This window comes from Mesorhizobium sp. M0040 (genome assembly GCF_040323505.1).
In the GTDB taxonomy this organism is placed as follows: domain Bacteria; phylum Pseudomonadota; class Alphaproteobacteria; order Rhizobiales; family Rhizobiaceae; genus Mesorhizobium.
Map to the genome: position 1 here is coordinate 115,344 of NZ_JAMYVA010000002.1, position 57,108 is coordinate 172,451.

A 57,108-nucleotide genomic window follows, 5' to 3' on the forward strand; every position below is an offset into this window, starting at 1 on the left:
GTGTTCCAGCAGGAGCACTATGCCGAGAACTTCGTCCAGTCGATCTTCGATGCGCTGGACGGGTTCGAGGGCAAAACCCTGGTGATCGGCGGCGACGGCCGCTTCTATAACCGCGAGGTCATCCAGAAGGCCATCGCCATGGCCGCGGCAAACGGCTTCGGCAAGGTGATGGTCGGGCAGGGCGGCATCCTGTCGACGCCGGCCGCTTCGCATGTCATCCGCAAATACAAGACCTTTGGCGGCATCATCCTGTCGGCCAGCCACAATCCGGGTGGCCCGCATGAGGATTTCGGCATCAAGTACAATGCCGGCAATGGCGGCCCGGCGCCGGAAAAGCTGACCGACGCGATCTTCGAAAAAACCAAGGCGATTTCAAGCTTCAAGATCGCCGATATCGGGCAGGTCGACATCGACACGATCGGCACGGTCAAGACGGGGGACATGACCGTCGAAATCATCGATCCTGTCGCCGACTATGCCGAACTGATGGAAAGCCTGTTCGATTTCGACGCATTGCGGGCGCTGTTCAAGTCGGGCTTCCGCATGCGCTTCGACGCCATGCATGCGGTGACCGGCCCCTACGCCAAGGAGATCCTCGAAAACCGGCTCGGCGCGCCCAACGGCACCGCCCGCAATTTCATTCCGCTGCCGGATTTCGGCGGCCATCATCCCGATCCCAATCTGGTGCATGCGAAACACCTCTACGACGAGATGATGGGGCCGGATGCGCCAGACTTTGGCGCCGCCTCGGATGGCGACGGCGACCGCAACCTGATCATAGGCAAGGGAATTTTCATCACCCCGTCTGATTCGGTGGCGATGCTCGCCGCCAACGCCCATCTGGCGCCGGGCTACAAGGCCGGGCTGAAAGGCATCGCCCGCTCGATGCCGACCAGCGGTGCTGCCGACCGGGTCGCCGAAAAGCTCGGCATCGGCATCTACGAGACGCCGACCGGCTGGAAATTTTTCGGCAATTTGCTCGATGCCGGCATGGCAACGATCTGCGGCGAGGAGAGTGCGGGGACCGGCTCCAACCATGTCCGCGAAAAGGACGGCCTGTGGGCTGTGCTTTTATGGCTCAACATCCTTGCCGTGCGCGGCGAAAGCGCCAAGCAGATCGTCACCCAGCATTGGGCGGCCTATGGCCGTAACTACTATTCGCGCCACGACTACGAGGAGGTCGAGATCGATCGTGCCAACGCGCTTGTCTACGAGCTGCGCGCCAAGCTCGGCTCGCTGCCTGGCACCAGCGTGCGCGGCATGACGATCGCCAGCGCCGATGATTTCGCCTATCACGATCCGGTCGACGGCTCGGTCAGCAAGAACCAGGGCATCAGGGTGTTGTTCGAAGGCGGCTCACGCGTCGTCTTCCGCCTGTCCGGCACCGGCACCTCGGGCGCGACGCTACGGCTTTATGTCGAGCGCTATGAGCCGGACAAGAACCGCCACGATCTCGACACCCAGGAGGCGCTTGCCGATCTGATCGCGGCGGCCGACGACATTGCCGGGATTCGCAGCCACACCGGCCGCGCCAAGCCGAGCGTCATCACCTGATGTCGTCGGGACTATCCGCCGGCTATCGTCCGCGATTTGGCGGGCTTGCCGGGGAGGGCGGCATCCGCTTCGCCGCATGGTCCTCGTTGGCTCGGCGCATCTGGGTCTCGATTTTCGACGAACACGGCAACCGCGAAATCGACCGGCTGGAACTCCAGTCGGAAGGCGAGGGCGTCCACGCACTTTTTGTTGCCGGTCTCGCCGCCGGCACCCGATACGGGTTCCGTGCCGATGGCGACTACGCGCCGGAACACGGTTTCTGGTTCGATCCCGACAAGCTGCTGGCCGATCCCTATGCCGTCGAGATCGACAGGCCCTATGCCTATGACGGCCGGCTCGCCGCGCGCCGGGGCGAGGGGGCCGACACGGCGCCGCTGATGCCGAAAGCCATCGCCGGCGCCTTGCCGGAACCCTTGCCTGCCTTGCCGCCTCTGTTTCGGTCCGGCGGCCTCATCTACGAGGTGCCGGTACGCGCGTTCACAAAGCTGCATTCGGACATTCCCGAGAAGCAACGCGGCACCATTGCAGCGCTCGCTCACCCCCTCGTTGTCGAGCATCTGCAGAAACTCGGCGTGGCAGCCATTGAGTTGATGCCGGTGACTGCATCGATCGACGAACGGCATTTACCGCCGCTCGGTCTGCGCAACGCCTGGGGTTATAATCCCGTGACCTTCATGGCGCTCGATCCGCGACTGGCGCCCGGCGGTCTGGCCGAGTTGCGCGGAACGGTCGCCGCGCTGCGCGAGGCCGGCATCGGCACCATTCTCGACCTGGTGTTCAACCACACCGGCGAAAGCGACCGGCTCGGCCCGACATTGTCGCTGCGCGGCCTCGACAGCCGCGCCTATTATCGGCACGAGCCGGACGGCGCTCTGGTCAATGACACCGGAACCGGCAATACGGTTGCGTGCGATCATCCGGTCGTCCGGGAAATGGTCCTCGACGCGCTTCGTCACTTTGTCCAGCGCGCCGGTGTCGACGGTTTCCGCTTCGACCTGGCGCCGATCCTCGGCCGCGTCGACGGCGTTTTCGACGCCGATGCGCCGCTGCTGAACGCCATTCGCAAAGATCCTGTTCTTGGCGACCGGGTGCTGATCGCCGAGCCTTGGGATATCGGACCGGATGGCTATCAGCTCGGCAATTTTCCGCCGCCCTTCCTCGAATGGAACGACAAATGCCGTGACGATATCCGCCGTTTCTGGCGCGGTGAGGGCGGCATGATCGGTGCCTTGGCGACGCGGCTTGCCGGTTCGTCCGATGTCTTTGCCAAACCAGGCCAGACAACGAGCCGCAGCATCAACTTCATCGCCGCGCATGACGGCATGACGCTGGCCGATATCGTCGCCTATGAGCACAAGCACAACGAGGCCAATGGCGAACAGAACCGCGATGGCCACGACGACAACCTGTCCTGGAACAATGGCCTCGAGGGCGAGACCGGCGACCAGTCAATCGTTACGGCCCGTTTCGATGACCAGTGCGCGCTGCTGGCGACGCTCTTTGCCTCGCGCGGCACGATCATGCTGACGGCCGGCGACGAGTTCGGCCGCACGCAGCGCGGCAACAACAACGCCTACGCGCAGGACAATGACATTACCTGGCTCGACTGGGCCGGGCGCGACCTGGCGCTCGAGCACCATACGGCTCTGCTCGCCAAGATGCGTCGCGCCGTGCCGACGCTCTTGGACACAGCATTCCTGACCGGAGAACAGCCTGCGGGCTCGGAAATACCAGACGTAGCCTGGCTGACGGAAACCGGCATGCCGTTCGACGAGGCAGCCTGGCACGATGCCAGGCGGCGCCGGCTGGTCATGGTTCTCGGTAGCGGTGAGAACAGTCGCCTTGCGGTGGTCATCAATGGCGACCGCCGGGCCTGCATGTTCACGCTGCCGGAACGGGCCGGTTTTCATTGGCGCCCTGCCATCGAAACGGATACTGGCGACATCTCACGGCCGGTGCCTGGGCGAACGGTCATGTTCATGATCGAACGCAGGGCCGCGCGGGCGGGCGCAGGGGAGAGCCAGGATGGCTGACAATGCCGAATGGTGGCGCGGCTGCGTCATCTACCAGATCTACCCGCGCTCCTTCCAGGACACGACAGGCGACGGCAGCGGCGATCTCAGCGGCGTCACCTCGAGGCTGGCCCATGTCGCATCGCTGGGTGTCGACGCCGTCTGGCTGTCGCCTTTCTTCAAGTCGCCAATGGCCGATATGGGTTACGACGTTTCGGGTTACTGCGCCGTCGATCCGATGTTCGGCACATCAGAGGATTTCGACGCACTGATTGCCGAGGCACACCGGCTCGGCCTGAAGGTGATCATCGATCAGGTCTTGTCGCATTCGTCGGATCGGCACGAATGGTTCGTCGAAAGCCGCACGAGCCGCGACAACCCCAAGGCCGACTGGTACGTCTGGGCCGATGCGAAGCCCGACGGCACCGCCCCCAACAACTGGCTGTCGCTTTTCGGCGGCCCGGCCTGGGAATGGGACGCAACGCGCAGGCAATATTACCTGCACAATTTCCTCGCCTCGCAGCCGGACCTGAATTTCCACAACCCGCAGGTGCAGGACGCCTTGCTGGAAACGGTGCGGTTCTGGCTCGAGCGCGGCGTCGACGGTTTCCGGCTGGATACGGTCAACTATTACGTCCACGACCGCTGGCTGCGCAGCAACCCGCCTTTGGCGGAAAGCGTGGCCGGCACCAATGCGGCAACCAGCCCCTATCTCTATCAGGAGCATCTGTTCGACAAGAGCCAGCCGGAAAACCTTGCTTTCCTCAGGCGCTTCCGGGCCTTGCTTGACGAATATGAAGGCCGCGCCGCTGTGGGCGAGATTGGCGACGAAACGCGTTCCTTGCAAACACTCGCCGCCTATACCGGCGGTGGCGACAAGCTCCAAATGTCCTACACGTTCGACCTGCTCGGCCCGCAATTCTCGGCGTCGCATGTGCGTGGCTGTGTCGAGGCCTTCGAGAGTAAGGTGTTCGACGGCTGGGTTTGCTGGGCGTTCTCCAACCACGATGTCGTGCGCCATGTCAGTCGATGGACAAGGCCGGGCGGCGATCCGGACAGGGTGGCGAAATTCTCGATCGTGCTGCTTTCCTGCCTGCGCGGATCGATCTGCCTCTACCAGGGCGAAGAACTCGGGCTGGAGGAGGCCGAACTGGCGTTCGAGGATTTGCGCGATCCTTTCGGCATCCGCTTCTGGCCGGGGATCAAGGGGCGGGATGGGTGCCGAACGCCGATGGTCTGGGAGGCTGGCGCCGACAATGCCGGCTTTTCGACGGGCAAGTCGTGGCTTCCGTTCCCGGCAAGCCATCGCGACCGGGCGGTCGACGTCCAGGACGGCGAGCAAACGTCCGTCCTGGCGAGCTACCGGGCGATGCTGGCCTTGCGCAAGCAGCATCCGGCGCTGGTTCGAGGCTCGATCCGGTTCCTCGATGCCGAAGGCGACGTCCTTGCTTTCATTCGCGAAGGCGGTGACGAAAAGCTGCTGTGTGTCTTCAATTTCGCCGACGAGCCGGCCGGCTGGCAATTGCCACCGGATCTGGAAGCGATAGAGCTGATAGACTTTGGCGGTGCTGCCGGCGTCTTGCAGGAAAGAACTCTGTCGCTGCCGCCGCTGGGCTGCTTCCTCGGCCGGATCGGCTGAGCTCTATTTCATCATCTCATTGAACAAGCACGGAGCGCCCGCAAGTCGCGCCGACAACCCGCACATCGGCCTCGCCGACATGCACGCCGACAGCTGCAAGCACGTTATAGACCAGTTCGTCGACCGGCGCAGTCACGCCGTTCAGAACCGTTACCACTGCCGGCTTAACCGTTCCGAGCAGGGCCGTCACGTCCAGCCCGAGGCCCAGTGCATTGACCGAGAGCGAGAGGCCGCTGACCAGCGATGTCGTGAGTGATTGCGTCAGGTTTTTTGTGGCGACAGTTTTTATCGTCTTGCTGGCGATATCGGTGCTGTCGAACGTCAATGTGGTCGGATCGTTGTTGGTGATGGCAAGTGATGACGAACCCTTCACATCGAGCAGATTGAGGGTGAGCAGCAGAAGCTTTACGCTTACCTGTGCAATCGTGGCATCGGAGAACGATTGCGGATTGCTGAAATCGGCGAAGGCCGATGGGTTGTTGTCGGCGTCGCTGGTGGCAAGGTGCAGCGAGGCCACGCCTGGCTGCGCGGCGATCGAGACCTTGATGCTATCCGGCCGGCCCGTCGGGCAGCTGATGTCGGTCAGCTTGGCTTCCGCATAGGCGACGTCGACATGCAGAGGCAGGTTGACCGACAGCAGACTGATGCCGCCGCCCAGATTGGAATTGCCGATGCCCACTGTGGTGACCAGCTTGATTCGTGTCTGCGCGGTGCGCACCACGGTGCCTTTTTCCCCGACGGCCAGCCAGGGTGAATATTGCATTGGCTCACCGATGGCGATGGCGAGCGTGGTGGAGGTAAGTCCCGGAATAGTGGCGCCGAGATCGACCTGGACTTGGTTTGAGCCATTGGCCAGCGAGGCGGCGGCACCCAGCATGCCCATCGCGCTTGCGTCGACGGAAAAGCCGGGAGACTTTTGTCCGAGGCCGAGCCTACCGATCGAGCCAAGATCGATAAGATGACTGAGGGGTATCTTGACTGTGTTGGTGGCCCTCGACGCGATCGTCTGCAGCACAAGTTTGCTGGCGCTGCCCGACCCGGACGCATTGGCCATGGCGGTCGCGATCTGGCCTACCGTCGCTTTTGACGCCAGCACGTCGGAATAGCTGACACCTGTCAGTTGCAACTGTACGGCAAGGGCATCGACGAACGAAAGCACGTTTACATCGGCCGAGATCAGCGCGTTGTAGTCCATGACGCTGAGCGAAATGTTGGCGCCCAGCAACTTGCTGAGAAGCGCGTTGAGGATGCCGCCATTGACGCTGAGGAGCCTGGACCCGACCGAGAACATCGCTTGCGGGGTCACACTGGCAATGGCTTCGGTGCCGACAACCGGAGTAGGGATGAGCGAACTGGCGAAATACCGGGCGGGGATTTTTTGCAGAGTGACGCGAACGGCGTTGTAAGGCGCTTTACCGGCTTCGAAGCGCTTGTCGACGCCAATGGAGGTCGCCGCTGAGTATCGGCCGCCGGTCACCGACACGACGGTTTTGCCAACCGTGGGAACGATTGTCTGACCTGGCTTTTGAACAATGATGCCGGGCATTCGGTTGTCACTGAGCGTGGTTACCGCCGCGGCTTCCATATCTTTGATGTTCGACGCCGCGGTGATCGCCGCCAGGTCGGTCATCGCCTGGGCCTCCCTGCGCTCCGTGTAGATCGAACCTTCGTCGACAGCGAAGGCCGCCAGCCCCAGCGCGAATGGCGCTGTCAGCGCCGTCATGACGGCAAAGTTCGCCTTCTTGTCGCCAACCATCGAGCGAGCGATCCGCCCGATGCTCCTCAGCAAGAACTGCGACATTTCAAATGCCTCCAATCCTGATGGTAGATCTGCGCGAGATCGTGGTTTGCGGCATCGCAAGGCTTGGTAACAGGTTCCAGATCGGCAGGTTGCTGGCATCGTACTGGATTGACACGACAAACTGATTTCCGTCGGCCGTGCTGTCCGTCGCCTGGTAGGTCAGCTTGCCGGAATCGACGAACGGGTATCCAGTGGCATTGTTTTTGACGAAACTCGCCACCAGCGCCTGGCGCTCGGTTTGATTCAATCCGGCAATTGCGGTGCGGGCGGCATCGGCGGCGATTTGCTGCAAGGAGTTGCTTGCACCAAAATAGATACCATATGCAACCATTCCGAGCACGAGCAGGATAAAGATCGGCGAAAGCAGGGCAAATTCGACCGCGGAAGTTCCGGACTCATCTCCAATTTTGCGTAGATTCGCCCGTATTTGGCGCAATATTTTACGCTTTAATGCGACAGTGTTACTGTCTATCTTGTTCATTGCCCTTGCCCGTTGGAACTCAAGGTCGATGTGCCGATCCCATTGAAATTTGTAACCCTTGGTTGCCTAAGAACCAATTAATACATTCCGGTAAACTGAAATGATCGGCCAGATTATTTCCCAGATCGGCGTTCTGGCCAGGAAACCCAGTCAAACTCATGGCTTTGACCATTGATTGGCCGCTCGCAAGGCGACTGTCCCGGCCCCTTACTTTGCGTGACCCCGAGAGTCTGTTGAAATAAAAAATCTCCACGTTACTGTTTGGCCACCAGCTGCCGGAAAGGGAACCGGCTGCGCGCTCGAAAGGAACCAACCAATCGGTTTCGGGGGCGTCAACACTTAGAGACGTGGCCGAAGGGCGACGTCATTAGGGAGAACTCCATGCTGAAACATGTGCTGAAGGCGACGGTACTCGCCACGACCATGGTCTTGGCCGCCGGTACGTTCTACACGCCGGCTTTCGCCGAGACCGTCTACAACCGCGGAGCCGCCGCCGAAGCGGAGACGCTCGACCCGCACAAGACCTCGACGGTCTACGAAGCCGATATCATACGCGACCTGTTCCAGGGCCTCGTCATGCATGACCAGAAGACGAATCTCATTCCGGGCGCCGCCGAAAGCTGGACGGTGTCCGACGACGGCACTGTCTACACCTTCAAGCTGCGCAAGGACGGCCTCTGGTCGGATGGCAGCCCGGTGACGGCGGACGACTTCGTTTATTCGTTCCGTCGGCTGGAAGATCCGGCCACCGCTGCCGAATACGCTTCCATGCTCTATCCAGTGAAGGGTGCCGAGGAAGTCAACACCAAGAAGGGCAAGCCGGAGGATATGGGGGTCAAGGCGATTGACGCAAATACCCTGGAAGTCACGCTCAAGGCGCCAACGCCTTACTTCCTGGAGATGCTGACCCATCAGGCGACCTATCCGGTTAACAAGGCGTCGATCGAAAAGCTTGGCGCCGACTGGATCAAGGCAGGCAAGCTGGTCTCCAACGGGGCCTTTACAGCGGCAGAGTGGGTTCCCAACGACCATCTGAAGCTGGTCAAGAATCCGAAATTCTGGGATGCCGCGAGCGTCAAGTTCGACGTGGTCAACTACATCCCGACCGAGGATCGTTCGTCGGCGATGAAGCGCTTCGAGGCTGGCGAACTCGACAGCTACGGTGACCTGCCGACGGAACAGCTCGGCGACCTCAAGGCCAAATTCGGCGACCAGGTCCGTGTCGGGCCATATCTCGGCACCTACTATTATGCGATCAAGACCGATAAGGCGCCGTGGGACAATGTCGAACTGCGCAACGCCATCTCGATGGCGATCGATCGCGACTTCCTTGCCGAAAAAGTCTGGCAGAATTCGATGCTGCCCGGCTATTCGATGGTGCCTCCGGGGATCGAGGGCTACACGCCGGCACTGGCCAAATACGCCGACATGCCGCAGATCGACCGGGAGGATGAAGCCAAGAAAATACTGGAGAAGCTCGGCTATACGCCCGAGCATCCGTTGAAGATGGAAATCCGCTACAACACCTCGGAAAACCACAAAAACACCGCTGTCGCCATCCAGGAACAGCTGAAGCCGCTTGGCGTCGAGATCACGTTGCTCAACACCGATACCAAGACCCACTACTCTTTCCTCGAGCAGAAGGGCGACTATGACGTCGCGCGTGCCGCCTGGATTGCGGATTACAAGGATCCGGAAACTTTCCTTGGCATCTCCCGCAAGGCTAGTGGCAATAATTACTCGAACTACAACAGCCCGAAATACGAAGAGGCCATGGACAAGGCCGCCGCCGCCGGCGGCAAGCCCGAAGAGCGCATGAAGGAGCTCGCCAAGGCCGAACGCATCCTCGTCGATGAGGTCGGCAACATTCCGATCCTCTACTATAGCTACCACGACATCGTTTCCTCGAAGCTGCATGGCTTCGACGACAATGTGATGGACATCCATCCGTCCCGCTTCATCAGCAAGGACTGATCCCTTAGCCAGGCCGCCGCGCAACTCAATGCGCGGCGGCGCTGGTTTGCCATCGCATCGGCCCGGGAACCGGATTCGATTTTCGACAATGTCGGTGCGAAGATTTGAAGGCTAGAGCGCAATCGTCCAGCCGGACGCGCTGCTCTGGATCAAGCGGGGCATCGATGCTGCGTTACGTTTTCCGGCGGCTTCTGACCGCCATTCCGACGCTGTTCGTCATCGTGACCATGGCGTTCTTCCTGATACGCGTCGCACCGGGCGGACCGTTCAACCAGGAGCGGGGCCTGAGTCCCGAGATCAGAGCCAATCTCGAAGCCCAGTTCGGCCTCAACGACCCGCTCTGGCTGCAGTACCTCCATTATCTAGGCAATCTTCTGCGCGGCAATTTCGGTCCCAGCTACAACATGCCGGATTTCACCGTCGGCGAGCTGTTCAGGGAAGGCCTGCCGATCTCGATCCAACTCGGCGCTTCGGCGCTCGTTCTGGCGCTGCTCCTGGGCACCGTGCTCGGCACTGTTGCCGCGCTCAACCAGAACAAGCTTGCCGACTATTCGGTGATCGCGCTGGCGACCGCCGGCAGCACCATACCGACCTTTGTCATCGCCCCGGTAATCCAGCTTGTATTCGGATTGACCTGGAAGCTGCTGCCGATCGGTGGCTGGGGCGATGGAGCCCTCATCAACAAGGTCGGCCCGGTGCTGACGCTCGCTCTGCCGCAGATCGCCATCGTTGCCCGCCTGATGCGCGGCTCGATGATCGAATCGCTGCACTCGCATCACATCCGCACCGCGCGCGCCCTCGGCCTGTCCGACTGGTCAGTCGTCGTCAAGCATGCACTGCGCGGCGCCATCCTGCCGATCGTCTCCTTCACCGGTCCGGCAGCTGCAGCCCTTCTCACCGGCTCGATCATCGTCGAGACCATCTTCTCTATCCCGGGCATCGGCCGCCATTTTGTCGTTGCCGCGCTCAACCGCGACTACACACTGGTGATGGGGACGGTGGTGGTCATCGCGCTCTTCACCATTGTCTTCAACCTGATCGTCGACGTCCTCTATGGGGTCGTCGATCCGAGGGTGCGCTATGACTGATATCGCAGTTGCCGCACCGGTCGTCGGCCGGTCCCTGTGGGGTGACGCCTGGGCGCGCCTCAAGGCCAATCGCGCGGCCATGTTCAGCCTCTATTATCTTGCCTTCATCGCCGTCATCAGCGTGTTTGGGCCCTATTTCGTGCCGCACCAATACACCACCATCTATGCCGACTATGTCCGTACGCCGCCGAGCTTCTCCGCCTATCCGAAGGCCGACATGATCGAAGGCGCTCTCGATGAGGCGATCAGGCGTATGCGCGTCGACATCAAGGAGTGGCGGCAGGAGGGCAGCCGTGTGTTCGTTACCGTCAAATCGTCCAAGCCGATCGACGACCGCAACATCCGCTACCTTGATCGTTCCGATACCTTTGATGACACAAAGATCGAGAGCAAATCGCCGGACGGTCTCGAAATGGTGATGAGTGCCTCGATCAAGCAGCAATATTTCCTGTTCGGCACCGACAATACCGGCCGCGATCTCCTGTCCCGAACGCTGATGGCCGGGCGCATATCGCTGGCCATCGGTCTGCTTGCCGGCATTGTGGCCGTGGTCATCGGCGTGCTCTACGGCGCCACCGCCGGCCTTGCCGGCGGCAGGGTCGACGAGGTGATGATGCGTGTCGTCGACGTGCTTTATTCTTTGCCGTTCATCTTCTTCGTCATCATGCTGGTGGTGTTCTTCGGCAGGAACTTCGTGCTGATGTTCCTGGCGGTCGGCGCGGTGCTGTGGCTCGACATGGCGCGCATCGTGCGCGGACAAGCGCTGTCGATCCGCCGGCAGGAATATGTCCAGGCGGCGGAGGCGATGGGCGTCGGCCAGCGCGGCATTCTGCTGCGCCATGTGATCCCCAATTTGCTCGGGCCGGTGGTGATCTACATGACGCTGCTGGTGCCGCAGGTCATTATCCTGGAGAGTTTTTTGTCGTTCCTCGGGCTCGGCGTCCAGGAGCCGATGACCAGCTGGGGCGTGCTGATCTCGGTTGGCGCCCAGAACATCGGCTCGGCCAACTGGCTGCTTCTGTTCCCGGCCTTCTTTCTCGTCTCCACGCTGTTCGCGCTGAATTTCGTCGGCGATGGGCTGCGCGACGCGCTCGACCCGAAGGATCGTTGAGATGGCCGCTTCCGAAACCATCCTCAGCGTCAAGGACCTTCGGGTCCGCTTCCGCACCCTCGACGGTGTGGTGGAGGCGGTGAAGGGCATCAATATCCACGTCAAATCAGGCGAGACCGTCGCCGTCGTCGGCGAATCCGGTTCCGGCAAGAGCCAGACGATGATGGCGGCGATGAGCCTGCTCGCCTCGAACGGCGAAGCCACCGGCACAGTCGATTATCGCGGCCGCAATCTTTTGACCTTGAGCAAACCCGAGCTCAACAAGATCCGCGGCCGCAAGATCAGCATGATCTTCCAGGAGCCGATGACGTCGCTAGACCCGCTCTATTCGATCGGCAACCAGCTGATCGAGCCGATCCGCAAGCATCGCGGACTTGGCGCCGCCGCGGCGCGCGAGGAGGCGCTCAAGCTGCTGCGGCTGGTCCATATTCCCGATCCGGAGCGGCGGATGAAATCCTATCCGCACGAGTTGTCGGGCGGTCAGCGCCAGCGCGTCATGATCGCCATGGCGCTGGCCAACGACCCCGACATACTGATCGCCGACGAGCCGACGACCGCGCTCGACGTCACCATCCAGGCGCAGATCCTCATGCTGCTCGCCGAATTGCAGCGCAAGCTCGGCATGGCGATCGTCTTCATCACCCACGATCTCGGCATCGTCCGGCGCTTTGCCGATCGGGTCTATGTGATGCGCTATGGCGAGGTGGTCGAGGAGGGCGAGGCGGAAGCGATCTTCGCCAACCCGCAGCACGGCTACACCAAGATGCTACTTGCCGCCGAACCGACCGGCACCAAGGCGCCGCCGCCTCCGAATGCCCCTGTCCTGCTTGAAGGCAGGAACGTCGAGGTGACCTTCAAGATCGGGGGCGGATTTCTTGGCGGCGAGCCGCTGCTGCTGCGCGCCGTCGATCGCATTTCGATACGGCTGAAGCGCAACCAGACGATCGGCATCGTCGGCGAATCCGGATCGGGAAAATCGACGCTCGGCCGCGCCTTGCTGCGGCTCCTGCCCAGCGACGGCATCATCCGGCTTGGCGACCGCGACATCTCCCACGCTGACCGCCAGGCGATGCGGCCGCTGCGGCGCGAATTACAGCTGGTCTTCCAGGATCCATTCGGCTCGCTGTCGCCACGCATGACCGTCGGCCAGATAATCACCGAGGGGCTTCTGGTCCACGAGCCCAATCTGTCGGGCAGGCAGCGCGATCTCCGCGCGGTCGATGCCTTGCTCGAAGTCGGGCTCGATCCGAACACGCGCAACCGCTATCCGCACGAATTCTCCGGCGGCCAGCGGCAGCGCATCGCCATTGCGCGCGCCATGATCCTCAAGCCGAAAGTGGTGGTGCTGGACGAGCCGACCTCGGCGCTGGACCGCTCGGTGCAGAAGCAGATCGTCGAATTGCTGCGCAAGCTGCAGGCCGACCACGAACTGTCCTATCTGTTCATCAGCCACGATCTCGCCGTTGTGCGCGCCATGGCCGACTACATCATCGTCATGAAACAGGGCAAGATCGTCGAGGAGGGGCCGGCCGAGGCGATCTTCAGCAATCCGCAGGCAACCTACACACAGACACTGATGGCCGCGGCCATCGATGTCACGCGATTTCGCCTGAGCGCATAGCCTTGCTGGCGATCCGCCACATGTCGACGTCGCACAGCACAGGCCACATGGCGCGGGTGTAGCGAAGCACATTCGGGGTGACATCGTCGCCGAGCCCGGCTTCCACGCGGCAGGTGCGGAACGCCTTCTCGATGCGCTTTGTCGGTTCGCCCAGGCTGTCATGGACGACCGGCCCGCAGTCGCAATCGATACGCTTCCAGCGGCGCATATGGGCGATCAGCCGTGACGGCAGTCGCGCCGGCGGACGCCATTTCTTGCTTTTTTTCGCGTGCTGATCTTTGCAATAGAGCACGCCGCGGCCTAGGTCCGGCCAAGCTTGTGCGGCCTCGCCATCCCAATTGAGTTGCAGGATTGAACGATGTCGGCAGCCAGTGTAGAGCCCCACAATGATAAAGCGGCAGAGATGAGCGTACTGACCGTGCTTCCGGCGCAGCCGCAATGCCGCGCGCAGCAGTCCCGCTGCTTCCTCGCGCGTCAGCCAGCGCTCGCGCGCTGCTGGTTTGTCTGGCAAGGTGACGGACGGCTTCGGATCGAGACCGTATTCCTTGGCCCAAAAGTTGATCGCCGAGCGGAGGTCCTCAAGATCGCGACGCGGGCCTGATGTAAAGTCCTTGTCTCGCCACGCCGGGAGTAACGCACGGCGGGTCTCCATCGCCGCAGCGTTGAGCTTGGCGATTCGCTCACGCTCTACCCGATTGCGCTCGCGCGAACGGTGCTCGACATAGGCGCGGCAGCGATCTCCATTGATGTTGGCGACCGGCTCGGTGCCGAAGAATTCGTTCAGAAAACGCATCCTGGCGAGAAATTCCTTGCGACCGGCAATCTTGGCCTGGCGTCCTTCGGTATAGGCGGCGAGGATGTCACCGACAGTCAGGCGGCGGGCATCTGCCCTGGAGATCGGGGGCTGATATTTGCCGGCGGCGGCAGGCCCGAGTTGAGGGCGCAGCATACCTGAAGCGCTAGACACCGCTCCCGTGCGGGCATGATGATGGGTCGTCACAATGGTCCCCTTTTTTGCTCCGAAGTTGTTCGTCCTGCGGACGGGGATCACTAGAAGAGGCAACAAGACCGGCTTTGCAACAAGCAAAATGGGCGATAGTGCCGTGAGATGCAAAGACTTGCGAAAGGCGGCGCAGAATCGCGCCGGCTTGGCTTTCCCGCCGGACGACGAGTCTTGGTGCATTCCCGGAGGGTAGCTGACAGCCGCATCAAAATGGTGGCTCGGGCTATCCCATGTTCCGGTTGCAACTGAGGTGTAAATCTCACGCCGGCCTTCACGGGACGATTTGGCGTTTCGAAGCGGGGGAGGTTTCCGGTGCCTTGGAAATCTCGCTTTTTCGGTGACGAACATGCGTTGGCAATAGCCGCGATCCGATGCCACTGCGGGCACCGCGTAGCCTCTCCTCGGCCAAACCTCTTTTTGTCGAATGTACAGGCGCAACTTGGAAGAGCCCCTACGAGCCCTGAGCCATTGCCTCCCGGGTTGGACAATGTTTTTTCTGGTCGGAGTGGCAGGATTTGAACCTGCGACCCCATCGTCCCGAACGATGTGCGCTACCAGGCTGCGCTACACTCCGTGACCAGACCGCGGGCTTATAGCCGCCGCGTTTGGTTACTGCAAGCGCCAATGGCAGCGCTTCTGTCGCATTTCTTTCTCTTTAGCCGCCACGTCATACAGGTTTCAGTTTCCTGTCGCACAAACACGGCTTAAAGGGCTTCTGGGTAACCGTCCACTTGCCTCGAAGCACCTGATTCCGCCGCCTGGAGTAAGCAGCCTTGTCGATGAAGATCGTTAGCGATGTCAGACCAAACACTTTTGAGTTTGAAACCTCGGCGCTGATCAAACCCTCCGGGTTTCGCGAATATGATGCGCGCTGGTGGTTCGGCCATCCCGGCTCGAACGAAACGCCGGAACTCAATCTGATCGGCGTCCAGGCGCTCGGCATGGGGCTCGGCACGCTAATCCGTCGCCTGGGTGCCGGACCTGACATCGTCACCGGTCACGATTTCCGCTCCTATTCGCTTGCCATAAAGCTCGCGCTGGTTTCCGGGCTGATGGCGGTCGGCGCACGGGTCAAGGATGTCGGGCTGGCCCTGTCGCCGATGGCTTATTTCGCCCAGTTCGCGCTCGACACGCCCTCCGTCGCCATGGTCACTGCCTCGCACAACGAGAATGGCTGGACCGGCGTCAAGATGGGCGCGGCGCGCCCGCTGACTTTTGGTCCGGAGGAGATGAGTGCGTTGAAGGCGATTGTGCTGTCCGGCGATTTCGATCTTGTCGGTGGCGGCTCCTATGACTTCGTTGCGGACTTCCGCGAAACCTACCTTGACGATCTGACAGCGGGAAAGCGTATCTCGAGGAAGCTCAAGGTGGTGGCCGCCTGCGGCAACGGCACCGCCGGGGCTTTCGCTCCCGAGGCACTGGAAAGGATCGGCTGCGAGGTGATCCCGCTCGACGTCGAGCTCGATCATACGTTCCCCAATTACAACCCCAACCCCGAAGACATGCAGATGCTGCACGCCATTCGCGACAAGGTGCTGGAAACGGGCGCCGATGTCGGGCTAGGCTTCGACGGCGACGGCGATCGCTGCGGCGTTGTCGACAATGAAGGCAACGAGATCTTCGCCGACAAGGTCGGCGTCATGCTGGCGCGCGACATTTCGCACCTCTATCCCGGCTCGACTTTCGTCGTCGACGTCAAGTCGACCGGATTGTTCATGACGGACAAGGTGCTGCGGGAAAATGGCGCGGTCACCGACTATTGGAAAACCGGTCACTCCTATATCAAGCGGCGCGTCGCCGAACTCGGCGCCGCCGCCGGTTTCGAAAAATCGGGCCATTTCTTCTTCAATCCGCCGATCGGCCGCGGCTATGACGATGGCCTGGTCACGGCCATCGCCATATGCCAGATGCTGGATCGCAGCCCGCAAAGCAGCATGGCCGACCTCTATCGCGATCTGCCGCTGACCTTCGGCACGCCGACCATGTCGCCACACTGCGCCGACGAGCTCAAATACGGCGTCGTCGAGCGGGTCGTAGGCGATTTTCGCAAGATGAAGGACGAGGGCACGGTCTTCGCCGGCCAGAAGATCGCCGAACTGATCACCGTCAACGGCGTCAGGATCGTGGCGGAGGATGGTACATGGGGGTTGGTGCGGGCATCATCGAACAAGCCGGAGCTTGTGGTGGTGGTGGAGAGCCCGGTATCGTCCGAGCGGCGCCGGCAGATGTTCGAAGCCGTCGATGCGGTGCTGCGCCGCAGCCCCGAAGTCGGCGCCTACAATCAGACCTTTTGAGCACGAGGCTTGTTTTCATGACCGAACGGATCGTCAGTTTTGTGATGAGCGGCGGCGTCGGCTCGCGGCTGTGGCCGTTGTCGCGCGAGGACAATCCCAAGCAGTTCCATGATTTCTCGGGCGATGGCTCAATGCTGGCCAAGACGCTGCGGCGGCTGACCGCGCGGCCGGAAGGCGAAACGCCGGTTTTCCTGATTGCCTCGGAAAGGCATGCCGACCGCGTTCATGCCGACATTGCCGGTCACGAGCTTTCCGGCGGCGGCCCGCTGTTCGAGCCGACCGGACGCAACACCGCCGCGGCCGTCGCCTTGGCAAGCCTGCGCACGCTGTCGGAATTCGGCGACAGCCTGGTGCTGGTGGTGCCGTCCGATCATGAGATCGCGACGCCACAGCAATTCTGGCGGAGCATCGAGGCCGGCACGGCGGCCGCGCGCCAAGGCAGGCTGGTGGTGTTCGGCATCAAGCCCGCCCAACCCGAGACCGGTTACGGCTACATCGAGGTGGCCGGCGAGCGCGATGGCATCTGCGATGTCTCGCGTTTCGTCGAAAAACCCGATCTCGCCACGGCGCAGAGCTATCTCGAGGCCGACAATTTCTACTGGAACACCGGCATTTTCCTGTTTCGCGCCAGTGCCATGCGCGACGCGTTCATGGCCTTCCAGCCCGACATCTGGAGCGCCACAGAGGCTGCCTACCAGGCTGCGACATCGGATCTTTCCGGCCTCTACATGCCTCTGGAGCTCTATGCCGCCATCCCATCGACATCGATCGACTATGCGATCATGGAGCGCGCCAGCGGCATCGCCATGGTGCCGGCCGGCTTTCGCTGGAACGATCTCGGCTCCTGGCAATCGCTGCTCGACGTCGGCCCCTCCGACACGCAGGGCAATGTCATCGTCGGCGATGTCGTCGCCATCGATTGCGAGAACTCCTATATCCGCAGCGACGGCCGCCTGCTGTCGGCCATAGGCCTGAAGGACGTCGCCATCGTGTCGACCGCCGACGCCACTTTCGTCGCCCCGGTCAGCCACAGCCAGAACGTCAAGAAGATCGTGGAGCAGCTCGAAAAAAGCGGCCGCCTGGAGACCAGGTTCACGCCCGCCGACGACCGCGTCATCGAAAGCGGCGCCTGGCAGCGCCGCGTGCACCATTGGCTGTTCGAGGAGACGGTGCCGTTGTGGTCGACGGTCGGCGTCGATGAGCGCCACGGCGGGTTCCACGAGGCGCTCGGCTTCGATGCCGCCCCGCTGATGAAACCCAAGCGCATGCGCACGCAGGCCAGGCAGATCTACGCCTTCGCCGTCGCCAAGGCGCGCGGCTGGAACGGCCCTGCCGATCGGCTGATCAGCCACGGCCTCGAATTCATGGCCAGGCACGGACGTACCGACAATGGCGGCTGGGTACGCACGCTCAACGTCGACGGCACCGTCGCCGACGCCGCCGAGGATGCCTATGACCATTCCTGCGTGCTCCTGGCGCTGGCGCATGCCCATATGTGCGGCAATCCCGATGCGTTGCGGCTTGGCCAGGAGACCTTTGCGTTCATCGACGCGCATCTCGAGGACGAACGCCTGACCGGCTTCCGCGAGACCTCGAGCGGCGAGGGCGAGCGCCGCTCCAACCCGCACATGCATCTGCTCGAGGCATTCCTGGCCTGGCATCAGGCGACCGGCGAGCGCGCCTATCTTCGTCGCGCCGCGCGCATCGTCGATCTATTTCGCAGCCATTTCTTCGACCCGGAAAGCTGGACGCTGGGTGAGTATTTCGACCATGAATGGCGGCCGGCCCCTGGCGGGAAGGGCACGTGGACCGAACCCGGCCATCATTTCGAATGGGCCTCGCTGCTGGTCGACTTCGCCGGCCGCAGCGGCCAGAGCGGCTTGACCGGCCTTGCCCGGAAGCTTTACGCGTCGGCGATTGCCAATGGCCTGAACCGCGCCACGGGCCTCGCCTACGGCGCCGTCTCGCGGCAAGGACTGCCGCTCGACCGCGTCTCGCGCAGCTGGCCGCAGGCCGAAGCGATCAAGGCGGCGATCGCGCTGGACGGTTCGGGCGGTCCCGACCTGAAGCCGGAAATCGAGGCGCGTGTCGGCCGGCTGTTCCGCTGGCACATCAATCCGGCACCGCTCGGCCTGTGGATCGACCGCATCGACGAGCGTGGCCGCTCCTTGGCGAGCGAGGTGCCGGCCAGCATCTTCTATCATCTCGTATGCGCGCTGACGCAGTATCTGGACGGCACGGCGCCCAAGGATCAGTACGGGCTGGCGACATCACCCGTCTCGACGTAGACCGACTTCAGCTGCGAATAAAGCGCCAGTGCCGCGAGCGAATTCTCGCGGCCGATGCCGGACTGCTTGAAGCCGCCGAACGGGATTTCGACCGGCGTCAGATTGTAGGCGTTGATCCAGCAGATGCCGGCCTGCAGTTCGGCAATGACACGATGGGCGCGCGCCAGGTCGCGCGTGAACACGCCGGCGGCGAGGCCGAATTCGGTATCGTTGGCGCGATCGATCACCTCGTCCTCGCTGTCGAATTTCAGCACGCTCATGACCGGCCCGAAAATCTCCTCGCGGGCGATGCGCATCGTGTCGACGACACCGGTGAACACCGTCGGCTCGACGAAGAAGCCGCCCTGAAAACCCTGCAGCGAAGGCACGTTGCCGCCGCAGGCGAGCATCGCGCCATCCTGCTTGCCGGCCTCGATGTAAGACACCACCTTGTCGTGCTGCGCCTTCGAGACCAGCGGCCCCATCTGCGTGTCCGGATCGAGCGGATCGCCAATGCGGATTTTCTTCGTCCGTTCGGTCAGCCTCTCGACGAAACGGTCATGGATGCCGCTCTGCACGAAGACCCGCGTGCCGTTGGAGCAGATCTGGCCGGTCGAATAGAAATTGCCGAGCATCGCGCCGCCGATGGCATTTTCGAGGTCGGCGTCTTCGAAGACGATCAGCGGCGACTTGCCGCCGAGCTCCATCGTTGCGTGCTTCATCTTTGAGCCGGCGAGCGACAGCACTTTGCGGCCGGTTGGCACCGAGCCGGTCACCGAGACCTTGGCGACGACATCGTGGCCGACAAGGCCGGCGCCGACATCGCCAAAACCCTGCACGACGTTGAACAGCCCGTCGGGCAGCCCGGCCTCGGTGTAGATTTCGGCGAGCGCCAGCGCTGATAGCGGCGTGTTTTCCGATGGTTTGAAAACCATCGCATTGCCCATGGCGAGGGCGGGTGCGGATTTCCAGCCGGCGATCTGGATCGGATAGTTCCAGGCGCCGATGCCGACGCAAACGCCGAGCGCCTCGCGCCTGGTATAGGCAAAGGGTCCGCCGAGATCCACGGCCTCGCCATTAAAGGCGGCGACGGCGCCGCCGAAATATTCCAGGCAGTCGGCCGCCGACGGGGCGTCCGCAACCAGCGTCTCCTGGATCGGCTTACCGGTATCCAGCGTCTCGATGCGCGCCAGATCGGCATTGCGCGCGCGCAAGATGTCGGCGGCGCGGCGCAGGATGCGGCCGCGTTCGACCGGCTTCAGCCGCGCCCAGGCCGGTTGTGCTGCACGCGCCGCCTCGATCGCGAGCTCCAGCACGTTCGGCGTCGCCGAGCGCAGCATGGCGATGGTCTCGCCGGTTGCCGGATAGATAACCGGCAGCGCTGCGCCGCGCTCGTCGTCGATATAGCGGCCGTTGACATAATGCGATGCCGTTGGCTGGGCGCGCATGACTGTTCTCCAAATCGTCTTGTCGCGGCATGCGGAATATGCGTCCGCCGGATCATGGCCTATCTGTCCGACACCTGCCAGCGCGGATTGATCCATGGTTCCTGGTTGGACGGTGGCAGCGGCGTACGCCCGAGAATGTGGTCGGCGGCCTTCTCGCCGGTCATGATCGACGGCGCGTTGAGATTGCCGTTGGTGACGCGTGGAAAGATCGAGGAATCGGCGACCCGAAGCCCTTCGACGCCAATGACGCGGCATTCCGGATCGACGACGCTCATCGCATCATCGGCACGGCCCAACTTGCAGGTGCCGCAAGGGTGGTAGGCGCTTTCGGCGTGGTCGCAAATGAAGGCGTCGAGCTCTTCATCCGATTGTACATGCGAGCCCGGCGACAGTTCCTTGCCTCGGTACGGATCGAAGGCCGCTTGCCCGAAGATCTCGCGGGTCAGCCGGATGCAGTGGCGGAACTCCGTCCAGTCGTCCGGATGCGACATGTAGTTGAAGCGGATCACCGGCTTCGATTTGGGATCGGGCGAGCGCAGCGTGACCGAACCGCGCGACTTCGACCGCATCGGCCCGACATGCGCCTGGAAACCATGCGCCTTGGCCGCCGCCTTGCCGTCATAGCGGACCGCGGCCGGGATGAAGTGATACTGGATATCCGGATAGTCGACGCCGGCGCGCGAGCGTACGAAGGCGGCCGCCTCGAAATGATTGGTGGCGCCGAGGCCGGACTTGAAGAACAGCCATTGTGCCCCGATCAGCGCCTTCGAGAACGGGTTCAAGACGGAGTTCAGCGTGATCGGCTTTGTCGATTCCTGCTGGATGTAAAGTTCCATATGGTCCTGCAGATTGCGGCCGACTCCGGGCCGGTCGGCGATCACCGGGATGCCGTTCTCCCTAAGGTGCTGGCCGGGGCCGATGCCGGACAGCATCAGGATCTTGGGCGAGTTGATCGAGGACGCGGCAACGATCACCTCGCGCCGCGCTCTGACCACCTGAATCCGTTTGCGCACTTCGATCTCGACGCCGGTGGCGCGTTGATTCTCGATGATTACCCGCCGGGCGAAACCCTTGACCAGGCTGACATTTTTCCGCCTCAGCGCCGGCCTCAGATAGGCGCTCGCGGCCGACCAGCGGCGACCGCCGCGAATGGTCTGCTCCATCGGCCCAAAGCCTTCCTGCTTCGCGCCGTTGTAGTCGTCGGTCAGCTCGAAACCGGCCTGGCGGCCCGCCTCGACGAAGGCGCCGTAGAGTGGGTTCGTCCTCGAGCCGCGCTGCACAGTCAGCGGGCCGCCGTGGCCGCGCCAGCCATTCTCGCCGCCATTGCTGTCCTCCATGCGCTTGAAGTAGGGGAGCACATCGGCAAAGCCCCAGCCGGTCGCGCCCTGTTCGGCCCAATGGTCGAAGTCGCGGGCATGGCCGCGCACATAGACCATGCCGTTGATCGACGACGAGCCGCCGATGACCTTGCCGCGCGGCGTCGCCAGTACGCGGCCGCCGAGATGCGGCTCCGGCTCGCTGGCAAAGCCCCAGTCATAGAGGCTCATATTGAGCGGGATCGACAGCGCCGACGGCATCTGGATCAGCGGCCCGATATCGCTGCCGCCATATTCGATGACGATCACCGAATGCTTGCCGTCCTCCGACAGCCGGTAGGCCATGGCCGAACCGGCCGAGCCGGAGCCGATGATGACGAAATCCGCTTCAAGCATGGTTCATGCGCGCCCGTGGTTCATATGCGCAATGAAATCGGCCAGCGAGACGTTGCCGCCGGTTGCCATTACGACAACGGTCTTGCCGGTAACGTCGACCTTGCCGCCGAGCAACGCCGCCAGCGAAGCAGCGCCGGATGGCTCGAGCACCAGCTTCAGCCGCTCGAAGGCGAGGCGCATGGCGCGCCGCACCGAAGCATCGTCGACGGTGACGCCGCGAACGCCGGCGGCCTTCACCGCTGCGAACGGCGCGTCGCCGGGCCGCCGCGACATCAGCCCGTCGCAGATCGATTTCGGCCCGATCGGCATGGTTTCGATGGCGCCATGCGCCAGCGACGAGCCCATGCCGTCAAAACCTTCCGGCTCGACGCCGATGATCTTCGTGGCTGGCGACAGGTAGTGAAAGGCCAGTGAAACACCGCCGATCAGGCCGCCGCCGCCGACCGAGCAGAACAAGAGATCGGCCTCCGCTTGCCTGGCGGCGATCTGGTCGAGTGCTTCCAGCCCGGCACCGGCCTGGCCGGCGACGATCTCCGGATCGTCGAACGGGTGCAGCAGCGCCAGGCCTTCGCTCGCAGCGATCTCGCGCGCCTTGGCGGCGGCGACTTCCTCACGCGCGCGCTCGCCATGGTCAGTCAGCACCACGCGCGCGCCGTTACCCAATGTGGCGTCGCGCTTGGCGGCCGGCGCGTCGATCGGCATGACGATGGTGACGGGAATGCCAAGCGCTTGGCCAGCCGCCGCTAGCCCCTGCGCAAAATTGCCGGAGGAGTAGGCGACGACGCCCTTTTTGGCTTCGTCAGGCGAGAGCTTCTTCAGCCGCCAGTAGGCGCCGCGCACCTTGAACGATCCTGCCCATTGCAGCGATTCGGCCTTGACGAAGACGCGGGCGGCGCCGGTCTCGCGCGCGAGTGCCGCCGATTCCAGCAGCGGCGTGACCTGCGTCGCCTTGGAGGTGACGGCATAGGCCTGCCTGAGATGGTCGAGCGAGGGGACGAGACTATCTGCCATCATTTGCCTCGCGGAAAGCGCTTCTGCTCTTCGAGCAGGTCGAGGTTCATGTGGTTGCGCATGTAGCGCTCCGATGCCTTCTGCAGCGGCTGGAATTCCCAGGGATAATGGGTGCCGTTGCGCAGCGCCGGGTAGACCACCCAGCGGCGTGCCTGGCTGGCACGCACCGCCGCGTCGAAGGCCGCCATGTCCCAGCGCGCCCGCACCTTGTCGGTGAAAGCGGCCACCAATGCCGCATTGGCCGGATCGGCGGCGAGATTGGTCAATTCCTGCGAATCCGATTCAAGATCAAACAGTTGCGGCGGATCGATCTCGCAATGGATGAATTTGTAGCGGCCCTCGCGCATCGCCACCATCGGCGCGTTGGAGCCTTCGGCGGCATATTCCATCAGCACCGGCGCGGAGCGTTTCTTTCCGTTTAGCAGCGGCAGCAGCGACTGGCCGTCAGTCCACGGCGCAATCGCGCTGATGTCGATGCCGGCGAGGTCGCAAAGCGTCGGCGTCACGTCGAGATTGGAGACCGGCGTGTCGATCAGGCCGGCGGCGATGCCCTCGCCGGCGATCATCAGCGGCACCCGCGCCGAACCTTCGAAAAAGCACATCTTGAACCACAGGCCGCGCTCGCCAAGCATGTCGCCATGGTCCGAGCAGAACAGAATGATCGTGTCGTCGAGCATGCGCGTGCGCTCGAGCACCGATATCAATTCGCCGAGCTTGTCGTCGAGATAAGAGATGTTGGCGAAATAGCCGCGCCGTGCGCGGCGTATCTGCTCAGCGGTGATGTCGAACCTGTCATAGTCGCTGGCGCGGTAGAGCCGCCGCGAATGCGGATCCTGCCTTTCGTAAGGAATAAAGCCGACCTCAGGCTCGAGCGCCGGGCAATCCTCGTAGAGGTCCCAGTAGCGCTGCCGCGCGACATACGGGTCGTGCGGATGGGTGAAGGAAACCGTCAAGCACCAGGGCCGATGTGCGGCATCGTCGGAGACGCGGGCAAAATCATAGAGCTTCTGCACCGCATGGAAGGCGACCTCGTCGTCATATTCCAGCTGGTTGGTGATCTCGGCAGTACCTGCGCCGCTCACCGAGCCGAGATTGTGATACCACCAGTCGATGCGCTCGCCGGGTTTGCGATAGTCGGGTGTCCAGCCGAAATCGGCCGGATAGATGTCGGTGGTCAGCCGCTCCTCGAAACCGTGCAACTGGTCCGGCCCGACGAAATGCATCTTGCCGGAGAGGCAGGTGTGATAACCTGCGGCGCGCAGATGATGGGCAAAGGTCGGGATCGAAGACGCGAATTCGGCGGCGTTGTCATAGACTCCGGTGCGTGACGGCAACTGGCCGCTCATGAATGCGGCGCGGCCCGGTGCGCAGAGCGGCGAGGCCGTGTAATTGTTGCAAAAACGCGCCGAACGCGCGGCGAGCGCCTTCAGATGCGGCGCGTGCAGGAAGTCCGCCGGCCCATCCGGAAACAGCGTTCCGTTGAGCTGATCGACCATGACGATCAGGATGTTGGGTCGCTTGGATGTCACTGCTTCTGCCGTCCGCTGAGCTTCGTTTCGAGATAGTCCTCGACCAGTGCAATCGCGGTCGCGGCATCGGGAACACCGTCCTTCAGCGCGCGCCTGATATAGAGCCCGTCGATCAGCGCCGCGGTCGCTTCGGCGACCCGGTCGGCCTCGCTTCTCGGCAGGATGCCGGCCAGCCCGCTGAGCAGATTGGAATGCAGCCGGCGCGCATAGACCTTGAGCAGCCGGCGGAGTGCTGCCGATTTCTGCGCCTCGACATAGAAGGCGAGCCAGGCGGCGATCGTTTCGGGCTGGAACTGGATGTCGGAGAAATTGACCGCGACCACCGCCGAGACGCGCTGGCGCGCCGTGCCGGCCGCGCGAAGTGCGCGGCGCGTATCGGCGGTGAGTTCGCTGAGGATGTGCCGCATCGTCGCCAACAGCAATTCGTCCTTGACGCCGAAATAATGGTGGGCAAGCGCCGAGGACACGCCGGCGCGGCCGGCGATTTCCGACATCGTCACATCAAGCGAACCGCGCTCGCCGATCGCCGAGATCGTTGCGTCGATGAGCGCCCTGCGGCGCAACGGTTCCATTCCGAGTTTCGGCATTCCTGCTCCGGCCTGTTGCGACAAGATTATTTTTTATTGACGCATCAATCAACAAAAATCCGGCCTGATTTGCTGGCAAAAGCCAGGCACTATGACCAGATGATCAAGATCAAGCGATTGTGCGGTTCTGGCCCCTTCACGAGGCCGGCGAAACGGTTCATGCTTGAACAATGCTGATGCGCGCGCAGTATCGCGTAGCCCGGGTCCACAGGATGGAGATCGCCATGACAGCATGCATCGTCGGTTGGGCGCATTCGCGCTTCGGCAAGCTCGAAGGCGAGACGCTGGAGGGCCTGATCACCAAGGTGGCAGTCGAGGCGCTCGATCATGCCGGCATCGGTCCAGATGACGTCGACGAGATCGTGCTCGGCCACTTCAACGCCGGGTTTTCCGCCCAGGATTTCACCGCGAGCCTAGTCCTCCAGGCCGACGACCGGCTGCGCTTCAAGCCGGCGACCCGCGTCGAGAACGCCTGCGCCACCGGCTCGGCGGCGGTCAGGCAAGGCATCCGCGCCATCGACGCCAATGCCGCCCGTATCGTGCTGGTGGTCGGCGCCGAGCAGATGACGACGACGCCCGGTCCCGAGATCGGCAAGAACCTGCTCAAGGCCTCGTATCTGCCCGAGGACGGTGACACGCCGGCAGGCTTCGCTGGCGTCTTCGGCAAGATCGCCCAAGCCTATTTCCAGCGCTACGGCGACCAGTCGGATGCGCTGGCGATGATCGCCGCCAAGAACCACAAGAACGGCGTCGACAATCCCTACGCGCAGATGCGCAAGGATTTCGGCTACGAGTTCTGCAGGCAGGAAAGCGAAAAAAACCCCTTCGTCGCCGGTCCGCTGAAGCGCACAGACTGCTCGCTGGTGTCGGACGGTGCCGCCGCGCTTGTCCTTGCCGACACGGCCACGGCGCTGAAGATGCGCCGCGCCGTCGCCTTCCGCGCCAATGAGCATGTTCAGGATTTCCTGCCGATGTCGAAGCGCGACATTCTCGCCTTCGAAGGCTGCGAGCAGGCCTGGAACCAGGCGCTGAAGCAGGCGGGCGTGACGCTCGGCGACCTGTCCTTCGTCGAGACGCATGACTGTTTCACCATCGCCGAACTGATCGAGTATGAGGCGATGGGCTTGGCCAAGCCGGGCGAGGGCGCCAAGCTGGCCCTGGATGGTGAGACGGCGAAAGATGGAAGGCTGCCGGTCAATCCGTCTGGCGGGCTGAAGGCCAAGGGCCACCCGATCGGTGCCACCGGTGTATCGATGCATGTGCTGAGCGCCATGCAGCTCGTCGGCGAGGCGGGCGGCATCCAGGTGCCGGGAGCAAAACTCGGCGGCATCTTCAACATGGGTGGTGCCGCGGTCGCCAACTACGTTTCCATTCTCGACCGGATCAGATAAACCCGCCCGCATTTGCGGGAGGTGACATGACAAATCCGGTTCTGGTCGAAGTCTTGCGCGGCGCTATCGTCGAGAGCGCCCATCGCGGCGCTGTTGCCGTCTTCGACGCCGACGGCAAGCCCGTCTGGGAGATCGGCGACACGGCACAGCCGGTGTTCCCGCGCTCGGCGGTCAAGGCGATCCAAGCGCTGCCGCTGGTCGAGAGCGGCGCTGCCGATGCCTACGGCTTCGGTGACCGGGAGCTGGCGCTGGCCTGCGCCTCGCATTCCGGCGAGCCGCCACATGTCGAGCTCGCGCGCGCCATGCTGGCGAAGGCCGGCCTGGACGAGACGGCACTCGAATGCGGCGCGCATTGGCCGTCGAGCCATGGAGCGACGCTGGCACTTGCCCGCGCCGGCCGTGCGCCGAACACCTTGCACAACAATTGTTCCGGCAAGCACTCAGGCTTCCTATGCACCTGCGTTCACAGCGGCATCGCCCATCGTGGTTACGTCAAGGCTGGCCATGCTTCGCAGGAGATGGTGCGCGAAGCGATGCAGGCGGTGACCGGTGCTGCCCATGACGCCGATCACCGCGGCACCGACGGCTGCTCGATTCCGACCTATGCCGTGCCGTTGCGCAGCTTTGCCCTTGGCTTTGCCCGCATGGCGACAGGTGCCGGCTTCGAGCCGGTGCGCGCCCGGGCGGCGAAGCGGCTGCTTTCTGCCTGCATGGCCGAGCCGTTTTTCGTCGCCGGCACGGGCAGGTCCGATGTCGCGATGATGGAGGCCGCGCCGGGCCGGATTTTCGTCAAGGGAGGCGCCGAAGGTGTTTTTTGCGCCGCCGTTCCGGAGCTTGGCCTTGGCATCGCGCTGAAATGCCACGATGGCGCCGGCCGCGCCGCTGAAGTGATGGTCGCGGCCGTGCTGGCTAAGCTGCTGCACGCCGACCACGCGCTCGCTGTGAAATTGATCGAACAGGCAAATCCGCCCATCGAAAGCCGGATCGGCGCCAAAGTCGGCGCGCTCCGGCCGACGGCCACCCTCAACTGACGTGGTTGCGCTCGACGGTCAAATGCGCGTAGCCGGCATTGCCTGATGCGGCGAGGTCGCCGGTCACCGGCTCGGCCCAGCGCTGGCCGACGATCGCGCCGTTCTGGACTCCGTCGATGACATTGTCGGAGATGATTGCCGTCCCGGCACCTTCGACCACGGTCACGACGATACCGGTCCCCGCCTTGCGGATGACGTTTCCCGTGGCGACCACATTGCGCATGAACGGTCCCCAGCCGATCTGCATGCCGTAGAGCGGTGCATTCTCGACGACATTGCCGGAAACGGTGGTGTCTGCCTCGACGCTGATGCCGACGCCGAAGCCGGGCGCATCGGCAGGGTAGGGGCCGCTGGTCGACAGGTTGCGGACTACGTTGCCGGAGCAGACGCCCATGCGCCCGCCTTCGTTGAAATTGACGATCGAAATACCGTTCGCAGCACCATCGACGATGTTGTTGCCGATGATCGCCCCTTCGAAGGAGAATTCGGAATACACGGCCGTTTCGCCCGCGCGCGAGCAGGTATTGCCGGTGACCTGCAAATTGCTGGCACTGTTGGCGCGGATCGCCGAAAACGCGCAGTCCGAAACAATATTGCCGGAGATGATGACGTTGCCGGCGCGGAAGGCATTGGTGCCATTGCCGTTCTGGCCGGTTCCGCCGCTGCGCGCCTGGATGCGTTCGATGCGGTTGCCGCTGACGATGGTGCCGTCTTCCGCTGCCTGCCAGCGGTGCACGAGGATGCCGCCATTGGCGCAGTCGGAGACGCTATTGCCTGATATTTCCAGGCCATCGGCCTCGACCGAATAGATGCCGGCATCGGCCGCACCGGATATCTCCGAGCGCTGGATGCGGCCCGAGGCGTGTTCGAGCGCCAGACCGTTCTTGCCGCTGCCGGTCATCTGGCAGTTGTCGACGACCAGATGGGCGATGCGGCGCAGATCGAGCAGGCCTTGCGTGTATTCGCCCATCCAGCGGTTGCTGCCATCGAACACCAGCCCGCTGAGTTCGATACGCTCGGCCCGTTCGGCCATGATGAGATGGCCATTGCCGCCATAGACGATCCGCGATGCGCCCGGCACGCCGGACAGGCGCACCCGGCCGGGCAGTGACAGGTTGGAAACGATATAGATCCCCGGCGGCAGGAACACCGGCATGTCGCGGTCGTGCGCGTCGCGCAGCAGCTTGGTGAAAGCCTTGCTCTGATCGTCTAGCGCGCCGGGCCGGACGCCGAGCTCGGTCGCGTTGATCGCGCCACGCATCGCGGCTTTCTCGATGCCGGGAAGGTTTTTCGCCGCTGCCTTGCCGAGCGAAAGCCCCATGACGGCAAAGCCGGCGGTCTGCGCAAGCAGCGTTCGTCTGTTCAACATCGGCACAGATTCCTTGCGTTCAACGGTCGCGCCGCAGGATTCGTGCCAGACTAGCCCGGTCGAACTCGTGGTGAAAATCTGACGCTTGGCCCCTATTCGATCCTCGTTGGCTCAGCGATCACCGCATTTACCCCGTTGAAGGCAAGTTGCAGGAATATCTGGTCGATCTCCGCGGGAGACAGCTTCGTATCCCTCTCAAGCCACCAGTGCATCACTTCAAAGAACGCGCCAACGATGAAGCGTGTGGCGATCTCAAGTCTGACTCCGCCTTCATCACCTCGGATATTCGCCAACTCATGGCGAACCTGCCTGCTTATCCAGCCGCGGATCTCTTCTGGCATTTCGCGCTTTTTCCCGCCCATCAGCGCACGGTGCATCTCCCGCGTGGCAAGAGCATGCTCGAACACCGGACCGCTGAAGGAAAAGCCCTTGGCATTTCTCTGCGAATGGCGTTCGGCACCACGTGCCTGCAAGCCCTTCATATGCTCGTCGATCGTTGCTTTCCTCAAGTAGTCCTTGTCGGGATAGTGCGTGTAGAAAGTCGAGCGGCCGACATCGGCTTCCCTGCAGATGTCCTCGACCGTGATCGCCGTATATCCCTTCTCGGCGGTCAATCTGAAAAGCGCCTGCTGCAGTCGGCTGCGGGTCCTGGCGACCCGACGGTCGATCGGTCCGGCTGGCATCGGCAACATCCTTTTCCGGCCAAAGGACACCAAATCGTCCAGTATTGGGCGCGTCGGTGCGATGTGGCCAGTAAAACTGATACTGGACACACTGTCCAGTATCCTATGCTCTTGCGGAAGGCCCAGCGCGATGCCCGGCTGGCCGGAGATAAAGCAATGCACCAACGTCTTTTCGGAACAATAGTCGGAGGGCATGCGTTAGTCGCGCTCGTCAAAGTGGCCGTGGTGCTCGCGGCATTTTTCTCGTTGGGACAGGCAAATGCGGTCTTTTCCTTGGGAGTTCCCGTCCTCCTGCTTCATGCTGGTGCACTCGTCGTAGTCGCGAGCTTATTGATATGGCAAAGCGCTCACGGGCGGCTGTCCGCCAAGGACCGCAGACCGGCCGCCGGCGAGGAGAAGGCGCTGCATGTCGGCATCACGCTTCATTCCGCCGCCCTGTACGATATGCTGGCGTGGCTTCTGACCTTCGGTCGCGAACGTGCTATTCGCGAAAGGATATTAAGCTTTGCGGAGCTGAAACCGGGAGAAGTGGTCCTGGATGTCGGGTGCGGCACCGGCACCACCGCGCTCCTTGCCAGACAAAAAGTGGCGCCGGAGGGGCGCGTGCACGGCGTCGACGCCTCCGCCGAAATGGTTGCGCGCGCGACGGCAAAGGCCCGGCGAGCCGGGCTACAAGTCGGGTTCTCGACCGCCACCGCTCAGGAACTGCCTTTCAAGGATGGGGAATTTGATGTCGTCCTCAGCACGCTGATGTTCCACCATCTTCCAAAGAAGGGCCGCGAGGAATTCGGCAGAGAGGCCTTCCGCGTCCTGAGGCCGGGCGGTCGTGTGCTTATCGTCGATTTTGCGAAACCGCCGCGCCGGAAGAGCACCTTTCGGCTCCACCGGCATGGTTACGTCGATTTGGACAAAGTTGCAGCGGATCTCGGCCGGCACGGCTTCAATATCGTTGAGCAAGGCGACGTCGGAACCAAGGGGCTCCGCTACCTAGTTGCGCAACCGGACCCCAAGCGGCTGTTAAACGTCGGGTATTGAACCCAGATTTCCGTCACCATCCTCTTCTTCAGCAATGGCTTGTGGAGTCGTCGCGCCGGGCCTAAGTTCGTCGGATGAGCAGGGCCTTCACCCGCGAGGAAGACAGCGAAAACGCCATTGCCGGCATCGGCGAGCGGCCGATCAGCCATCACCGCAATCTGGTCACGGAACGCGGCATGGCGCTGATCGATGCCGAGGTGGCCGCTCTGCGTGACGAACTGGGCAGAGCCGAGAAGAGGGCCGACCGCGAGCGCATCGCGCTGGTGTCGCGTGATCTCCGCTATTGGACGGCGCGGCGTGAAAGCGCCGAGCTTTCGGTGCCCGAAGCGGGCAGCGACCTGGTTCGTTTCGGCATGGGTGTCACCCTGGAAAGCGACGACGGCAAGAAGGTGCACTGGAAGATCGTCGGCGAGGACGAAGCCAATCCGGGCAAAGGGACAATTTCCCATATGTCGCCGATGGCGATGGCGCTGTTCGGCAAGAAGGTCGGCGAAGTTGCCGTGGTCAACGGCAAGGAATGGGAGATCGTCAAGCTCTCCGACAGTTAGTCTTCGAGCTTGACGACATGATCGCGGAAGAACGCCGCGGCACCAGCCTCGTCGATTTCGCCGGCGGCGACGCCCATGACGAATTCGTAAAGCATGCCGTCATTGGCCGACAGGGCATAACCATTCACAATCAGAAATGCGCCGGCCGCGACAATGGCCGTGCGTTTGTTGCCGTCCACAAAGGCATGATTTCTGGCAATGCCGAAGACATAGGTGGCTGCGAGTTCCTCAACCGACGGGTCTCCGCAGTTGGCCTTGTTTTCGGCGCGAGCGAGCGCCGATTCGAGGGCATTTTCATCCCTCAAGCCTTGTGCTCCGCCGTGTCGGCGCAACTGCTCCGCGTGCATGGCTTCGACTGCACGCCGCGTCAGAAGCTCCCAGCTCATTCGGCGAGCTTCTGAAGCGCGACCTTGTATTTGTCCATGACCTCGCGGGCAGCTTTCATTTGCCGCTCGAAGCTGTCGTCCACCGGCTTCAGCGCAAGACCGTCACCTGTTTCAACGATTTGAAGCTGGTCGCCGGCCTTCAGGTTCAGACGATCGAGAAGCTCCCTCGGCAGGATCACGCCTTCGGAATTGCCGATCTTGCGAATGGTCGTGTTCATGGTGAGGCATCCTGTTGCAACGCTGATTATAACTCAGCGTGTTTCTCGTTACAACGGATATTATAACAAAGCGTCAGCCGGCCTGCAGCAGCCTATCCATCAGTCGGTCCGCCGCTTCCGGAATGACCGTGCCGGGCGGGAAGATTTCAGTGGCGCCTGCCTGCCGGACTGCGTCGTAATCCTGCGGCGGGATGACGCCGCCGGCGACGATCAGCATGTCGTCGCGGCCCAACTTCTTCAGTGCAAGCCTGAGTTCGGGAATCAGCGTCAAATGGCCTGCTGCCAGCGACGAGGCGCCGACGATGTGCGCGTCATGCTCGACCGCCAGCCTGGCGATCTCGTCCGGAGTCTGGAACATCGGCCCGACGGTGACGTCGAAGCCTAGGTCGGCAAAGGCGGTGGCGATCACTTTCTGGCCGCGATCATGGCCGTCTTGCCCCATCTTGGCGACCAGAATGCGCGGCTTGCCGCCGGACTTCTCCTCGAACGCGACGATCTTGTCCTGCAGCCGGTCGACCACCGGATTGTCGCCGAGCGCGTTGCGATAGACGCCGGAGATCGTCTGCACCGAGGCGACATGGCGGCCGAAAACCTTTTCCAGCGCCAGCGAAATCTCGCCGACCGTGGCGTTGGCGCGTGCGGCCCGGATGGCGAATTCCAGCAGGTTTGCGTTACTCCCGGCAGCACGGGTAAGCGCATCGAGCGCGCTCTCGACGGCGGCGACGTCACGCGTGCCTTTCAGCCGCTGCAGCTTCGACAATTGCCGCGCCCTGACTTCGGCATTGTCGATCTTCAGCACGTCGACTTCGATGTCCGTGCCGGGACGGTGAGCATTGACACCGACCACGATCTGTTCGCCGGAATCGATGCGCGCCTGGGTGCGCGCGGCAGCCTCTTCGATGCGCAGCTTCGGTAGGCCCTTTTCGATCGCCGCGGCCATGCCGCCGAGGCTCTCGACCTCCTCGATATGCGCAAGCGCACGCGCCGCCAGATCATGCGTCAGCCGTTCGACATAGGCGGAGCCGCCCCACGGGTCGATGATGCGCGTCGTGCCGGATTCCTTCTGCAGGATGAGCTGTGTGTTGCGGGCGATGCGGGCCGAATGGTCGGTCGGCAGCGCCATTGCCTCGTCGAAGGAATTGGTGTGCAGCGACTGCGTATGGCCTTGAGTGGCGGCCATCGCCTCGATCATGGTGCGGATGATGTTGTTGTAGGGATCCTGCGCCGTCAGCGACCAGCCCGAAGTCTGGCAATGGGTGCGCAGCGACAGCGAGCGCTCGTCCTTCGGCGAAAAGTTCTTCAGCATCAGGCTGGCCCACAAAAGGCGCGCTGCTCTCAGCTTGGCGACTTCCATGAAGAAATTCATGCCGATCGCCCAGAAGAAGGAAAGGCGCGGCGCGAAACGGTCGATGTCGAGGCCGGCCGCGACGCCGGCGCGGGCATATTCGATGCCGTCTGCAATCGTGTAGGCGAGCTCGAGATCCGCCGTCGCTCCCGCCTCCTGCATGTGATAGCCGGAGATCGAGATCGAATTGAACTTCGGCATGTGCTTCGACGTGTAGGAAAAAATGTCCGACACGATCCGCATCGAAGGTTTTGGCGGATAGATGTAGGTGTTGCGCACCATGAACTCTTTCAGGATGTCGTTCTGAATGGTCCCGGTGAGGTCCTTCTGCGCGACGCCCTGTTCCTCCGCCGCGACGATATAGAGCGCCATGATCGGCAGCACCGCGCCGTTCATCGTCATCGATACCGTCATCTCGTTAAGCGGGATGCCGTCGAACAGCTGGCGCATGTCGAGAATGGAATCGATGGCGACGCCGGCCATGCCGACATCGCCGGCGACGCGCGGATGGTCGCTGTCGTAGCCGCGGTGCGTGGCGAGATCGAAGGCGACCGACAGGCCCTTCTGGCCGGCGGCAAGGTTGCGACGGTAGAAGGCGTTGGACTCTTCGGCCGTCGAGAAGCCGGCATATTGCCGGATCGTCCAGGGTTGCTGGACATACATCGTCGGATAGGGGCCGCGCACGAAAGGCGTGAGGCCTGGATAGGTATCGAGATGTGGCAAGCCCTTGAGATCGCCCTGGTTGTAGAGATGCTTGACGGCGATGCCTTCCGGCGTCATCCGCTGGCCTTTGATCTCGACCGGCGCCCGCCGGGGCGGCGACCAGGCGATCTGGCTGAAATCCGGGATCATGGCACGGCTCCGATCGACTGATCGATGCGGATCGGAAATAGCGGCTCGCATACTGCAACGCCTTCGGTGAAGGCAGGCCGCCGCTCCGCCGCCAGCGTCTCGACCGGACGCTCGGTCTTCGACGGGTGCAGCGTCGTGCCGACGATCGCGCGTTCGCCCGCCTGGTAGGCTGCGTTGCGGCGGGCGGAAGCTGCTTGGACGCGCCTCTGGATGTGGCCTTGCTCAAGGCTGGTCAGCACGCCGCCTTCCGCCTCGATCTGCTGGAACTCTTGCCAGGCCGCGGCGCAGAGCTCCGCAGTCAGCGCTTCGACGGCGCCCGAACCGCAAACCGGATCGGCGACGTGGTCGATATGGCTTTCATTGGCCATGATCAGCTGCGCGTTGCGGGCAACGCGGCGGGCAAAGCCCGCGGGCAGGCCGTGCGCGATCGTGTGCGGCAGGATGGCGATCGAATCCGCGCCGCCGGCGGCAGCGGCAAAAGCGGCAATGGTGGTGCGCAGGATGTTGGTTTCCGGATCGGCCGCCGTCATCATCCGGAAGGATGTTTCGGCATGGATGCTGGCGGTGGAGGGCGGTATCGAGCAGGCCTCCTGGACACGCGCCCACAGCCTGCGCAACGCCCTGACCTTGGCCGTCGAAACGAACTGGTCCTGGTCGACGCTCAGCGCAAAACCGATATGCGGCGCCGCGTAGACGAGCGGCTGGCGCGCCTTCTCGAACAGCCTCAGATAGGAGACGGCCGAGGCGAGCATGGTGCCAAGCTCCTGCGCCTCGCTGGCGCCGGCATTGTGGAATACCCGCCCGTCGGCCTCCAGCAGCACGCCGGGCACACCCATCGAAAAGAAATGCGCCAGCGACTGCGGCATCGAAGCCTGCAAAGCCTCGATCGACATGCGCAGCCTGCCGGTCCCGGCAAAGATCGCCGCCGGATCGATGCCGAAGGAGAGGTTGAGCTTTGCCGGGTCGGAACGGCGCTTGGTCAAAAACGCCACCAGCCAATCGGCCACGGCGCGGCTCCAGGGATGGGCGTCAATGCGGATCTGGATGCGGTTGAGCGGCACGCCGTCGAGAACGGTCTCCAGCGCCTCCGCCGTCCTCGGCAAGCCATAGCCGAAGGCGTTCGGCGCACCCTCGAAGACAAGCGACAGTCCGGTGGCACCCTGCGCGACGTCTTCCAGCGCCTGCGCACTGGCGCGGCCTATGTCCGGATCGTCGATGCGCTGGCTGACGATCCACGGTGATCCCGGGTTGGCGCGCACGACAGGCTCGGCGGTTACCGAACGCTCGTAGAGCGGCTCGATGCGGATGGCGTCGTCCGTATGCGAGACGAGCTTTTCCTCGAAGGACCCGCCGGCCAGCGCCTTCTCCGCCAGCGCCAGCCATCGTTGCCGGTCGACGTTCGGAAGTTCGGCATCCTGGGTCAAGGCACCGGCGCCCATCGGTTCTCCTCGTTCTAGCGGCCGCAGCGGCCGACTATGTCAGTCTACGGTCCCCGGCCCGATATCACAATGCAGCACACATGCCGTGCAACACGCCTTCCGTGATGGTGACCGTCAACCGATTGCCAAACATGGGCAGGTTCCGCAAGCTCCAAAAGCCATTTTCGACAACGCCCATTGTCGCTGCGCAATGGCCTCACTATACCTGCGGCGGGGCTCCCTTTTCTTCAAGGGATCAGGGCATTCAACCCTATAGGTTTGCGGAGACCGGACACATGGCCGACGATACCAGTATCTTCATAGGGGCCAGCCGCAAGCCGGACGACAGCTATCAGCGGCCCGAACAGCTTTTGCTGCAGTATGGCAATCGTCACGGCCTGGTCACCGGCGCGACCGGCACCGGCAAGACGGTGACCCTGCAGATATTGGCCGAGGGTTTCTCCAATGCCGGCGTGCCGGCTTTCTGCGCCGACATCAAGGGCGACCTGTCGGGTATCGCCATGATGGGCACAGCGCAGGATTTCCTGGTCAAGCGGGCCGAGCAGGTCAAGCTCGATCCCTATGAATTCCAGGAATTCCCGGTCATCTTCTGGGATCTGTTCGGCGAGCAGGGCCACCCGATCCGCGCCACCATCTCGGAGATGGGGCCGCTGCTTCTGTCGCGGCTGATGAACCTTTCCGAGGCACAGGAAGGCATCATGAACATCGCCTTCCGCATCGCCGACGAGGAAGGCCTTCTGCTGCTCGATTTGAAGGACCTGCAGTCACTGCTGGCCAATATCGCCGACCGCGCCGAAGAGATCGGCGCCCGCTACGGCAATGTGACGAAGCCTTCGGTCGGCGCGATCCAGCGCACGCTGCTGGTCCTGGAGCAGCAGGGCGCTGCCAATTTCTTCGGCGAGCCGGCATTGCGGATATCCGACATCATGCGCACCACGCGCGATGGACGCGGCGCCATCAGCGTGCTCGCCGCCGACAAGCTGATGATGAATCCCAGGCTCTATGCGACGTTCCTTCTGTGGCTGATGTCGGAACTGTTCGAGGAACTGCCGGAAGTCGGCGACCCGGACAAGCCGAAGCTGGTCTTTTTCTTCGACGAGGCACACCTTCTGTTCGACGACGCCCCGAAGGTGCTGGTCGACCGCGTCGAACAGGTGGTCCGGCTGATCCGTTCGAAGGGCGTCGGCGTTTATTTCGTCACGCAAAATCCGCTGGATATACCTGAAACGGTGCTGGCCCAGCTCGGCAACCGGGTGCAGCACGCACTCCGTGCCTATACGCCGCGCGAACAGAAGGCCGTCAGGACGGCGGCCGAGACGTTCAGGCCCAATCCCGATTTCGACTGCGCGACCGTGATCACGCAGCTCGGCACCGGCGAGGCGCTGGTCTCGACGCTGGAAGCCAAGGGCGTGCCCTCCATGGTGCAGCGAACGCTGATCCGCCCGCCGTCCTCGCGGCTTGGCCCGATCACGCCCGAAGAGCGCCGCAAGCTGATCAATGAGAGCCCGGTTGCGGGACAGTACGACCAGACCGTCGATCGCGAATCGGCTTTCGAGATCCTGCAGAAAAAGGCTAAGGACGCCCAGGAGGCACAGGCGCAGCAACAGGACGCAGGCCGTTCGCGCTGGACTATTCCCGGCTTCGGCAATGACGATCCCCAGCCGACCGGCGGCCGCCGCGCGCCGCGCCCCTCCAACCGCCAGACGGTGGCGGAGGCGGCGATCAAATCAGTCGTGCGCTCGGTCGGGTCGTCGGTCGGACGGGCGATCGTCCGCGGGATTTTGGGGAGCTTGTCCAGGGGCAGGTGAGGGGGCATCGGACCCGAAGGCGGGCGTCGGTGTTGGTAATTCTGTCTTACACATCAAGCGCCAGTAGCCAGATCTGGAGGACAGCGGACGGCGGCTATGCGCCAATAGCTGCCGTCGGGCCGTCTGCAAAAGTGTAACGCGTATCGGCGGTAGCTAGCTCAGCGTCGCCACCAGGCGCTCGGCGGCCTTCAAATCTGCTGTACTCAGGCCTTCCTCGAATTGCTCGTATACCGGCTGTAACAGCGCGCAAGCGCTGCCGGCTTCTCCTTGCCCGGCCATCAGCGTCGCCATGTCGACTGCGGTTCGCAGCTCCCATGCTCGCGCACCCTGACTGCGGCTCAACTCCAGCGCCTGCAACAGGCATGTCTCGGCTTCGGCGCGATTGCGTTCCGACACCTGGAGAATAAGGCTTCCCTTCATCCGCAGCAACTCCGGAAGGTACATTAGGTCGCCGTTCTTTTCGACTTGACCAAGTGAATCGTCGATCAGCACCATTGCTTCATCGACCTGACCGATCGCAGACAACCCCCTGACCAGCGAGAGGTTGAGTGCAGTTGTGAGCAATTCGTAAGGCGCCGCGTGGAGCTTCTGGAGAGAAGTTCGCAGTCCCTCGACACCACCTTGCGCGTCGCCTTGACCGATCGCGACGTCGCTTTTGAATCCTCGACCAACCAGCAGGTACGGAGCCATGGAATGGGATTCGGCGCGGGAAATGAGCATGTCTATGTATGCCTCAGCACTCTCCAGTTCGCCTGCCCACAGGAATACCGATATTCCCCAGATCAAGGCGATCGCCAGCGTCAGCGAATGATCCATGGCGGCGGCCTCTTCGACGGCCTGTCGAGCACGGTCCATGGCTTGGTCCGGATGGCCTTGCAGCCAAAGGTTCCTCGCCAGGATAGCCTTGGCCAGGATTTTGCCCTCGAAACCGAGATAGACCGTTGTGGTTCGCTGAGAGCGTGGCCCACGATCCAGCGCTGCCTCAAGCTCCGCGCGGGCTTCGGCCAGGTCACCACGAAGGTGAAGCGATATCCCCAGAATGGTATGCGCCAACGCAATCGCGACCGGATCCTCCAGGGTCGCGGCTATGGCTGAACAGCGTTTTGCAAACTGGAGGGCGGTCACGAAATTGCCTGTCCGCAGGTGGAACATGTTGAGCGGACCCAGCAGGCGCACTTGATCCAATGTATCACCGCGTTCTTCGGCGATCGCCAGGCTTTTCTCCAGGGCGGCGCGCGCCGCATCACGCCCTCCCCGCATGAACATCAGGGACACACCCAAGGCTGCCTGGAGATGCATCTCGTCAACTCCACCAAGAGCGGCATCGTCGAGAGCGAATATCGCGCGTTCTGACCAGCGATGACACTCCGGCAACAAGGACATCGCCAGGAAAACAGGCGCGGCAGCAGTGGCAAGTCCGATGCCGATATCGGCGTTTCCGCCCTCGCCGAAGCACCATTCCAGAGCGGCCCGCACATTGTTGATGGCGGCGAAGTGAGGAGCCCGCTCCTCGCCGGTCGCCAGACCTGGCCACTCGATACCTGTTTGCTCAAGCCATCTTCGATAGTAGGCGGCGTGGCGCACCGCCAGATCGGCGGCCTCGGCGTCATCTATGCTGATATCGAGGACGTAGGCGCGCGTGGTATCCAGGAGCCGATAGCGCATCATCGCTCCGAGCGGGCGCGTCGCTATGATCGACTTGGCAACAAGACTATCCATTGCATTAAGAACGGTCGATCTGTCGAGGGCAGCGCTTGTGACGACTTCCAAGACCGCATCGAGCGTGAAATGACCAAGGAATACAGCGAGCCTGCGAAGCACTGCGCGCTCCAGGTCGGTAAGTAGCCCAAAGCTCCAATCCAGCGTGGCCTGCAGGGTCTTTTGACGCGGTGGCGCGGTCCGCGATCCCAGCCATAGCAAAGTCAGACGTTGATCGAGAAGCGCGGCGGTTTGTTGCAATCCATAAGACTCGACCCGCCGGGCCGCCAACTCGATTGCGAGCGCCACACCGTCAAGCTTTCGACAGATGCTTGCGACGATCAGGGCTTCCGCATCGCTGACATCCAAGCGCGCGCCACTTGCCACCGCGCGCTCCACGAACAGTTGAATGGCCGGAAACGTCTGGACAACCGCCGCCGTAAGCCTTGGGTCGTCCGGCGGACAGGCAAGGGCATCCAATCGGTAGATATGCTCGCCTTCGACTCGAAGCGCTTCGCGACTTGTTGCCAGAATGTGGACCTGCGACGCCGCGTCGATGATGCTTGCGGCCAGAGGCGCCACCGCATCGACGAGATGCTCGCAGGTATCGAGGATCAAAAGCATCCGCTTGTTGCGCAGGTAGGCGATCAGATTGGGCGTCGCGTCACTCGATTGAACCGACAGCCCAAGCATGGAGGCAACGGCTGTCGTCACCAGGTCGGGATCGCCGAGCATTCCCAGGTCGACGAACAGCACAGCGCCCGCGAAGGCGTCAATGAGGTGATGTCCGACCGCGATCGCGACGGTGGTTTTGCCGACGCCGCCCGCGCCAACGATTGTGACGAAGCGCGACGCATTCAGTCGAGCCGACAGCTGGAGAACGTCGTCGTCCCGGCCAACCATTCGGCCCAAGCGGCTCGGAAGATTCGCGTGCGGAAAACTGGCGGCAGCTGCAGGCTCTTCATCGCGCGGACCGCCGGTCTGCGAGACGGGCGCGATGAAGCAATAACCCCGCCCTGGTAGTGTCGCGATGTATCGTGCGCCGTCCTTTCCGTCACCCAGCGCCTTGCGGAGCCTGGTCATGTGAAACCGCAGGCTGCCTTCCTCGACTACGACATCGGGCCAAACCCGTGACATCAGATCCTTTTTGCCGACGATTTCATTCGGCGTGGAGATCAGGACAATGAGAATGTCCAGTGCACGCGAACCCAGCGCCAAGGGAGCGCCGTTTTTTGTGACGAGCCTTTCGCTCGCAACCAGATGGAAAGGACCGAACGACAGCCCGTCCTTGGCCTGACCTGCCACTATCGTCATGGCGCTTCTCTCGGAGCCGCCCGCCACCAAGCTTATAGTCTAAGTCAAGTACAACACCTGCACCATAGGCGAACGGTGGCAGGACCCCGCTGCCCGGAGCCACCAGCGCTGACAGCGACTAACAGGGGGCTCACAACACATAACGGGCGATTCTCGTCCTGCGGGCGTAAGTTTTCGGCAGCACCGAGCACCCCCCAGGAGAGACCCATGAATACGACCAAGACTCCCGAACTAATCGATCAGGACCGCCGCCTCCTTTTGAGCACGGCCGCAATGGGCATTGCCGCCGTAGGTACTGCCAGCCTGCTCCCATCGGTCGCCGCAGCCGCGGGCGATGCGATCCGGCCCTTCAAGGTCAGCTTTCCTCAGGAGGAAATCGACGAGCTTAGCCGACGCGTTGCCGCGACCCGCTGGCCGGACCAGGAGAATGTGGCCGACGACACCCAGGGCGTGCAGCTCGCCACAATGCAGAAGCTCGCGAAGTACTGGGCGACGGATTACGACTGGCGCAAGATGGAGACCCGGCTCCATGCCCTGCCGCAGTTCATCACCGAGATCGACGGGCTGGACATCCACTTCATCCATGTCCGCTCCAGGCATGAGAATGCCTTGCCGATCATTGTCACGCATGGCTGGCCTGGCTCGATCATAGAGCAGTTGAAGGTCATCGAGCCACTCACCAATCCAACTGCATACGGCGGGACCGAGGCGGATGCGTTCCACGTGGTGATCCCGTCCTTGCCGGGCTATGGGTTCTCCGGCAAGCCGACGGCACCTGGCTGGATCCCTGCCCGCATCGCCAAGGCGTGGGCTACGCTGATGCAGCGTCTCGACTACACGAAATACGTCGCACAGGGCGGCGACTGGGGCAACGCCGTGTCGGAGACGATGGCGCTGCAAGAGCCTCCGGGCTTGCTCGGCATCCACACCAACATGGCTGCCACCGTGCCCGCCGACATCTCGAAGGCGCTTGCCGCCGGCGGCCCGGCGCCCGCCGGCCTCTCGCCCGACGAGAAGCGGGCCTACGACCAGCTCGACGACTTCTACAAGAACGGGCTGGGCTACGCGATCGAGATGAACAATCGCCCGCAGACGCTCTACGGCGTCGTCGACTCGCCGGTCGGTCTCGCAGCCTGGATGCTCGACCACGACATCCGCAGCTACGAGCTGATCGCACGCGTCTTCGACGGGCAGGCGGAAGGGCTGACGAAGGACGATATCCTGGACAATGTCACGATGTACTGGCTGACCAACACCGCGATCTCCTCGGCGCGTCTTTACTGGGACAACGCGCACCACCCGACGGGAGGCTTCTTCGACCCCAGGGGCATCAAGATCCCGGTCGCTGTGAGCGCCTTCCCGGACGAGATCTACCAGGCGCCGCAGAGCTGGGCTGAAAAGGCGTATCCGAAGCTTATCCATTACAACCGGCCCCTCAAGGGCGGCCATTTCGCAGCCTGGGAGCAGCCCGCAGCCTTCACCGCCGAACTCCGGACGGCATTTCGTCCGCTGCGCCAGCAAATCTGAACCCCCACAGGGTTCTGCTTGCAGTCACGCCTGCTCGACTGCCCAAGGCAACCCGATTGAACCCGGGACAAAGGAGAACGTCATGTCAGCAATCGCGCAATCTTCCGTATCGCACGAACCCATCACGAAGATGGCAGCCCCCGTCGAGGACCATGAAATCGTCGATTCAAGCTTTACGGCTATCATCAACGCGCCGATCGAGAAGATCGACATTCCCAACTGGTGCTTCGCGCTGTCGGAACATGAATATCAGGGGTGTTCGCCCGCCCACATAGCGGCGGGTTTCACGACGACGCCGGATGGCAAGCGCATGTCGATCAATGTCGAGATCATCGGCGGCAGCCTGATGGTGCAACATTATGTCGAGACGCTCGGCCGCAAGGATCACCTCATCCTGGAATCGGTTTCAGACCTCTTCACGCCTACGGGCCGCACCACGATCCATGTGCATTGGGAGCTGAGCGTCAAGGCTATCGACAGTCGCCGATGTGAGTTTACCAACCACGTCCGGTCCTGGGCCACGAAGGAATTCATGGCTTTCTTCGAGCGCCAGGGCATCCCGTTCGAGGTGCTTCGGTCACAGCGCCAGCCCATGTCGATCGCTCACAACAAGGGCGAGACGCCGCTTTTTGCGGCCAGCATCGAACGAGCCGCGCTCAGGAACTGAGCGGCAGCATCTGGCCTGTGATCTAGCCGCTCCATGGAGGAGGCACAATGACGAGGCACGCACATGACCGGGAGGTCACCGCACTTCTGGTGATCGATCCGTACAACGACTTCATTTCCGACGGGGGCAAGATATGGCCCCGCATCCGGGCTGTCGCAGAGGCGAACGGCTGCGTGCCTCACATGCTGCAAGTCCTGAATGCCGCGCGTCAAGCTAAGCTTCGCGTCTTCTATGCAATGCATCATCGATACCGTCCGGGCGACTATGAGACATGGACTTACGTCGCGCCCGTCCAGAAGAGAGCATGGAAGAGCAAGAGCTTTGAATACGGCACCTGGGGCGGCGAGATTCGGTCCGAGTTCGAGCCCAAGCCAGGCGAGACTGTCGCCACCGAACATTGGTGTTCCAGTGGGTTCGCCAATACGGATCTGGATCTGCAGCTGAAAAGGCACGGAATCCAGAAACTCATTGTCATCGGACTGATCGCACACACCTGCGTCGAAGCGACCGTTCGCTTCGCCGCCGAGCTCGGCTACGACGTAACCGTGGTGAGGGACGCGACGGCAGACTACTCCGATGAGGAGATGCACGCGGCTCTCGACGTCAACATGCCGAACTACGCCAGCGCGATTGTCACGACAGACGAAATCATCGACTCGATTTCTGCCGTCCAGACCTCGGCCGCCGAGGCGTAGTGATGATCGATCTCACACGCGAGGGAATGGCCAACCGTGCGCATCTCACTCTTCACACCGGCGGACCGTTTCCGTGCGCTCGACGCGTCAAAATACGTCGAAGAGAACTTGGCTCTCGCCGACATCCAGCAGAGAGATCGAGAACAGGCTCGGTCATTAGTGGCAACGATCGGGCAGGACCAGGTCCCACCCAACTGGAAAGAAAACGACCATGTCAGACATCGCAACGGCCCGTCAGGGCGAAAAGACCTCCGACACCGCAAGCGCACGTCCCGTCGACCTGAAGTTCGAGGTTGTCGTTATTCCGGTCGCAGACGTCGACCGCTCCAAGCAGTTCTACGAGGGCCTCGGCTGGCGGCTCGATGCCGACTTCGCGGTCGGCGACACGTTCCGGGTTGTGCAGTTCACGCCTCCGGGCTCACCTGGCTCGATCCACTTCGGCAAGGGTGTCACCTCGGCCGCGCCGGGGTCGACACAGGGTCTCTATCTCATCGTGTCCGACATCGTGGCGGCGCGCGCCGAGCTCATCGCTCATGGTGCAGATGTGAGCGAAGTGTTCCACCGTGCCGGTCCGGGACAGCCTGCTGTCAATGGTCGGGACCCGGAGGGACGCAGCTACGTCTCCTTTGCAACGTTCACCGATCCCGACGGGAACGGCTGGCTGCTCCAGGAGATCACCACCCGGTTTCCGGGCCGGATCGACTCGAAGGCGACGAGCTTCGCCTCCGAGGGCGACCTGGCCGCCGCAATGCGGCGCGCGTCGGTCGCCCACGGAGAGCACGAGAAGCGGACCGGCGGCCAGCGCGACGAGAACTGGCCGGACTGGTACGCCGAATACATGGTGGCCGAGCAGTCTGGCGAGGAACTGCCGCAGTAGGACGAGCTTCCAGACGGCGGCACACTGCCGCCGTATTCGTCCGCGGCCTGCGGAGATCGTGGCGACCTGACGGCCTTTATCGGAGGAAATCATGAGTACCGCAGCCATCCCCACTCAGCGCGAACCTGAACTTCTTGGCCAGACCGTCGTCGTCATCGGCGGTAGCGCCGGCATCGGTCTGGAGACCGCCCGGCGTGCCCGCGCCGAAGGCGCCCGCGTCATCCTCACCGGACGCAATCGCGACCGCCTCGATCAAGCAGCGCGCGAGATTAGCGCTGAGGGCACCGCCGCCTTCGACGCCAACGATGCGACCCAGCTGAAGTCGTTCTTTCAAGATCTGCCGGACTTGATCGACCATGTGATGGTTACTGCCGGCGCTCCCCATTATCGCTCACCCCTCGAAATTCCTCCCGAGGAGGCACGACACGATCTCACGGACCACCTATTGCTCGCGCTCAATGTGGCACGCAGCGCCGCCGGCAAGGTCGGGTCGGCCGGCTCACTGATATTCATGGGCGGCACGGGCGCACGCCGCCCAAAACCAGGCCTCGCGATCGTCTCGACGGTTACCGTCGCGTTCCCCGCGCTCATCGCCAATCTCGCGCTCGAGCTCGCGCCGATACGCGTCAACCTGATCGCCGCAGGCTTCGTCGACACGCCACTGTCGGCGTCGCTGCTCGGCGACAACCTCGACAAGCGGCGCGACGAACTGCGCGCGACGCTGCCAATCCGACGTGTCGTCGGACCGGCCGATGTCGCCGCGCTCGCCGTTCACATCATGAGCAACACGGCGCTGACGGGCGCGACATACGACGTCGACGGCGGCCAGCAGCTCGTCTCGTGACTATGCAGGAACAAAGCACATTGCCTCATCACAAAGAGACATCACCATGAACACGATCAGTGTTTGCGACAAAATCGATGAGCGCCGCCGTCGCCTGATCGGTGCAGCCGCAATGGGCGTGACGCTTGCCGAACTCGGCATGACCGCGACAGCGAAGGCGGCACCCAGCGGAGTCGACCAGACGACGGCGTCTGCGATGCACACGGCAAAGAACTCGTTCGGCGCACCCAGGCAGATCGATGCCGGTGTCCTTAATGTCGGCTATGCAGAGGCCGGCCCTGCCGACGGTCCGCCCGTTATCCTTCTCCATGGCTGGCCTTACGACATCCACACATATGTCGACGTTGCGCCCATTCTGGCGGCGAAAGGCCGCCGCGTGATCGTGCCCTACCTGCGCGGATACGGCACGACGCGGTTCTTGTCGGACGAGACGATGCGCAATGGTCAGCAGTCGGCCATCGCTGCCGACATCGTCGCGCTGATGGATGCGCTGGGTATCGAGAAGGCGACGATTGCCGGCTGCGACTGGGGCGCTCGGACGGCGAACATCATCGCCGCCCTGTGGCCGGAACGCTGCAAGGCGATGGTCTCGGTGAGCGGCTATCTCATCGGCAACCAGCAAGCCGGCAAACTGCCGCTGCCGCCGAAGGCCGAGCTGCAATGGTGGTACCAATATTACTTCGCTACCGATCGCGGCCGTGTCGGCTACGAGAAATATACGCGCGATTTCGCCAGGCTGATTTGGCAGCTCGCCTCGCCGCAATGGAATTTCGATGAGCCCACGTTCGAGCGGAGTGCTGCGGCCTTCGACAATCCGGATCACGTCGCGATCGTCATCCACAATTATCGCTGGCGGCTCGGCCTGGCAGAAGGCGAGGCGCAATATGATTCACTGGAGCAGCGGCTTGCTCAGGCACCCGTCATCTCCGTGCCCACGATGACGCTCGAGGGCGACGCCAATGGCGCGCCGCATCCGGACGCCAGCGCTTACGCCAAGATGTTTTCAGGCAGATATAGCCACCGGGTAGTCATGGGCGGCATTGGACACAACCTACCCCAGGAAGCGCCAGAGGCCTTTGCCGACGCCGTTATCGAGGTCGACGCGTGATCGAGTTCGCGGCGCCGCTCCTCCGGCAGGTACTACAGCCACCAAAAGAATGCCTATGAACCTGATCGCAAGGGTTGTTTATACGGCCAGGATCACAACCACAGGTGGCCGCGAGGATGGCGCCTCGCGCAGCTCTGATGGCCTTCTGGACATCAGGCTTTCCACACCCGGATCGGCGCGCATCGGCACCAACCCGGAGCAACTGGTTGCAGCCGGCTGGTCGGCCAGCTTCGCAAGCGCGGTTGCGTCTGTGGCTCACGAACAAAAAATTACGCTGCCGGCCGGAGTGAGAATCGATGCCGAGGTTGATCTGAACCTCGGGGACGACGGCTACTCTCTCAGCACTCGGCTCAACGTCAGCCTGCCTGGCGTGGAGTACAATACCGCACGAGCCCTGATCGACGAGGCGCACGACATTTGTCCGTACTCGAAAGCGACGCGCGGCAACGTTCAAATTGCGATCAACCTGCTCTGAGTGGATTGCATCGATCGTTGAAGCAATTGGCATGGCCAGGGTTACATTTTGGATCATCCTTCTCGCCAAGGTCTACAAAAACCTGCCACGGCATCGCACCTGTCAGAGCGCATCCAGCACAAATACGGTCAGGATGACAGGAGGGGTATCCCTCCGGTCACCGTGATAATCCCTTCTGAGCGCGAAATGTCCGCTCTGGGTCATGAGCTGTCACTGGTGGCGTCTGCACACACGTGCGGCAAAGTCCGCCTCAACGTAAGCATCAAATCCAAAGGCGGGCGCCGATACGAGCAAGCCGACGCTCGGCAAAACCAGCAGGAGCCGTGAGCAATCCCGCCCCTGTGCTTTCGATCAGCTCAGAAGATCGAGTTTGTGATCGATTTTATCGGGCCGAGCAGGATCGATCCTTCCGGCACGCCGGCGTCGATCGGAATGGCTTTGCGGTTTGCTGTCGCCACCATCGGCTGACCGATGTCGGCCGTCACCACGACCGGGGTCTTGTTCGGCACACGGTCGTAGAGGTCGATGATGTCCTGGTTCATCAGGCGAACACAGCCCGACGACACCGATTTGCCGATCGACCGCCATTCCGGCGAACCGTGCAAGCGGTAGAGCGTGTCCTGGTTGCCCTGGAAGAGATAGAGCGCCCGCGCGCCAAGCGGGTTCTTGAGCCCACCGGGCATGCCGCCATTCTCGGCGCTGTAGGGTCTCAACTCCGGCTGCCGCGCTATCATGTCGTCCGGCGGCGTCCATTTCGGCCATTTCTGCTTCCATTGGACCACCGCATCGCCCGACCATTCGAAGCCGGCGCGGCCGAGGCCGACCCCATAGCGGATCGCCTGGCCGCCCGGGCGCACCAGATAGAGGAAGTGATTGGTGGTGTCGACGACGATAGTGCCCGGCTGCTGCCCGGTCGGATCGTCAACGATCTGGCGCAGGAACTGCGGGTCGATCTTGTCGACCGGTATGGCCGGCAGCTCGAAGCCGCCATCCGACATCGGCCCATACATCGTCACATAGTCGCCGAGCGCCGGCTCGACATAGGTCGGCGGCGGCGGCTCGACCGGTTGTTGCGACAGCGTGGTGCAACTGGAGACCGCGACCGAGGCGGCGCCAAGGGCTGCTGCGTTGAGAAAACCGCGACGGCTCAGGCGAAAAGAGGACGATGGGGATATGAACATGATGCCTTTTTTAAGTCTCAAATCGCAACAAAGCATAAATGCGTCCTGTTGCGCGCGGTTGCCCGAGCAATGCCCGGCGCGATAGGCGGTTCCAATTCTGGCCGCAGGGTGGACAAACAAAGGCAAAGCTGTGACTGGATCGTCACTGTTGCGCCGACGCAACATTTCCGGTGTCACCCCCCGGCGACCAGACCTTCAAGGGACGGCAGGATCAGGACCGGTGGAAAATCCCGGTATTCCTCTGGCTGATTGGCGCGGTTGATCCACACCGTCCTGAAGCCGAATTTGGTGGCGCCGGCGACGTCCCAGCGGTTGGATGACTGGAAAGAGACAGCGCCCGGATAGAGGCGCCAGCCCGTGGTGACCATGTCGTAGACCGACGGATCGGTCTTGAAGCGCCTGACGCTGTCGACAGAAAAGACGTCGTCCAGGACCTGGTCGAGCGCGGCGGACTTGACGGCCGCTTGCAGCATCTCAGGCGAACCGTTGGACAGGATCGCCAGCCTTGCCCCCGATGCCTTGAGCGCCTTGAGCACGGCCGGCACCTCCGGATAGCAGTCCAGCCGCCAATAGGCCTCAAGCAGCTTCGCCCTCAGCCCGGCATCCGCGGATGGAACCTTGCGCAGGGCGAAGTCGAGGGCCTGCTCGGTGAGCTGCCAGAAATCGGCATAGGCCCCCATCAGCGTCCTGACCCAGGAATATTCCAGCTGCTTGGCGCGCCAGATATCGGACAGCAACTGGCCGTCCGGCCCGATCTGGTCGGCGTGACGGCGCACGGCCGCATGCACGTCGAACAGCGTGCCATAGGCGTCGAAAACGTAAGCCGCGAACTGCATTCGACAGTTTTGAGGCCGCGTAAGGCAAGGCGCAAGCGCTGATTGCAGTCCGCCAGCCCGCTGGCCTCAACAAATCTCAGCCAAGCCGGTTGACGGCGGCCGCCAAAGCATCTTCCAATGCGCCGCAACAAGCATCGAACGGAACCTGGCAATGACACTGGCGACTGCGGCGCAATCCGCGACATGGACCTTCGTCGACGGCGACTGGTACGAGGGCAATGTTGCCATTCTAGGGCCGCGCAGCCACGCCATGTGGCTCGGCACCAGCGTGTTCGACGGCGCCCGCTGGTTCGAGGGCGTCGCCCCCGATCTCGATCGCCATGCAGCAAGGGTAAACGCCTCGGCGATCGCGCTCGGCCTGAAGCCGACGATGAGCACCGACAAGATCGTCGGGCTGACCTGGGACGGGCTGAAGAAGTTCGACGGCAAGACGGCAGTCTACATCAGGCCGATGTATTGGGCCGAGCATGGCGGCTATATGGGCGTGCCGGCCGACCCGGCCTCGACGCGTTTTTGCCTTTGCCTCTATGAATCGCCGATGATCTCGCCGGCGGGTTTTTCGGTTACGGTGTCGCCGTTCCGGCGCCCGACCATCGAAACCATGCCGACCAACGCCAAGGCTGGCTGCCTTTATCCCAACAACGGCCGTGCCATCCTCGAAGCCAAGATGCGCGGCTTCGACAATGCGCTCGTGCTCGATATGCTGGGCAATGTCGCCGAGACCGGGACCTCGAATATTTTCCTGGTCAAGGACGGCCATGTCTTGACGCCGGCGCCGAACGGCACCTTCCTGTCCGGCATTACCCGCGCGCGCACCATGGCCCTGCTAGGCGAATACGGCTTCACGACGACGGAAAAGACGCTGTCGATCCGCGATTTCCTGGAGGCAGACGAAATCTTCTCGACCGGAAACCACTCGAAAGTCGTGCCGGTCACCCGTATCGAGGATCGCAATCTGCAACCCGGACCGGTCGCCAAGAAGGCGCGCGAACTCTATTGGGAATGGGCGCATTCGACTTCGCCCGGCTGACCCGCTAAAAAGCGGCCGGCGCTTCGTTTCCGGAGTTGTTCCAGACCAATCCAGTCCTATGTTAGTCCGGTATCGACACCGGATTTTTCCACGAGGGAGTACGACCGATGGCTTTTGAATTGCCCGCCTTGCCCTATGATTACGAGGCCTTGCAGCCTTACATGTCCAAGGAAACGCTGGAATATCACCACGACAAGCACCACAAGGCCTATGTCGACAACGGCAACAAGCTGGCCGCCGAGGCGGGCATGGGCGATTTGTCGGTCGAAGAGGCCGTCAAACAGTCCTTCGGCAAGAATGCGGGCCTCTTCAACAATGCCGCCCAGCACTACAATCACATCCATTTCTGGAAATGGATGAAGAAGGGCGGCGGCGGCAACAAGCTGCCCGGCGCATTGCAAAAGGCGGTCGACAGCGACCTTGGCGGCTACGACAAGTTCAAGGCCGACTTCATCGCCGCCGGCACCACCCAGTTCGGTTCGGGCTGGGCCTGGGTCTCGGTCAAGGACGGCAAGCTGGCGATCTCGAAGACGCCGAACGGCGAGAACCCGCTCGTCCATGGCGCGACGCCGATCCTCGGCGTCGATGTCTGGGAACACTCCTACTACATCGATTATCGCAATGCCCGGCCGAAATATCTCGAAGCCTTCGTCGACAGTCTCATCAACTGGGACTATGTGCTCGAGCTCTACGAAAAGGCCTGATCCGTTCCAGAAAAGCCCCGGCAGAACCGGGGCTTTTCTTTTTCAGCATCAGAACGACAGCTGCAAAATTTCACGCAAGCGTGAGGCGAAGCGTCGGAATTTTTAAGCCATCCTTGCCGTTTGTAATCGGGGTGGGACCGCATCCTGAATTTGCCTTCAACATGGAGCCAAGTGAATGAGAAAGCTTATCCTCGCCACCTCGATGCTCGCCTTCGCTGGTTCGGCGGCATTTGCCGACCCGGTAGCCGACCGGCAGGCCCTGATGAAGGAACGTGGCAAGATCGCCGCCGGATTGTCGAAAGTGGTCAAGGGCGAGACGCCCTACGACGCCGCTTCGGTGCTGACGGCGTTGCAGGCACTGCAGGTCAATGCCGAGAAATTCCATGCCGGCGTCGACACGCTTTTCCCGGCGGGCAGCGACACCGGCGACACCACGGCGTCCCCAAAAATCTGGCAGGACATGGCCGGCTTCAAGACGGCTGAAGGCAAGTACCTCGCCGACGTCAAGGCGGCGGTCGCCGCAGCACCTGCGGATGCCGACGCGTTGAAGGCGCAGTTCAACACCATCGGCGGCGGCTGCGGCAACTGTCATCAAAACTACAGGGTGAAAAAAGGCTGATAGCGGGCAATGCGCTTGCTGAAGAAACTTGTCGGCGCCGCCCTCGTTCTGGGCGGCGCGGCCGCGATTGCCAGCTGGTTCCTGTCGGCTCCGGTCAGGCTCGATGCCGCAACGCTGGCTGAGCTTGGTCCTGGCGACGCGGCCAGGGGCAAGCGCATCTTCTACGCCGGCGGCTGCACATCCTGTCATGCCAAGCCTGGCTCGCAAGGCGACGCCCGTCTTCAGCTGGCGGGCGGCCTTGAACTCAAGACGCCATTCGGCACCTTCGTGCCGCCGAACATATCGCAGGATACCAGGGACGGCATCGGCGCCTGGTCGGTCGAGGATCTTGCCAACGCCATGCTGAAGGGCGTGTCGCCGTCGGGCGAGCATCTCTATCCGGCATTTCCCTATACTTCCTACGCGCGCATGAAGCCGGCCGACATTGCCGATCTCTATGCATTCCTGAAGACGTTACCCGCGGTCGCCGGCAAGGCGCCCGCCAATTCGCTGGCATTTCCCTTCAACGTCCGACGCGGCCTTGGTCTGTGGAAATTGCTTTATTTGAAGGACCAGCCGGTCGTTTCCTTCGCCGACGGCACACCGGATCCGGTGTTGACAGGCCGCTATCTGGTCGAAGGCCCCGGCCATTGCGGCGAATGCCACACGCCGCGGGATCTTGCCGGCGGCACCAGCAAGAGCCAATGGCTGGCAGGGGCGGCCGCCGCCGAAGGCAGCGGCATTGTGCCGAACATCACGTCGGGCGAGGGCGGCATCGCGGACTGGTCCGAGGCCGACATCGCCAACTATCTCGAAACCGGCTTCACGCCGGATTTCGATACGGTCGGCGGCGCAATGGTCGACGTGCAGCGGAACATGGCCGTGCTGACCCCGGAGGACCGCTCGGCGATCGCCGCCTACCTGAAAGCCGTGCCGCCGCACCCCAACGGCTATCCGGCGCGCAAGAAGCCGTCGAGCTGACGGCCGTTGCGTCAGCGGTCGCCGAGAAAGTCGAAGCCGGTTTCGAAGAAGTGATTGTAGTCGCAGGTCATTTCCTCGCCAGGCGCAATGTCGCGCAAGGCATAGGTCTCCTCCGGCTGCGAGACGTCGCAATTCGGGTCGTCGGCATGGTTCATGTAGCGCGCATCGTCGGCCTCGAAGACGATGTAGTTCGGGTCGCGCCGGTCCGGATAGGCGTAGCGGTCGAGATAGGTTTTCACCGGCCCGGTTTCCCGCTCGTAGGCCGTCACCTCGATGCGCCGGTCGTATTTCGGGTCGAGTTTCCAGACCAGCGTGCCACGGGCAATGTGGTTCTTGGCAAAGACGCCGATGCCCTGGATGGGCGATTTGTCGAGATAGACATCGACGAGCAACATGGCAGATCCCTGGGTGATTGATTGTTGGCGCGGCTGTGAAAAGGCCGCGCACTGGGTAGCGCGCGGCCTTTGCAATTGCGAGCGGAAAATCAGCTGTGCCTGCCCATTATCCGAAGCCTCGTACGGCTCGTCGCCTGTCGAGACCTAGCGCGGTTGCAGCGCCAGCCGGATGCCTAAGGCGCAATAGATACCGCCGACAGCCTTGCCTTGCCATCTCAGCACCGTCGGGTTTCGGCGCAGGAATGCACCGAGGCCGCCCGCAGCCACGGCGAAAACCACCGTGCTGACGAGGCCCAACAGAACAAAGATGACGCCCAATATCGCCAGTTGAAGCATCACCGATCCGTTTTCAGGCCGCACGAACTGCGGAAGAAATGCGAGGAAGAAAAGCGCGGTCTTGGGATTGAGAACCTCGGTCAAAACAGCCTGCCGAAATGCTTTGGCAGCGGGGATCGCAAGTGCGCCGGCGGCCGGATGGGCAGGCGTTTTCTCGATGATCGCGCGAATGCCGAGATAAATGAGGTAGGCTGCGCCGATGTACTTCACGATGCTGAAAAGCGCCGCCGACGTGGCAATGATCGCCGAAATGCCGACGATCGCCATGAAGGTGTGAACCACGTCGCCGGCCGCGATCCCGGCGCCGGTCGCAATGCCCACCCTGGTTCCGGAACTGGTTGCCCGCGCCACCGTCAGAAGAGTGGCGGGACCCGGGATGAAGACAAAGCCAAGCACAACCGCGACATAAGCTATCAACGTGGCGAGATCGATCATTGGTGGGCTCCGCAACTCTCACCGCCAATGAAGCCACGTCGCGGAACGGAAGACAATGACCGCTCATCCGCCGATGTTCACGCCGCAAGCTCGGCCTTGCCCGTCACCTTGAGCGCGAAGGCATAGGTGAAGGCGATTTCCTCCAGTCTTGAAAACCGGCCGGAGGCGCCGGCATGGCCTGAATCCAGGTTGATCTTGAACAGCACCGGATTCCCACCTGTCTTGCGGTCGCGCAGCCGCGCCACCCATTTGGCCGGCTCCCAATAAGTGACGCGCGGGTCGGTCAGGCCGGCCAGCGCCAGGATCGGCGGATAGTCGAGTGCGGCGACATTGTCGTAGGGCGAGTAGGCGGCGATGGTCCGGTAATCCTCCGCTGACGCGATCGGATTGCCCCATTCCGGCCATTCCGGCGGCGTCAGCGGCAAGCTGGCGTCGAGCATGGTGGTGAGCACGTCGACGAAGGGAACCTCGGCGACGATGCCGCCGAAGCATTGCGGCGCCATGTTGGCGACCGCGCCCATCAGCATGCCGCCGGCCGAACCGCCTTGCGCAACGATGCGGTCATGCTGCGTATAGCGTTCGGCGACGAGGTGGTGGGCGGCAGCGACAAAATCGGTGAACGTGTTCATCTTGTTCGCCCGCTTGCCGTCGTCGTACCAGCCATAGCCCTTGTCCTTGCCGCCGCGAACATGGGCTATCGCGTAGACAAAGCCGCGGTCGACCAGCGAAAACAGATTGGTGTTGAACGCCGCGGGTACGGCTATGCCGTAAGATCCGTAGCCGTAAAGCAGGCAAGGCGCCGATCCGTCGAGCGGCGTGTCGCGGTGGTGGAGGAGCGAGATCGGCACCAGTTCGCCGTCGGCGGCAGGCGCCATCAGCCGGCGCGTGACGTAGTGCTCCGGGTCGTGGCCGGACGGCACTTCCTGGGTCTTGAGCAGCACCCGCTCGCGGGTGCGCATGTTGTAATCGAAGACCTGCGCCGGGGTCGTCATCGACGAATAGGAAAAGCGCATGATCTCGGTGTCGTATTCGTAGGAGCCGGACAGGCCGAGCGAGAAGGCTTCCTCGTCGAAGGAGATCAGGTGCTCCTCGCCGCTCTTGCGATCGCGTACGACGATGCGCGGCAGGCCTTCCTTGCGCTCGAGCCGGACCATGTGGTCCTTGAAGCCGATCACCGAAAGGATCAGCCGGCCCGCTTCGTGCGGCACCAGTTCCTGCCAATTGGCGCGCACCGGATCATGGGCCGGCGCCGTCATGATCTTGAAGTCCTTGGCGCCGTCGGCATTGGTGAGGATGAAGAAGATGTCGCCGCCTTCCTCGAGTTCGTACTGCAGGCCCGTCTGGCGCGCCGCAACCAGCTTCGGCTCTGCGAACGGATCGTTGGCGCTCATGATACGGTATTCCGAGGTCTCATGGTCGTTGATGCCGATCATGATCCACTCGTTGGAGCGCGTGCCGCCGACATCCATGAAAAAGCCGGGATCGGTCTCCTCGTAGATCAGCCGGTCGTTTTCTGGACCGTCGCCAAGCGCATGGAACAGCACTTTGGAAGGACGGTGGTTGGGGTCGAGGCGGGTGTAGAAAAAACCGTCATTGCCGGCATCCCACACACCGCCGCCGCCGGTGTCCGGGACCCTGTCCGCCAGATCGTTGCCGCCGGCCAGATCGCGGACGCGCAGCGTGTAGAATTCGGAACCCTTGTCGTCGAAGGCCCAGAGCAGCCTGCTGTGGTCGTCCGAATGATCGACGCCGCCCAGGCGGAAATAGGGCTTGCCCTCGGCCTCGGCATCGCCGTCGAGCAATATCTGCTTGTCGCCGCCGTCACGCACCGTGCGGAAATAACGCGGCTGCTGGCCGCCAAGCTTGAAGGAGGAGCCGTAGGCGTAAGGTCCGTCCTTCATCGGCACGGAAGAATCGTCTTCCTTGATGCGTCCCTTCATTTCCGCGAAAAGCTGCTTCTGCAGTTGGACCGTATCGGCCATCAGCGCGGCCTGGTAAGCATTCTCGGCTTCGAGGTGGGCGCGGATTTGGCCGTCGAGCAGGGATGGATCCCTGAACATCTCTTGCCAATTGGCGGCCCTCAGCCAGCCATAATCGTCCGTCCGCATTATGCCGTGATGCGTGTCGAAGATCGGCCGCTTCTCCGGCTGCGGCGGCGTGGCGGTCGGAAACACTGGGGTTCTGGTCATTGCGTCTCGCTGTGGAAGCTACTTGAATGGCGAATGAACACGCCGAGCAGCGCGGGTTCAAGGGCTATGATCTATTGTCGTGGTGGCTCGAGAGGACGGGCTGGAGGAGCGGATAACGAATATTTCTTGTCGGACTGCCGCGGTTCTCGCCGTCGCTGCGATGACCCTGCCAGTGCCGGTCAATCTCATGCAACTGCCTTCGCGGCTTGGCAAGTGGCCGATATGGCTGGGTCTACGGAAATACATTACCCCATTTCAATGACACAGCGCACCGCTCCGGCGACGGCTCGCGAGCAACAGTAACGCTTCGCAACCTATGATTTTACTGAATCCGCCGATCATCCAGGCTGTAATGCCGCCGGCAGGGTCAAGCATCGAACTCTATTTTACCGATGCCGTCCGTGTAATGGCGGCCTGACGCCGCATCAGTCGATGCTGGTCTGACCAGAAAGAACGGCGAAGTTACACTCTGCACGAAAGAGTGAAGCTGAATGAGGAATATTTGACTTGTGTCGCTGAATAGAGCCCAAGAAGCGAATTGACTTACTTGTCGCTCAGGCTCATTAAGATGCCGCGACGCGAATCGCGGAGGCTTTTTCCTGCACAAGTTCGCGCGATGCCCTACCTGCCAAAAATAGGGCGTAGACAGAAACAATTCTCGTTGGGACCTGAACGCCATGGATATTACCGAAACACCTTCCAGAAACAGCGACGCGCTGATCGAGCTCACCGCCGATGTGGTGGCCGCCTATGTCAGCAACAATCCCGTGCCGGTCGGCGAACTGCCGAACCTCATCGCCGATGTCCATGCCGCTCTCGGGCGCGTCGGCGGGGCCGCCGAGCAGCCGCCTGCGGACAAGCAGAAGCCGGCGGTAAATCCGAAGCGTTCGGTGCATGACGACTACATCGTCTGTCTCGAGGACGGCAAGAAGTTCAAGTCGCTCAAGCGTCACTTGATGACCCACTATGATCTGACGCCCGACCAGTATCGTGAAAAGTGGAACCTGGACCCGAGCTATCCGATGGTTGCGCCCAACTATGCGGCCGCCCGTTCGCAACTCGCCAAGAAGATGGGTCTCGGCCGCAAGCGCAAGGGACGCTGACAAGCGCTCTTCCGGTTTGACACTCAAACGGCGCCTGCGGGCGCCGTTTTCGCATTGTGGGGAGACCAAGCTCGGGCCGCCAGTTTTTCATACTGCCGGCAATTGCCGTCCGGTCAGGCGGTCTGCTTCAGCGCTGCCTCGGCGTCACGCTTGATGCGCTTGACCATCGAGCGAAGACCATTGGCGCGCTGCGGCGACAGGTGCTCGTCAAGTCCGAGCGCCTTCAATGTGGCCTCTGCGTCGGTCCTCTGGATTTCGCTGGCCGGCCGTCCCGAAAACAGCGCCAGCATGATGGCGACCAGGCCGCGCACGATATGCGCGTCGGAATCGCCCTTGAAGGTGATAACGGGGTCGACACCCCCGCCTTGCTCAGTGGTCAGCCAGACCTGGCTGACGCAGCCGGGCACCTTGTTGGCTTGTATGCGTTGCTCGTCGGGAAACGGCGGCAGCGCTTCACCCAGTTCAATCACATAGCGATAGCGGTCTTCCCACTCGTCGAGCAGGGAAAAGTCGTCGCGGATGGTCTGGATCGTCGTCGTCATTCCCCCGGATATAGTCATCCGGCGCTGCCACGTCACGGAAAAAGAGGAGAAACGCCGCAGGTGCCGAGAGCGAGAGCCTTGCGGTTTAGTGATGAATTCGGCCGAAACAGTCTCAGTTCTTCGCCGGCAAGTGCACTTTCGCCGGCAAATCGACTTTCGCCGGCAAGACGATTTCCCCGGGCACGCTGCCGGTGGTCGTCACTGTATCGGGTTCAGCGGCCTTGTCGTCCAGCATGGCGGCCGCGATCTTGGCGGTCTCCCTGGCCCGGGCGGTGATGGTGTGCATTGCCGATTTGCCGGTCTCGCAAACGTCCGGCTTGCGCTCGCAGATGCCGG

General features: G+C 62.5%; 48 protein-coding genes and 1 tRNA gene (2 of these 49 running past the window's edge). 26 read left to right on the forward strand and 23 right to left on the reverse strand.

Annotated elements, in window-relative coordinates; translation table 11 throughout:
- The 3 genes in view from NKJ91_RS02165 to bglA are tightly spaced (each overlapping or abutting the next) and all read left to right on the forward strand, a layout consistent with a single transcriptional unit that may run on beyond the window.
- On the forward strand, positions 1-1,554 hold the 3' portion of the coding sequence (locus NKJ91_RS02165; RefSeq protein WP_352454274.1) for an alpha-D-glucose phosphate-specific phosphoglucomutase. The gene continues 75 nt to the left of window position 1, outside the view; only the last 1,554 of its 1,629 coding nucleotides appear in the window; its start codon lies off the left edge, out of view; the stop codon is at positions 1,552-1,554.
- Entirely contained in the window at positions 1,554-3,587 is a 2,034-nt protein-coding gene (glgX, locus tag NKJ91_RS02170; RefSeq protein WP_352454275.1) for a glycogen debranching protein GlgX, read from the forward strand. The genes NKJ91_RS02165 and glgX overlap by 1 nt, the downstream gene beginning before the upstream one ends.
- On the forward strand, positions 3,580-5,205 hold the full coding sequence (gene bglA / locus NKJ91_RS02175; protein ID WP_352454276.1) for a beta-galactosidase BglA: 1,626 nt from the start codon (positions 3,580-3,582) through the stop codon (positions 5,203-5,205). The genes glgX and bglA overlap by 8 nt, the downstream gene beginning before the upstream one ends.
- 16 nt (positions 5,206-5,221) lie before the next feature.
- Here the strand turns inward: bglA and NKJ91_RS02180 are convergent, their stop codons facing one another.
- Entirely contained in the window at positions 5,222-6,961 is a 1,740-nt protein-coding gene (locus tag NKJ91_RS02180; RefSeq protein ID WP_352454419.1) for a pilus assembly protein TadG-related protein, read from the reverse strand.
- A 46-nt stretch (positions 6,962-7,007) separates the two neighbouring features.
- Positions 7,008-7,487, reverse strand: a complete 480-nt coding sequence (locus NKJ91_RS02185) for a TadE/TadG family type IV pilus assembly protein (protein ID WP_352454277.1) — start codon at positions 7,485-7,487, stop codon at positions 7,008-7,010.
- A 381-nt stretch (positions 7,488-7,868) separates the two neighbouring features.
- Here NKJ91_RS02185 and NKJ91_RS02190 point away from each other — a divergent pair, with 381 nt between their 5' ends.
- From NKJ91_RS02190 to NKJ91_RS02205, 4 genes are all read left to right on the forward strand, one after another.
- A complete protein-coding gene (locus NKJ91_RS02190; RefSeq protein WP_352454278.1) occupies positions 7,869-9,461 on the forward strand; it encodes a peptide ABC transporter substrate-binding protein in 1,593 nt (530 codons plus the stop codon).
- Positions 9,462-9,625: 164 nt separating this feature from the next.
- On the forward strand, positions 9,626-10,549 hold the full coding sequence (locus tag NKJ91_RS02195) for an ABC transporter permease subunit (RefSeq protein ID WP_352454279.1): 924 nt from the start codon (positions 9,626-9,628) through the stop codon (positions 10,547-10,549).
- Positions 10,542-11,660, forward strand: coding sequence for an ABC transporter permease (locus tag NKJ91_RS02200; protein WP_352454280.1), 1,119 nt, complete (start codon positions 10,542-10,544; stop codon positions 11,658-11,660). The genes NKJ91_RS02195 and NKJ91_RS02200 overlap by 8 nt, the downstream gene beginning before the upstream one ends.
- 1 nt (position 11,661) lies before the next feature.
- Positions 11,662-13,281: an ABC transporter ATP-binding protein gene (locus NKJ91_RS02205; RefSeq protein ID WP_352449088.1), complete on the forward strand. Its 1,620-nt coding sequence runs from the start codon at positions 11,662-11,664 to the stop codon at positions 13,279-13,281.
- Here the strand turns inward: NKJ91_RS02205 and NKJ91_RS02210 are convergent.
- Positions 13,256-14,632 (reverse strand): site-specific integrase, encoded by a 1,377-nt coding sequence (locus NKJ91_RS02210; RefSeq protein ID WP_352454281.1) that lies wholly within the window; start codon positions 14,630-14,632, stop codon positions 13,256-13,258. The genes NKJ91_RS02205 and NKJ91_RS02210 overlap by 26 nt on opposite strands.
- Before the next feature lie 149 nt (positions 14,633-14,781).
- Positions 14,782-14,858 (reverse strand) — tRNA-Pro (locus NKJ91_RS02215).
- Positions 14,859-15,063: 205 nt separating this feature from the next.
- On the opposite strand from NKJ91_RS02215, the gene NKJ91_RS02220 reads away from it, so the two are divergent.
- Positions 15,064-16,578 carry a phosphomannomutase/phosphoglucomutase gene (locus NKJ91_RS02220; RefSeq protein ID WP_502903546.1) on the forward strand — a complete coding sequence of 505 codons (1,515 nt, stop codon included), beginning with the start codon at positions 15,064-15,066 and terminating at the stop codon, positions 16,576-16,578.
- Positions 16,579-16,595: 17 nt separating this feature from the next.
- Positions 16,596-18,866 carry an AGE family epimerase/isomerase gene (locus NKJ91_RS02225; RefSeq protein WP_352454283.1) on the forward strand — a complete coding sequence of 757 codons (2,271 nt, stop codon included), beginning with the start codon at positions 16,596-16,598 and terminating at the stop codon, positions 18,864-18,866.
- Here NKJ91_RS02225 and betB read toward each other — a convergent pair.
- From betB to betI, 5 genes are read right to left on the reverse strand one after another with little or no spacing between them, the layout of a single operon-like run.
- Positions 18,830-20,293 carry a betaine-aldehyde dehydrogenase gene (gene betB / locus NKJ91_RS02230; RefSeq protein ID WP_352454284.1) on the reverse strand — a complete coding sequence of 488 codons (1,464 nt, stop codon included), beginning with the start codon at positions 20,291-20,293 and terminating at the stop codon, positions 18,830-18,832. The two genes, NKJ91_RS02225 and betB, sit on opposite strands and share 37 nt — an antisense overlap.
- Before the next feature lie 59 nt (positions 20,294-20,352).
- Entirely contained in the window at positions 20,353-22,005 is a 1,653-nt protein-coding gene (betA, locus tag NKJ91_RS02235; protein WP_352454285.1) for a choline dehydrogenase, read from the reverse strand.
- A gap of 3 nt (positions 22,006-22,008) precedes the next feature.
- Entirely contained in the window at positions 22,009-23,016 is a 1,008-nt protein-coding gene (locus NKJ91_RS02240; protein WP_502903547.1) for a threonine/serine dehydratase family protein, read from the reverse strand.
- Entirely contained in the window at positions 23,016-24,545 is a 1,530-nt protein-coding gene (gene betC, locus NKJ91_RS02245) for a choline-sulfatase (protein WP_352454287.1), read from the reverse strand. Before betC ends, NKJ91_RS02240 begins: the two co-directional genes overlap by 1 nt.
- Positions 24,542-25,132: a transcriptional regulator BetI gene (gene betI, locus NKJ91_RS02250; RefSeq protein WP_352454288.1), complete on the reverse strand. Its 591-nt coding sequence runs from the start codon at positions 25,130-25,132 to the stop codon at positions 24,542-24,544. Before betI ends, betC begins: the two co-directional genes overlap by 4 nt.
- A gap of 224 nt (positions 25,133-25,356) precedes the next feature.
- Between betI and NKJ91_RS02255 the strand changes: the two genes are divergently transcribed.
- Together NKJ91_RS02255 and NKJ91_RS02260 are read left to right on the forward strand one after the other, a co-directional pair.
- The gene (locus NKJ91_RS02255) at positions 25,357-26,523 is read left to right on the forward strand and encodes an acetyl-CoA acetyltransferase (protein ID WP_352454289.1); all 1,167 of its coding nucleotides are present in this window, start codon (positions 25,357-25,359) and stop codon (positions 26,521-26,523) included.
- 26 nt (positions 26,524-26,549) lie between these two features.
- Positions 26,550-27,554, forward strand: a complete 1,005-nt coding sequence (locus NKJ91_RS02260) for an asparaginase (protein ID WP_352454290.1) — start codon at positions 26,550-26,552, stop codon at positions 27,552-27,554.
- On the opposite strand, the gene NKJ91_RS02265 is transcribed toward NKJ91_RS02260, so the two are convergent.
- Together NKJ91_RS02265 and NKJ91_RS02270 are read right to left on the reverse strand one after the other, a co-directional pair.
- Positions 27,547-28,923, reverse strand: a complete 1,377-nt coding sequence (locus NKJ91_RS02265) for a TIGR03808 family TAT-translocated repetitive protein (protein ID WP_352454291.1) — start codon at positions 28,921-28,923, stop codon at positions 27,547-27,549. The two genes, NKJ91_RS02260 and NKJ91_RS02265, sit on opposite strands and share 8 nt — an antisense overlap.
- Positions 28,924-29,015: 92 nt before the next feature.
- Positions 29,016-29,801, reverse strand: a complete 786-nt coding sequence (locus tag NKJ91_RS02270) for a TetR/AcrR family transcriptional regulator (RefSeq protein WP_352454292.1) — start codon at positions 29,799-29,801, stop codon at positions 29,016-29,018.
- On the opposite strand from NKJ91_RS02270, the gene NKJ91_RS02275 reads away from it, so the two are divergent.
- Together NKJ91_RS02275 and NKJ91_RS02280 are read left to right on the forward strand one after the other, a co-directional pair.
- A complete protein-coding gene (locus tag NKJ91_RS02275; protein WP_352454293.1) occupies positions 29,763-30,641 on the forward strand; it encodes a class I SAM-dependent methyltransferase in 879 nt (292 codons plus the stop codon). The genes NKJ91_RS02270 and NKJ91_RS02275 overlap by 39 nt on opposite strands.
- Before the next feature lie 74 nt (positions 30,642-30,715).
- Positions 30,716-31,189, forward strand: a complete 474-nt coding sequence (locus tag NKJ91_RS02280) for a GreA/GreB family elongation factor (RefSeq protein WP_352454294.1) — start codon at positions 30,716-30,718, stop codon at positions 31,187-31,189.
- On the opposite strand, the gene NKJ91_RS02285 is transcribed toward NKJ91_RS02280, so the two are convergent.
- The 4 genes from NKJ91_RS02285 to NKJ91_RS02300 all read right to left on the reverse strand — a co-directional run bounded on the left by NKJ91_RS02285 (position 31,186) and on the right by NKJ91_RS02300 (position 35,429).
- Complete coding sequence (locus NKJ91_RS02285; RefSeq protein WP_352454295.1) at positions 31,186-31,575, reverse strand: type II toxin-antitoxin system death-on-curing family toxin; 390 nt, start codon at positions 31,573-31,575, stop codon at positions 31,186-31,188. The two genes, NKJ91_RS02280 and NKJ91_RS02285, sit on opposite strands and share 4 nt — an antisense overlap.
- Positions 31,572-31,793, reverse strand: coding sequence for an AbrB/MazE/SpoVT family DNA-binding domain-containing protein (locus NKJ91_RS02290; protein ID WP_095496758.1), 222 nt, complete (start codon positions 31,791-31,793; stop codon positions 31,572-31,574). Before NKJ91_RS02290 ends, NKJ91_RS02285 begins: the two co-directional genes overlap by 4 nt.
- Before the next feature lie 73 nt (positions 31,794-31,866).
- Entirely contained in the window at positions 31,867-33,990 is a 2,124-nt protein-coding gene (gene scpA, locus NKJ91_RS02295) for a methylmalonyl-CoA mutase (RefSeq protein ID WP_352454296.1), read from the reverse strand.
- On the reverse strand, positions 33,987-35,429 hold the full coding sequence (locus tag NKJ91_RS02300) for a methylmalonyl-CoA mutase subunit beta (RefSeq protein ID WP_352454297.1): 1,443 nt from the start codon (positions 35,427-35,429) through the stop codon (positions 33,987-33,989). The genes scpA and NKJ91_RS02300 overlap by 4 nt, the downstream gene beginning before the upstream one ends.
- 275 nt (positions 35,430-35,704) lie before the next feature.
- On the opposite strand from NKJ91_RS02300, the gene NKJ91_RS02305 reads away from it, so the two are divergent.
- Complete coding sequence (locus NKJ91_RS02305) at positions 35,705-37,237, forward strand: helicase HerA-like C-terminal domain-containing protein (protein ID WP_352454298.1); 1,533 nt, start codon at positions 35,705-35,707, stop codon at positions 37,235-37,237.
- A gap of 153 nt (positions 37,238-37,390) precedes the next feature.
- Here NKJ91_RS02305 and NKJ91_RS02310 read toward each other — a convergent pair whose 3' ends face one another.
- Positions 37,391-40,249, reverse strand: coding sequence for an ATP-binding protein (locus tag NKJ91_RS02310; RefSeq protein ID WP_352454299.1), 2,859 nt, complete (start codon positions 40,247-40,249; stop codon positions 37,391-37,393).
- A gap of 207 nt (positions 40,250-40,456) precedes the next feature.
- Here NKJ91_RS02310 and NKJ91_RS02315 point away from each other — a divergent pair, with 207 nt between their 5' ends.
- From NKJ91_RS02315 to NKJ91_RS02345, 7 genes are all read left to right on the forward strand, one after another.
- Complete coding sequence (locus tag NKJ91_RS02315) at positions 40,457-41,776, forward strand: epoxide hydrolase family protein (protein WP_502898526.1); 1,320 nt, start codon at positions 40,457-40,459, stop codon at positions 41,774-41,776.
- A gap of 130 nt (positions 41,777-41,906) precedes the next feature.
- Entirely contained in the window at positions 41,907-42,443 is a 537-nt protein-coding gene (locus tag NKJ91_RS02320; RefSeq protein WP_352454421.1) for a hypothetical protein, read from the forward strand.
- Positions 42,444-42,490: 47 nt separating this feature from the next.
- Positions 42,491-43,138 (forward strand): cysteine hydrolase family protein, encoded by a 648-nt coding sequence (locus NKJ91_RS02325; RefSeq protein ID WP_352454300.1) that lies wholly within the window; start codon positions 42,491-42,493, stop codon positions 43,136-43,138.
- A gap of 220 nt (positions 43,139-43,358) precedes the next feature.
- Positions 43,359-44,015 (forward strand): VOC family protein, encoded by a 657-nt coding sequence (locus NKJ91_RS02330; protein ID WP_502897060.1) that lies wholly within the window; start codon positions 43,359-43,361, stop codon positions 44,013-44,015.
- A gap of 91 nt (positions 44,016-44,106) precedes the next feature.
- Positions 44,107-44,859 carry an SDR family oxidoreductase gene (locus NKJ91_RS02335; protein ID WP_352454302.1) on the forward strand — a complete coding sequence of 251 codons (753 nt, stop codon included), beginning with the start codon at positions 44,107-44,109 and terminating at the stop codon, positions 44,857-44,859.
- 46 nt (positions 44,860-44,905) lie between these two features.
- On the forward strand, positions 44,906-45,967 hold the full coding sequence (locus NKJ91_RS02340) for an alpha/beta fold hydrolase (protein ID WP_352454303.1): 1,062 nt from the start codon (positions 44,906-44,908) through the stop codon (positions 45,965-45,967).
- A gap of 55 nt (positions 45,968-46,022) precedes the next feature.
- The gene (locus tag NKJ91_RS02345) at positions 46,023-46,442 is read left to right on the forward strand and encodes an Ohr family peroxiredoxin (RefSeq protein WP_352454304.1); all 420 of its coding nucleotides are present in this window, start codon (positions 46,023-46,025) and stop codon (positions 46,440-46,442) included.
- A 356-nt stretch (positions 46,443-46,798) separates the two neighbouring features.
- On the opposite strand, the gene NKJ91_RS02350 is transcribed toward NKJ91_RS02345, so the two are convergent.
- Positions 46,799-47,623, reverse strand: a complete 825-nt coding sequence (locus NKJ91_RS02350) for a L,D-transpeptidase (protein ID WP_352454305.1) — start codon at positions 47,621-47,623, stop codon at positions 46,799-46,801.
- A 173-nt stretch (positions 47,624-47,796) separates the two neighbouring features.
- Positions 47,797-48,459, reverse strand: a complete 663-nt coding sequence (locus tag NKJ91_RS02355) for a haloacid dehalogenase type II (RefSeq protein WP_352454306.1) — start codon at positions 48,457-48,459, stop codon at positions 47,797-47,799.
- Between the two features lie 151 nt (positions 48,460-48,610).
- Here NKJ91_RS02355 and NKJ91_RS02360 point away from each other — a divergent pair, with 151 nt between their 5' ends.
- The 4 genes from NKJ91_RS02360 to NKJ91_RS02375 all read left to right on the forward strand — a co-directional run bounded on the left by NKJ91_RS02360 (position 48,611) and on the right by NKJ91_RS02375 (position 51,772).
- Positions 48,611-49,489: a branched-chain amino acid aminotransferase gene (locus tag NKJ91_RS02360; RefSeq protein ID WP_292658468.1), complete on the forward strand. Its 879-nt coding sequence runs from the start codon at positions 48,611-48,613 to the stop codon at positions 49,487-49,489.
- Positions 49,490-49,596: 107 nt separating this feature from the next.
- A complete protein-coding gene (locus tag NKJ91_RS02365) occupies positions 49,597-50,193 on the forward strand; it encodes a superoxide dismutase (RefSeq protein ID WP_023677850.1) in 597 nt (198 codons plus the stop codon).
- A gap of 175 nt (positions 50,194-50,368) precedes the next feature.
- Positions 50,369-50,812, forward strand: a complete 444-nt coding sequence (locus NKJ91_RS02370; protein ID WP_352454307.1) for a c-type cytochrome — start codon at positions 50,369-50,371, stop codon at positions 50,810-50,812.
- A 9-nt stretch (positions 50,813-50,821) separates the two neighbouring features.
- On the forward strand, positions 50,822-51,772 hold the full coding sequence (locus NKJ91_RS02375) for a cytochrome c (protein ID WP_352454308.1): 951 nt from the start codon (positions 50,822-50,824) through the stop codon (positions 51,770-51,772).
- Between the two features lie 11 nt (positions 51,773-51,783).
- Here NKJ91_RS02375 and NKJ91_RS02380 read toward each other — a convergent pair whose 3' ends face one another.
- From NKJ91_RS02380 to NKJ91_RS02390, 3 genes are all read right to left on the reverse strand, one after another.
- The gene (locus tag NKJ91_RS02380) at positions 51,784-52,167 is read right to left on the reverse strand and encodes an SET domain-containing protein (protein WP_352454309.1); all 384 of its coding nucleotides are present in this window, start codon (positions 52,165-52,167) and stop codon (positions 51,784-51,786) included.
- A gap of 144 nt (positions 52,168-52,311) precedes the next feature.
- Positions 52,312-52,938: a LysE family translocator gene (locus NKJ91_RS02385; RefSeq protein WP_352454310.1), complete on the reverse strand. Its 627-nt coding sequence runs from the start codon at positions 52,936-52,938 to the stop codon at positions 52,312-52,314.
- Between the two features lie 77 nt (positions 52,939-53,015).
- Positions 53,016-55,127: a S9 family peptidase gene (locus NKJ91_RS02390; protein WP_352454311.1), complete on the reverse strand. Its 2,112-nt coding sequence runs from the start codon at positions 55,125-55,127 to the stop codon at positions 53,016-53,018.
- A gap of 677 nt (positions 55,128-55,804) precedes the next feature.
- Between NKJ91_RS02390 and NKJ91_RS02395 the strand changes: the two genes are divergently transcribed.
- Positions 55,805-56,230, forward strand: a complete 426-nt coding sequence (locus NKJ91_RS02395; RefSeq protein ID WP_352454312.1) for a Ros/MucR family transcriptional regulator — start codon at positions 55,805-55,807, stop codon at positions 56,228-56,230.
- A 113-nt stretch (positions 56,231-56,343) separates the two neighbouring features.
- Here NKJ91_RS02395 and NKJ91_RS02400 read toward each other — a convergent pair whose 3' ends face one another.
- Together NKJ91_RS02400 and NKJ91_RS02405 are read right to left on the reverse strand one after the other, a co-directional pair.
- Positions 56,344-56,772, reverse strand: a complete 429-nt coding sequence (locus NKJ91_RS02400) for a SufE family protein (RefSeq protein WP_023677843.1) — start codon at positions 56,770-56,772, stop codon at positions 56,344-56,346.
- Positions 56,773-56,884: 112 nt separating this feature from the next.
- A protein-coding gene (locus NKJ91_RS02405) for a DUF5330 domain-containing protein (RefSeq protein WP_352454313.1) crosses the window boundary here: on the reverse strand, positions 56,885-57,108 show its 3' portion. It continues 145 nt past the right edge of the window; the window shows 224 of its 369 coding nt (coding positions 146-369); its start codon lies beyond the right edge, outside the window; its stop codon occupies positions 56,885-56,887.

What these genes read in the sequence shown, in the direction of transcription:
- glgX (WP_352454275.1), top strand. Translation starts at nt 1,554, where the DNA reads ATGTCGTCGGGACTATCCGCCGGCTATCGTCCGCGATTTGGCGGGCTT.
- bglA (WP_352454276.1), top strand. Translation starts at nt 3,580, where the DNA reads ATGGCTGACAATGCCGAATGGTGGCGCGGCTGCGTCATCTACCAGATC.
- NKJ91_RS02180 (WP_352454419.1), bottom strand. Translation starts at nt 6,961, where the DNA reads ATGGTTGGCGACAAGAAGGCGAACTTTGCCGTCATGACGGCGCTGACA.
- NKJ91_RS02185 (WP_352454277.1), bottom strand. Translation starts at nt 7,487, where the DNA reads ATGAACAAGATAGACAGTAACACTGTCGCATTAAAGCGTAAAATATTG.
- NKJ91_RS02190 (WP_352454278.1), top strand. Translation starts at nt 7,869, where the DNA reads ATGCTGAAACATGTGCTGAAGGCGACGGTACTCGCCACGACCATGGTC.
- NKJ91_RS02195 (WP_352454279.1), top strand. Translation starts at nt 9,626, where the DNA reads ATGCTGCGTTACGTTTTCCGGCGGCTTCTGACCGCCATTCCGACGCTG.
- NKJ91_RS02200 (WP_352454280.1), top strand. Translation starts at nt 10,542, where the DNA reads ATGACTGATATCGCAGTTGCCGCACCGGTCGTCGGCCGGTCCCTGTGG.
- NKJ91_RS02205 (WP_352449088.1), top strand. Translation starts at nt 11,662, where the DNA reads ATGGCCGCTTCCGAAACCATCCTCAGCGTCAAGGACCTTCGGGTCCGC.
- NKJ91_RS02210 (WP_352454281.1), bottom strand. Translation starts at nt 14,632, where the DNA reads ATGTTCGTCACCGAAAAAGCGAGATTTCCAAGGCACCGGAAACCTCCC.
- NKJ91_RS02220 (WP_502903546.1), top strand. Translation starts at nt 15,064, where the DNA reads ATGAAGATCGTTAGCGATGTCAGACCAAACACTTTTGAGTTTGAAACC.
- NKJ91_RS02225 (WP_352454283.1), top strand. Translation starts at nt 16,596, where the DNA reads ATGACCGAACGGATCGTCAGTTTTGTGATGAGCGGCGGCGTCGGCTCG.
- betB (WP_352454284.1), bottom strand. Translation starts at nt 20,293, where the DNA reads ATGCGCGCCCAGCCAACGGCATCGCATTATGTCAACGGCCGCTATATC.
- betA (WP_352454285.1), bottom strand. Translation starts at nt 22,005, where the DNA reads ATGCTTGAAGCGGATTTCGTCATCATCGGCTCCGGCTCGGCCGGTTCG.
- NKJ91_RS02240 (WP_502903547.1), bottom strand. Translation starts at nt 23,016, where the DNA reads ATGGCAGATAGTCTCGTCCCCTCGCTCGACCATCTCAGGCAGGCCTAT.
- betI (WP_352454288.1), bottom strand. Translation starts at nt 25,132, where the DNA reads ATGCCGAAACTCGGAATGGAACCGTTGCGCCGCAGGGCGCTCATCGAC.
- NKJ91_RS02255 (WP_352454289.1), top strand. Translation starts at nt 25,357, where the DNA reads ATGACAGCATGCATCGTCGGTTGGGCGCATTCGCGCTTCGGCAAGCTC.
- NKJ91_RS02260 (WP_352454290.1), top strand. Translation starts at nt 26,550, where the DNA reads ATGACAAATCCGGTTCTGGTCGAAGTCTTGCGCGGCGCTATCGTCGAG.
- NKJ91_RS02265 (WP_352454291.1), bottom strand. Translation starts at nt 28,923, where the DNA reads ATGTTGAACAGACGAACGCTGCTTGCGCAGACCGCCGGCTTTGCCGTC.
- NKJ91_RS02275 (WP_352454293.1), top strand. Translation starts at nt 29,763, where the DNA reads ATGCACCAACGTCTTTTCGGAACAATAGTCGGAGGGCATGCGTTAGTC.
- NKJ91_RS02270 (WP_352454292.1), bottom strand. Translation starts at nt 29,801, where the DNA reads ATGCCCTCCGACTATTGTTCCGAAAAGACGTTGGTGCATTGCTTTATC.
- NKJ91_RS02280 (WP_352454294.1), top strand. Translation starts at nt 30,716, where the DNA reads ATGAGCAGGGCCTTCACCCGCGAGGAAGACAGCGAAAACGCCATTGCC.
- NKJ91_RS02285 (WP_352454295.1), bottom strand. Translation starts at nt 31,575, where the DNA reads ATGAGCTGGGAGCTTCTGACGCGGCGTGCAGTCGAAGCCATGCACGCG.
- NKJ91_RS02290 (WP_095496758.1), bottom strand. Translation starts at nt 31,793, where the DNA reads ATGAACACGACCATTCGCAAGATCGGCAATTCCGAAGGCGTGATCCTG.
- scpA (WP_352454296.1), bottom strand. Translation starts at nt 33,990, where the DNA reads ATGATCCCGGATTTCAGCCAGATCGCCTGGTCGCCGCCCCGGCGGGCG.
- NKJ91_RS02300 (WP_352454297.1), bottom strand. Translation starts at nt 35,429, where the DNA reads ATGGGCGCCGGTGCCTTGACCCAGGATGCCGAACTTCCGAACGTCGAC.
- NKJ91_RS02305 (WP_352454298.1), top strand. Translation starts at nt 35,705, where the DNA reads ATGGCCGACGATACCAGTATCTTCATAGGGGCCAGCCGCAAGCCGGAC.
- NKJ91_RS02310 (WP_352454299.1), bottom strand. Translation starts at nt 40,249, where the DNA reads ATGACGATAGTGGCAGGTCAGGCCAAGGACGGGCTGTCGTTCGGTCCT.
- NKJ91_RS02315 (WP_502898526.1), top strand. Translation starts at nt 40,457, where the DNA reads ATGAATACGACCAAGACTCCCGAACTAATCGATCAGGACCGCCGCCTC.
- NKJ91_RS02320 (WP_352454421.1), top strand. Translation starts at nt 41,907, where the DNA reads ATGGCAGCCCCCGTCGAGGACCATGAAATCGTCGATTCAAGCTTTACG.
- NKJ91_RS02325 (WP_352454300.1), top strand. Translation starts at nt 42,491, where the DNA reads ATGACGAGGCACGCACATGACCGGGAGGTCACCGCACTTCTGGTGATC.
- NKJ91_RS02335 (WP_352454302.1), top strand. Translation starts at nt 44,107, where the DNA reads ATGAGTACCGCAGCCATCCCCACTCAGCGCGAACCTGAACTTCTTGGC.
- NKJ91_RS02340 (WP_352454303.1), top strand. Translation starts at nt 44,906, where the DNA reads ATGAACACGATCAGTGTTTGCGACAAAATCGATGAGCGCCGCCGTCGC.
- NKJ91_RS02345 (WP_352454304.1), top strand. Translation starts at nt 46,023, where the DNA reads ATGAACCTGATCGCAAGGGTTGTTTATACGGCCAGGATCACAACCACA.
- NKJ91_RS02350 (WP_352454305.1), bottom strand. Translation starts at nt 47,623, where the DNA reads ATGTTCATATCCCCATCGTCCTCTTTTCGCCTGAGCCGTCGCGGTTTT.
- NKJ91_RS02355 (WP_352454306.1), bottom strand. Translation starts at nt 48,459, where the DNA reads ATGCAGTTCGCGGCTTACGTTTTCGACGCCTATGGCACGCTGTTCGAC.
- NKJ91_RS02360 (WP_292658468.1), top strand. Translation starts at nt 48,611, where the DNA reads ATGACACTGGCGACTGCGGCGCAATCCGCGACATGGACCTTCGTCGAC.
- NKJ91_RS02365 (WP_023677850.1), top strand. Translation starts at nt 49,597, where the DNA reads ATGGCTTTTGAATTGCCCGCCTTGCCCTATGATTACGAGGCCTTGCAG.
- NKJ91_RS02370 (WP_352454307.1), top strand. Translation starts at nt 50,369, where the DNA reads ATGAGAAAGCTTATCCTCGCCACCTCGATGCTCGCCTTCGCTGGTTCG.
- NKJ91_RS02375 (WP_352454308.1), top strand. Translation starts at nt 50,822, where the DNA reads ATGCGCTTGCTGAAGAAACTTGTCGGCGCCGCCCTCGTTCTGGGCGGC.
- NKJ91_RS02380 (WP_352454309.1), bottom strand. Translation starts at nt 52,167, where the DNA reads ATGTTGCTCGTCGATGTCTATCTCGACAAATCGCCCATCCAGGGCATC.
- NKJ91_RS02385 (WP_352454310.1), bottom strand. Translation starts at nt 52,938, where the DNA reads ATGATCGATCTCGCCACGTTGATAGCTTATGTCGCGGTTGTGCTTGGC.
- NKJ91_RS02390 (WP_352454311.1), bottom strand. Translation starts at nt 55,127, where the DNA reads ATGACCAGAACCCCAGTGTTTCCGACCGCCACGCCGCCGCAGCCGGAG.
- NKJ91_RS02395 (WP_352454312.1), top strand. Translation starts at nt 55,805, where the DNA reads ATGGATATTACCGAAACACCTTCCAGAAACAGCGACGCGCTGATCGAG.
- NKJ91_RS02400 (WP_023677843.1), bottom strand. Translation starts at nt 56,772, where the DNA reads ATGACGACGACGATCCAGACCATCCGCGACGACTTTTCCCTGCTCGAC.